A 57671-nucleotide genomic window follows, 5' to 3' on the forward strand; every position below is an offset into this window, starting at 1 on the left:
CGCATGAGCATCGACAACCTCGCCGACTGGATCGCCACCCGCGGCTACAGCACCAGCTAAGACATACGGCTGCACAGCAAGAACACGCGAAAGGGCCCGACCCCACCACAGGGGTCGGGCCCTTTCGCGCGTATCCAACGGCTGCCTTCCGGTCACCTCGCCGTCACGCCGGTGTCGTCACCCGGACGGCTCACTCCACCACGCTGGGTCGCGCCGGATCGTCCGGGCGACGCGAAGGAGCAGCAGTGGCAGCCGAGGAGGCGACGCACCACCCACCGACCACGCATCGCCCATCCGCGGCGAGCCGCCCCGACGTGAGCGTCGTCGTGCCGGTCTACAACACGCTGCGCTACCTGCGGTCCTGCCTCGACTCGGTGCTGCGGCAGACCATCGGGCCGGACCGGATGGAGATCGTGGCGGTGGACGACGGGTCCACCGACGGCAGCGGCCGCCTGCTGGACCGTTACGCCGCCAAGCACCCCGGCACGGTACGGGTGGTCCACCAGGCCAACTCCGGTGGCCCGGCGGCGCCCTGCAACCGGGGACTCGACCTGGCCACCGGCCGGTACGTCTTCTTCCTCGGCTCGGACGACCGGCTCGGCCCGGAGGCCCTCGAACGTCTGGTCGCCGCCGCCGACCGGTACGGCTCGGACGTGGTGCTCGGCAAGGTGGTCGGCGTCAACGGCCGGCACGTCTTCTCCGACGTGTTCGCCGGCGGCAACGCGGTCGACGTGAGCCTGTTCGACTCGGCGCTGCCCTGGTCGCTGGCGAACACGAAGCTGTTCCGGCGCGACCTCGTGGACCGGCTCGGGCTGCGGTTCCCGGAGGACATGCCGGTGCTCAGCGACCAGCCGTTCACGCTCGCCGCCTGCTACCACGCCCGGCGGATCTCGGTGCTCGCCGACCACGACTACTACCACGCGGTACGCCGGCTGGACGCCCGCAACATCACCTACCACAGCCGGGTCGAGCAGCGCCTGGTCAGCGTGGAGCGGCTGTTCGCGTACGTGGCCGACCTGATCCCCGCCGGAGCGCGCCGGGACGCGGTGCTGCGCCGCCACGTCGGGCTGGAACTGGCGAACCTGGTCGGCGACGACTTCCGGCACCTGGACCGGGCCGCGCAGGAGCGGGTGCATGCGACAGTCGCGCGGCTGGTGCGGCGGCACGTCACCGACGGCCTGCGGAACCGGCTCGGCGTCGAGGCCCGGCTACGCCTGGGCGCGGTGACCGCGGGCGGGGTCGACGACCTGCTGGCGGTCATCGAGCAGGACAGCGGCCGGGGCGTGCCGGCGACGGTGTTCGCCGGTGACCGCTGGCACGCGGGCTATCCGGGCGCCCCGGCGCGGTGGACCGACGTCACCGACGTGCGCGCCGACTGGCTGGCGCGGCTGGACGCCGTCGACGTGAGCTGGGCCGACGGGCACACGCTGACGGTGACCACGCGCAGCCCGTACCCCCGGTTCGCCGCCGAGGCCGGGCCGGTGCGGATGCTGGCCGGTCCGGTCGTGGGCGCCACCCGGATGGACGCCGGCGATCCCACCGGCCGCACCCTGCGTACGGACTTCGCGCTGGACCGGCTCCTGGCCGCCGGCTCCACCAGCGGGCAGCGCCATCCGGTGCGCGCGGAGGTGGACGGCGGCCACGGACGCGGCGGGGCGGCGGTGCGCGCACCGCGGCTCGCCGCCGGGCGGCCCCGGCTGCTGCGCCACGGTGCCCGGCTGTACGGGGTGGCGGCGACTGTCGACCCGCGCAACGGTCAGCTCGTGCTGTCGGTGGTGCCGGTGACGGTGGGTCAGCTCGTCGGGCGGCTGCGCCGGCGCGGGCGGCGCGGCCCAGGCACGGCGCAGACGTCAGGGCGCGGCCCGGCCGGGGCGCGGGTGTCAGGGCGCGGCGCGGAAACCCTGCTCGGCCGCCATGGGCACCTGGAGGTACGTGGTGCCGCGCAGGTCCAGCCAGGCCCGTTGCGGAGCGCGGACCAGCCGCACCATCACCCCGGAGCAGGCAGGGCAGCGCCCCACCAGGCCCGGGGCGTGCGAATAGACGTGTAGCCCGGCCATCGGCCCGGTCGTCCCGCAGGTGTCGCAGCGTCCGGTGGTGGCGCTCAGGTCGACCGCGAGCAACTCGCGCAGCGGCCCGTCGAGCATGTTTCCGTCCAGGTACGACAGGTCGGTCATACGCCCTCCTCGGGGTCCTCAGCCGGTCGGCCCGAACCGTTCGGTCCGCACGCGCCGGGTCGGGTGACCCAGCCCCACCAGCAGGTCGGCCACGGTCTCCACGAACCCGGTGGGGCCGCACACGTAGCACAGCGGCTCCAGGTCGGGCGGCCAGCCGTGGCTGTTCACGTCGGCCAGGCCGATCCGGTGCGGCTCGCCGCGCCAGCCCTCGGGCGCGGACCGGGTGTAGACGTACGCGACGTCGAGGCCCTGGTCGTCGCGGGCGCGGCGGCGCAGCTCGTCGGCGTAGATGACGTCGTCGGGGGTGCGCACCGAGTAGACGAGCCGGAACGGCGTGCGGCTGCCCGCGGCCCGGCGTGCGCGGATCATCGCCATCAGCGGCACCACGCCGGATCCGCCGCCCACGAGCAGGACGGGCGCGGTGTCGTCGGTACGCCAGACGAACCAGCCGCCGACCGGTCCGCGTACCTCCAGCGGGTCGCCCTCGGCGTAGGTGTCGGTCAGGTACGGCGACACCTCGCCGTCGGGCACCCGCTGCACCGTCACCTCGATCCGCTCGCCGTCGGCGGGGCCGGCCAGCGAGTACGACCGGGCGGCCTGGTAGCCGTCCTCGGCGGTCAGGCGCAGGTCGACGTGCTGCCCGGGCAGGTGCCCGGGCCAGCCGGGCACGTCCAGCACCAGCGTCTGCGCGGTGGGCGTCTCGATCCGCCGTTCGACCAGCCGGGCGACCCGCCACATCAGCGGCGCGACGCGGCGGCCCTCGGTCTGCGCTGTCACCTCAGTCGCCCTGGTAGCGCTGCTCGCGCCACGGGTCGCCGTAGTCGTGGTAGCCGGCGGTCTCCCAGAAACCGGGCCGGTCGTCGACGAGCAGCCGGATGCCGTGCACCCATTTCGCCGACTTCCACAGGTACAGGTGCGGTACGAGCAGCCGCGCGGGGCCGCCGTGCTCGGCCGGCAGCGGGGCCCCGTCGTACGTGTGCACCACCCAGGCCCGCCCGCCGCGCAGGTCGTCCAGCGGCAGGTTCGTGGTGTAGCCGCCGTACGAGTGCGCCAGCGCGTACCGGGCGCCGGTGTCGACGCCGTCGAGCAGCGTGTCCAGGGAGACGCCCTGCCAGGTGGTGCCGAGCTTGGACCAGCGGGTGACGCAGTGCAGGTCCACCGTCGGGGTGTCCTGTGGCAGGCCCATCAGCTCGTCCCAGGACCAGCGGTACTCCGCGCCGGTCTCGCTGGTCAGCACGAACTCCCAGGTGTCGAGGGAGACGCGCGGCGTCGGGCCGGCGGAGAGCACCGGGAAGTCCTCGGTGAGGTACTGCCCCGGCGGCAGGTCGGGTGCGGACGTACGGGGCCGGCCCTGGAAGCCGGGCGAGACGATTCCCACCCGTCAGTCGTACCACCGCCGGTCGCGCCGGGGCAGGGGTTCCCACCGAGTCAGGCGGAACCTCCGCCCTGCACCTCGTGCACGACGGTGCGCTTGCCGTCGCCGCTGTCGCGGGTGGCCCGCAGGCTGGTGATGGTGACGATCACGAGGATGCCGATGATCACGCCGAGCGAGGCGAGCGTCGGGATCTCCGGTACGCCCTTCCAGATGCCGTGCGCCCAGTGCAGGCCGAGCTTGACGCCGATGAACGCCAGGATGGCGGCCAAGCCGTAGCTGAGGTGCACGAGCCGGCTCAGCGCGGCGTGCAGCACGAAGTAGAGCGCCCGCAGGCCCAGCAGCGCGAAGGCGTTGGTGGCGAAGACCAGGTACGGGTCCTCGGTGATGCCGTAGACGGCGGGCACCGAGTCGACGGCGAACACGACGTCCGTGGCCAGCACGGCGACCACGACGAGCGCGAACGGGGTGAGCGCCCGCCGTCCGGCCTGCCGGATCGTCATCCGGGTGCCGTGGTAGTCGTTGACCACCGGCATGATCTTGCGGAGCAGCCGGACCGACCGCATCTTGTTGATGTCGACCTCCTGCTCGTGCCCGGAGAGGGCGTCGCGCAGCAGCTTGACCGCGGTGGCGATCAGGATGAGCGCGAACAGCAGGAAGGCGAAGTCGAGCGTCTGCAGCGCGGCGGCGCCGAGCGCGATGAACACGCCGCGCAGCACGAGGGCGCCGGCGATGCCGTAGAGCAGCACCCGCTGGGCCAGCACGGCGGGCACCGCGAACGCGGCCAGCAGCAGCATGAAGACGAACAGGTTGTCGACCGAGAGGGACTTCTCGACCAGGTAGCCGGTGAGGTACTCGATGCCCTGCTGGCTGCCGTAGCGGGACCAGATCCACGCGCCGAAGGCCAGCGGCAGGGCGATGTAGAAGGCCGACCAGCCCAGCGCCTCACGGATCGAGACCTCGTGCGGCTTTCTGGTGACCAGGAAGTCGAGCACCAGCAGGACGAGCACGCCGACGATCGTCACGGCCCACAGCGTGGGCGTGCCGACAGACGACAACCCGGCCGCGGCCAGGGGCGACAATTCGGGCATGGAGCCTCCTCGAACACCGTGTCATGTTCGAGGTCTCCTTCACCCACGTTTTCGTGGGCAACCACCCGGGGCTCGCCTCGGCGGCTTGCCGTACTGACCGGAATGATTCGTGGGAAGTACTCCCCTCGCCTGCACAAGGCTAGGTCACCGCCGGACCGGACGCCAAGTCGGGACACGGTTGATTGCCCTGGTCAACCGCTGTGCGGCGGCGGAGGGCATGGCGCCGGGTCACCCCGGCACCTATGGTGACGCGGGTGACCAACCAGGGACCACTGACCGGCGTACGGGTGATCGAGCTGGCCGGAATCGGCCCCGGTCCGTTCGCGGCGATGATGCTGGCCGACCTCGGCGCCGACGTGGTGCGCGTCGACCGGCCCGGCGGCGGCGGGTTCGGCGCCTTCCCCGGCGACCTGCTGAACCGCAACCGCCGCTCGGTGGCGGTGGACCTCAAGCAGCCTGCCGGCCGTGACCTGGTGCTGGCGCTCGTCGAATCAGCGGACGCGCTGGTGGAGGGCTTCCGGCCCGGGGTCACCGAGCGGCTCGGCCTCGGCCCGGACGACTGCCTCGCCGTCAACCCCAAGCTGGTGTACGGGCGGATGACCGGCTGGGGACAGGACGGCCCGCTCGCCCACAGCGCCGGGCACGACATCGACTACCTGGCGCTGACCGGCGCGCTGCACGGCGTGGGCCGGGCCGGTGAGCGCCCGGTGCCGCCGATGAACCTGCTCGGCGACTTCGGCGGCGGCGGCATGATGCTGGCCCTCGGCGTGGTCGCGGCGCTGTACGCGGTACGCGGCGGCGCGCCCGGCCAGGTGGTCGACGCGGCCATCGTGGACGGCGTGTCGGTGCTGGCCACCCAGATCCACGCGCTGCGCGGCATCGGCCTGTGGCAGGACCCGCGCGGGGTGAACCTGCTCGACGGCGGCGCCCCGTTCTACGACACGTACGAGTGCGCCGACGGGCGGTACGTCGCGGTGGGCGCGCTGGAGCCGCAGTTCTACGCCGAACTGGTCCGCCTCACCGGCTTCCCGCTCGACGGCGAGGACGGCGCGGCGGACGGCAGCGCCACGGACGACACGCTCGACCGGAACGATCCGGCGAACTGGCCGGCGCTGCGGGCCGCCTGGGCGCGACTGTTCCGCACCCGGACCCGGGACGAGTGGACGGAGCTGCTGGCCGGCACCGACGCCTGCGTGGCGCCCGTGCTCGACTGGGCCGAGACGCCGGCGCATCCGCACCTGCGCGCGCGGGAGGTCTTCGTGGCGCCGGACGGCGTCACGCAGCCCGCTCCCGCCCCGCGCTTCTCGGCCACCCCGACATCGGTGCGGCGCCCTCCGCCCGCCCCCGGCGAGCACACCGACGAGGTGCTCGCCGACGCCGGGATCGACACCGGGCGGATCGCCGCGCTGCGCGCCGCCGGTGTGATCGGCTGACCGCCCGCGAACCGGCTCAGCGGCGGTTCGCCGGGGCCAGCGCCGGTTCGACCATGTCCCGGTAGTCGCGCGGGAACTGGACCACGACCTCCTGGAACTCCCCGCCCCGGATCGCCTCGCGCATCGTGACGAACACCGCGCGTACCGCGTCCCGGGCGGTGTTCTCGTCGCAGTCCGCCCGGCGGGCGACCCGGGCGACGAACTCCGCCGCGCCGAACCGTTCCGCCGCCTCGTCGCGCGGATACGGGCTGAGCAGCCCCTGCAGGGGCTTCGGCAGCTGCGCGGCCAGGTCCAGCACCTCGCCGCCGGTCAGCCGCTCCGCGAACGTCTCCAGCGCGGCCCCGGTGAGCGTGGCGGCCCGGTCCTCGCTGGTGCCGGTGAGCCGGGCGACCCGGCTCACGAAGGTCAGGTAGTGCATCCGTGGTACCCCCTTCGGTGCGCCCACCGCGGCTACCCGCGACAGCGCGGCGGAAACGGCGCCGCCCACCGGCGCGACCACGGCGGCGGGATTTGCGCGCCCGCGGGCGTGAGCGGCGGCGCGACGGGTAACCGCCGCCCGGCCACGACCGCGACTACTGCCACGAGGAGCCCGACCCATGGCGAGTTACACGGATGTCCTTGAGTACCTGTCCGCGCTGGACTACCCGGCCGGCAAGGACGACGTCATCCGCGAGGCGGAACGGGAGGGCGCGCCGCCGGACGTGTTGCGGGCGCTGCGCGCGCTGCCCCCGGTGGACTACGCCAACGGCACCGAGGTGGCCCGCTCGGCCGGCATCGACGCGGCTCCCGAGGTGAGCCCTTCGCAGCGCGCGGCGCAGGCGCGGGTCGACCACCCGCGCGTGTCGCAGCACCTGCGCGGCATCTGAGCACGGCGGCGGACCGGCGGGCGACAACGGCCGCCGGTCTCTGCGCGTGCCCGGGCGGCGGGTACGGGCACCACTCGCAAGCCCGGCGGCGAGCGCGCCCGGGATCGTCGCGGGTGCGGTCGTGCGCACTCCCGTGGGCGGCCGGCACGCCCTGGACAGGCGAGCGCCCCGGGTCACGAACCGCGACCTGGGGCGCCACGCAGCACCTGTCCTCCGCGGTTCACGCCCGAACCGGGTCGCGACCGCAGAGCGGTGAGATGTTCGCCCGAACCGGGCGGGCATCGCTGCCACGATCATCATACGACGCGGCATCAGCCGAACGGGTGAGAATCGCGGAAGTGTGTCCGGGCGCACGCGTGCGCTCAGGCGGTCACCTCGGCGTACCGCCGCTCCAGGTCCACTCGCGCCAGCGCTCCGACCAGCCACGACAGTTGCTCCGACTCCCCGCTGCCGGTGAGTCCGGCGAGGTCGCCCGCGGTGCGGCCCAGCCCGAGCCGCCGGGCCGCCGCGAGCGCCCGCCGGTCGGCCACCGGCGCCGCCTCACGCCACAGCGCCTGCGCCTCGCGCAGGAACAGGTCGCACACCTCGTCGTCCACTCCGGGCAGCGCGGTCAGCAGCCGCCGTTCCTCGCCCGGCTCCTGGTGCGCGGCGGTCCGCAGCCGGCGCAGGTCACCCCGGTACGTCTCGACCACAGTGCGGGCCAGGTCGCCGAGGGTGTCGGCGATCCCGGCCAGGTCACCGCGCAGCCCGGCGGCGCGCAGCACGCGTACCCGGTCCTCGTGCCGGGAGCGGGCCATCCGGGCGGCGGTGTCCCAGCCGGCGTCGCGCAGCGCGGTGGCCGCGTCGACGGCCCGGTGGAAGTCGCCCCGGCGGGCCAGCAGGACGGCCAGGAACAGCACCTGGAACAACTGGGCCGGGTTGTTGGTCACCCGGAACCCGAAGCACTCGGCGAACCCCCGGCCGTCTCCGGCGAGCCGGCGGGCGAGCCGCTTCTTGTCCGCGACGTCGCGCGGGGCGGTCTGTGTCGGCATGCCGCCGACTACCCCGGCGACGGCGCGGCATTCGGGTACGACGGTCAGCGGCGTACGTCGCCGCCACGGTCGCGGGCCTTGAGCCGGGTGGTGGGCAGCGCGGGCGCGGGCAGCGGTGGCGCCGCGTCGTCGGCGACGACGCCGAAGCGGCGGCCGGCCATCCAGTCCTCCCGGGCGGCCACCACCTCCTCGTGCGAGCGGCCGACGAAGTTCCACCACATCACCAGCGGTTCCTCGAACGGGGTGCCGCCGAGCAGCAGCAGGCGCGTGCCCGGCTCGGCGCGCAGGGTCAGCGCGCTGCGCCCGAGGCCCAGGTAGAGCAGCGCGCCGGGGGCCAGCGGCGTGCCGTCGCACTCGGCGGCGCCGGACATGGCCAGCAGCCCGTACTCGAAGTCCGGACGCAGCGGCAGCGTGGCCGGTGCCGGCCCGCGGACCTCGATCTGCGCGCCGACCAGCGGGGTGTGCACGACCGCGGGCGAGCGTTCCCCGCCGAGGTCGCCGACGAGCACCGTGACGTCCAGGTCGCCGTCGCGGAAGCGGGGCAGGTCGGCGTGGTGGGCGAAGTCCGGGTCACCGGCCCGGGCCGGGTCGGGCAGCGCCACCCACAGCTGCACGCCGTGCATCAGCGGCGGGTGCACCAGCGGGGAACGCTCGGAGTGGGCGATGCCCCGACCGGAGGTCATCACGTTGAGCTGGCCCGGGCGGATGGGCTGCACGTTGCCGAGGCTGTCGCGGTGCAGGATCTCCCCGTCGAGCAGCCAGGTGACGGTCTGGAGCCCGGTGTGCGGGTGCGGCGGCACCTCCATGCCGGGCCGGTCGGCCACGTCGTCGGGCCCGAAGTGGTCGACGAAGCACCAGGCGCCGACCATCCGGCGCTGCCGCTGCGGCAGGAGCCGGCGCACAGTGGTGTAGCGGCCGAGCGGGACGTCGTGGCCGGGCAGCAGCACGCTGCCCGGGTCGGTCGGGCCGACGCCCGGCGGGAGCGTCTGCGCGGGCAGGGATTCGGTGCGGTCCACCGCCCGACTGTACGCTCACTCCGCGGTGACGCTCACCGCGTTCGCGCCCCCGCACAGGTCGAGGTAGAGCCGGTCGCCGGCCCGGTCCCAGCCCGGCGAGCTGACCAGGTCACCGGCGGCGATCCCGCCGCGACGCTCGTCGTACAGGGTCAGGGAGCCGGCGCCGGAGGCCACCCGCACCCGGGCCGGCGGCCCGCCGGGCACGGTGACGGTGAGTTCGCTGACCCCGCCGGTCATCCGGACGGTGAGCGAGCCGTCGAGCCGCGGCAGCAGCAGCCGGGTACGCGACGCGCCGCCGACCAGGTCGACCCCGGCGAGACGGGCCTCGCCCAGGTCGAGGCGCTGCTCGCTGACGCCGCCGATCAGCCGCAGCCGCCAGGTGACCCGGGAGTTGAGCACCACCTCGACGGCGGCCGGGCCGGGGCGGCCGTTCTCCTCGATCCGCAGCCGGACCCGGTCGCCCACGAGCTGCGGGCGCGGGGTCACGCCCGAGCCGTCCGGCGCGCCGATCCGGTAGAGGTCGTCGCCGAGGTCGGCGGCCCGCAGCGTGAACCGGGTCAGCCCGTCGACCAGCTCGAACTGGGCGCGCTGCCGGTCGCCACGGGGCGCGGCGAGGGTCTCGGCGCCGGCCACCTCGGCGGAGCCCGCCCCGCCCGAGCCGCCGTTGCCGGTGACCGGTGACGCCGACGCACCACCGGAGAAGACCACGCCGAGGCGGGCCGGGTTGGACAGCGTCACCGCCACCGCCACGGCGCCGAGCACCACCACCAGCACCGCGGCGGCGGCCAGCAGCCGGGCGCCGCCGGACCAGCGGGGTCCGGCCAGGTCGGGATCGTCCTCGGATGCGGTCATGGTCGTCCCCTCTCGCCGGTCCCCACCGGGTCATACGTCCGCGTCGGCGTCCCGGTTCATTCCCACTCCGGTACGCGAGCGCACCTTGCCGGCACACGCGGCCAGCACGGCGTGCGCGTCCAGGCCGAGACTCTCGATGGCGACCAGCGCGGTGAACGCCACGTCGGCCAGTTCGGCGGCGACCTCCTCGCGGGTGTGCGTCACGCCCTTGCGCGGGTTCTGGCCGAGCAGGCCGATCCAGGCCGCGGCGACCTCGCCGGCCTCCTCGCCGATCTTGAGGATGCGACAGGTGAGTTCGGTGTCGCCGCGGCCGTTCGCGGCGTCGAGCCAGGCGCGCGCGTCCCGCGCCGTCGTCCAGATGGTGGCGTCCACGCCGACCAGTGAACCTCACCCCGTGCACCGTTCGTATCCTGGGGCGACGCCGGCCGGAGGGCCTGCGTCCCAGGCGAGAGGAGGTGCCCGTGATGCCGGAGACCGTCGAGTCGGTGTTCGCCGGTGTGGTCGCCCGGAACCCGGGAGAGCCCGAGTTCCACCAGGCGGTCCGCGAGGTACTGGAGAGCATCGGTCCGGCCCTGGCCCGGCATCCGGAGTACGCCGAGGTGGTCGAGCGGGTCTGCGAGCCGGAGCGGCAGGTCATCTTCCGCGTGCCGTGGGAGGACGACCAGGGCCGGGTACGGGTGAACCGCGGCTTCCGGGTGGAGTTCAACAGCGCGCTCGGCCCGTTCAAGGGCGGTCTGCGCTTCCACCCGTCGGTCTACCTGGGCATCGTGAAGTTCCTCGGGTTCGAGCAGATCTTCAAGAACGCGCTGACCGGGCTGTCCATCGGCGGCGGCAAGGGCGGCGCGGACTTCGACCCGAAGGGCCGCTCCGACCGCGAGGTGATGCGGTTCTGCCAGAGCTTCATGACCGAGCTGTACCGGCACATCGGCCCGCAGACCGACGTGCCGGCCGGTGACATCGGGGTGGGCGGCCGGGAGATCGGCTACCTGTTCGGGCAGTACAAGCGCATCACCAACCGGTACGACGCGGGCGTGCTCACCGGCAAGGGCCTGGCGTACGGGGGCGCGCAGGTGCGCCGGGAGGCGACCGGCTACGGGGCGGTGTTCTTCGCCGACGAGATGCTCCGCCAGGCGGGTGACAGCCTGGACGGCAAGCGGGTGGTGGTGTCCGGTTCGGGCAACGTGGCCATCTACGCGATCGAGAAGGTGCACCAGCTCGGCGGCACCGTGGTGGCGTGCTCGGACTCGGGCGGCTACGTGGTCGACGAGAAGGGCATCGACCTGGCGTTCCTGCGCGAGCTGAAGGAGCAGCGCCGGGGACGGCTGGCCGAGTACGCGGAGCACGCGCGCAACGCGGTGGCGGTTCCGGACCGCAGCGTCTGGGAGGTGCCCTGCGACCTGGCGCTGCCCTGCGCAACGCAGAACGAGATCGGCGGCGCGGAGGCGGCGGCGCTGGTGGCCGGCGGCTGCGTCGCGGTGGTGGAGGGGGCGAACATGCCCACCACACCGGAGGCGGTGCGGATCCTCGGCCGGGCCGGGGTGCGGTTCGCCCCGGGCAAGGCCGCCAACGCCGGCGGGGTGGCGGTGAGCGGGTTGGAGATGCAGCAGAACGCCAGCCGCGACACGTGGACGTTCGGCGAGTCGGAGCAGCGGCTGCGCGAGATCATGCGGGACGTGCACGACAGGTGCTGGGCGACCGCGGAGGAGTTCGGCCTGCCCGGCGACTACGTGGCCGGAGCGAACATCCAGGGGTTCCGGCGGGTGGCCGAGGCGATGCTGGCACACGGGCTGGTGTGAGCGGTCCGCGGGACGGACGCTGACGGAGCGGTCACTCAGCGATTGACAGCCCTCGACGCCCGGCCTAGGTTCAGGGCGCTACCGGCCGGTAGGCATCCGTCCCGCGTCGTCACCCCCGTCCCGGGGTGGCACCCGTCCCCCGGGGAGCAGCGATGCAGCCCTCACCCGTCCGCCGCCGGCTGCTCGCCGCCGGCGCTGCCCTCGCGCTGGCGCTCGGCCTGACCGGCGCGGCGCCCGCCGCCGCCACCGGCCGTGACGACGGCAGCGGCCCGCTGCCCGGCTACACCATCGTCAACCCGCCGGTGCCGCCGCTCGTCGTCGGCGGGGCCGCCACCACCGTGCGGCAGGGCGTGCACGCGAACGCCGGGTACATCGTCGAGATCCCGGCGCGCTGGAACGGCGACCTGGTCATGTGGGCGCACGGCTACCGCGGTCAGGGCACCGAGCTGTCGCCGGAGCCGCCCGCCTTCGAGCTGCGGCAGCGCCTGGTGGCGCAGGGGTACGCGTGGGCGTCGTCGTCGTACGACCGCAACGGCTACGACGTGCGCTCCGGGGTGCGCAGCACCCGCGCCCTGGCCGACCTGTTCAGCCGTACCGTCCGGCGCCCGCACCGGGTGCTGATCGCCGGTGTGTCGATGGGCGGCCACGTCATCGGCCGGTCGCTGGAGCAGTACCCGGGCTACTACGCCGGGGCGCTGCCGATGTGCGGAGTGCTCGGCGACCAGGAGCTGTTCGACTTCTTCCTGGACTACAACCTGGTCGCGCAGGCGCTCGCCGGGGTGCGCGCGTACCCGACGCCGGCCGACTACCTGACCTCGGCGGTGCCCCGGATCCAGGTCACGCTCGGCCTGGCCGGGCTGACCCCGGGCGGCCCGGACACCACCAACGAGCTGGGCAAGCAGCTGCGCGCGGTCACAGTGGAGCGATCCGGCGGGCCGCGGCCGGGCGCCGACGCCGCGTTCGCGGTGTGGAAGGACTTCCTGTTCGGCATCGCCGTCAGCGAGGCGGACGGCTCCCCGGCCCGGCGTCCCGGTCAGCTCGCCACGAACCTGTTCACCCGGTACACGCCGAACCAGCCGGTGAACCTCGACGCGACGGTGCAGCGGGTCGCGCCGGAGAACCTGCGCCAGCGGCTCTCACCCGGTCTGACCGAGGTGCCCCGGATCGCCGGGCGGCCCACCGCGCCGGTGCTCAGCCTGCACGGGCTCGGCGACCTGTTCGTGCCGTTGCACATGGAGCAGGCGTACGCCCGGGACGTGGCCCGGCACGGCCGGTCCCGGCTGCTGGTGCAGCGGGCGGTGCGTACCGCGCAGCACTGCGAGTTCAGTCCGGCCGAGGCCGGTGCCGCCTGGGACGACCTGGCCCGCTGGGTCCGCACCGGGAAGCGCCCGGCCGGTGACGCGGTCACCGACCGGCGCGCGGTGGCGGCGCCGGACTTCGGCTGCCGGTTCAGCGACCACGCCGCCCGGGCCGCCGGCGCCGGCACCCGCCCGCTCTACCCGCCCTGCTGAGCCTGCCTCAGTCCTCCGCCCGGCCGTACCAGCCGCCGCGGTAGACGGTGCCCTGCGGTGTCGGCTCCGGCTCCGGCTGCGGCGGCACGTCGCCGGCGGTACGGCGGGAGCGGCGGACCCGGCTGACCACGAACCAGCACACACCGGCCACCACGGCCACGATGACGACCTTCTGGAACGTGCCCGCGTACGCCTCGACCACGTGCCACTGCTCGCCCAGGAGGTAGCCGGCGAGCACGAACGTGGTGTTCCAGATCAGGCTGCCCAGCGCGGTGTAGAGCAGGAAGACCGGCACCGGCATCCGTTCCACCCCGGCCGGGATGGAGATGAGACTGCGGAAGATCGGAATCATCCGGCCGAAGAACACCGCCTTGACCCCGTGACGCAGGAACCACGCCTCGGTGCGGTCCACGTCCTCCAGCTTGATCAGCGGCAGCCGTCCGGCCAGGGCGCGCATCCGGTCCCGCCCGAGGGCCGCGCCGATGTAGTAGAGCGCCAGCGCCCCCACGATCGACCCGAGCGTGGTCCAGAAGATGGCGCCGGCCAGGCTCATCCTGCCCTGGCTCGCGGTGAAGCCGGCCAGCGGCAGGATCACCTCGCTGGGAATGGGCGGGAACAGGTTCTCCAGGGCCACCGCGAGACCGGCGCCGGGACCACCGAGCCGTTCCATCAGGCCGGTGACCCAGCCGGCTACTCCGTCGCCGGCCGGTTCCGCGGCCCGCGAGGTGCTCACCCGGGGGACGGCGAGCAGCTGTGCGTTTCCGATCATCGGACCAACGTTACGGGGCGAAGCCGCGGACGACCACGCGTCATGGAAACCATTATCGTGTACGCCATGCGTACGCCGTTGCGGATCGCCGTCGCCCAGCCGCTGACCCGCTCCCACGACGTCGAGGGCAACGCCGCCCGGCACGCCGATGCGGTACGCGCCGCCGGCGTCCGCGTGGTGGTGTTCCCGGAGATGTCGCTGACCGGGTACGAGCTGACCGCCGCGCCGCTGGACCCGGCCGACCCGAGCCTCGCGGCGCTGCGGGCGGCCTGCGCCGACACCGGCACGCTGGCGCTGGCCGGGGCGCCGGTGCCCGGGCCGCACATCGGGGTGCTCGCGGTCGATGCCGACGGCGTGCGGGTCGCGTACCGGAAGATGTGCCTGGGTGGCGCGGAGCCGCGGCACATGCGACCGGGCCGGGAGCCGGCGGTGCTCGATGTGGACGGCTGGCGGCTGGGCCTGGCCGTGTGCAAGGACACCGGGACGCCGGAGCACACGGCGGCGACGGTGGCGCTCGGCGCGGACGCCTACCTGGCCGGGGTGCTGGAGTCGGCCGAGGACGCGGCGGTGCCGGACGAACGTGCCCGCCGCGTCGCCGCCGCGCACCGGGTGTGGGTGGTGACGGCGAGTTTCGCCGGGTCGACCGGCGGCGGGTACGCGCGGGCGGCCGGTGGTTCCGGGATCTGGTCACCGGACGGCGAGCCGGTGGTCCGGGCCGGCGCGGGCACCGGCGAGGTGGTCACCGCCACGCTGCGCTGACGCTCAGCCCTCGCCGGCGCCGCCGCGCAGCCGCTCGTAGCCGTCGATCAGCTTGCGCAGCGCGGCGGCGGTGACCGGGTCGATCTTGTCGTCCTCGGCCGCGTCCTCGATCTTCTCGCGCAGGTCCTCGACCCGCTTGTCCCGGTCCTTCGGCTTGCCCCGGTCCAGCTCGGCGGCCTTCTTGCGCAGGTCGTCGGCCGTCTTGCGGTCGATCAGCCCGATCGACTCGGCCCGGTCGAGCAGCTCACCGAACCGGTCGCCGAGCTGACGCAGCGTCACCGGTTCGGGTGCCGCCGACGTCGGCGCGGCGCTGCTGGGCTTCGGGGCGGGCGGCTCGGCGGCGCCGGTCGACGGACCGGCGGTGGGCGCGGCCGCCGGCGGCGTGCCGGAGCCGTCGCCCCACACCAGCGAGCCGACCACGGCGAGCAGCAGCACCAGGGCACCGGCGACGAGCAGCCCGAGCAGCCGGTTCGACGAAACCGCCGGGCGCGCCGGCGCGACGGGACGCGCCGGCGGGACCGGGCGGGACGCGGCGGCCGGGGACCGATCGACGAGGGTGGGCGGGTGTGCCACCGGCGCCACGGTGGGCAGGATCGCGGTCGGCGGGTCCACCGGGCGGCCCGCGCCGAGCCGCTCGGCGAGCCGGGCCGCTGTGGGCCGCCGCTCCGGGTCCACCGCGAGGCAGGCCAGGACCAGGTCGGCGACCTCCGGTGGCAGGCCGGGCACCCGCAACGGGGGCACCGCCGGCCGGTTGCGCCGCACGTCCAGCACGTCGTCCCAGCTGCGCACCGGCAGCGGGGCCTGACCGGTGAGGCTGCGGTACAGCAGGACGCCGAGCGCGTACACGTCGCCGGCCGGGTTCGCCGGGCCCGGGTCGAGGCGTTCCGGGGCGAAGTAGGCCGGGGTACCCATCAGCAGCGCGCCGGTCTGCCCGGTCACCGGGTGCGGGCCGGCGGGCGCGGCGATGCCGAAGTCGAGCACCTTCGCGCCGGTCTCGGTGAGCATCACGTTCGCCGGCTTGATGTCGCGGTGCACCACGCCGATCCGGTGCGCCGCGGCCAGCGCCCCGGCCACCTGCCCGGCGGTGCGGACCGCGTCCGGCCAGGCCAGCGGCCCGCCGGCCAGCCGGTCGGCGAGCGTCTGCCCCTCCACCAGCTCCATCACCAGGTACGGGACCACGACGCCGCTGTCCAGCGTCGCCTCGCCGTAGTCGTACACCTGGGTCACGTGCGGGTGGGTGAGCCGCGCCGCCGCGCGGGCCTCGCGCTGGATGACCGCCCGCAGTTGCGGGTCGGCGGCGAGCTGCCCGGCGAGGGCCTTGACCGCGACGGGCCGGTGCAGCACCTCGTCGTCGGCGCGCCACACCTCGGACATCCCGCCGAGGCCGATGCGTTCGCGCAGGACGTATCGGTCGTGCAGGCGCAGGGCGGGCGTGAACGGCGACATAATTCACCAGGCTGCCATGCGCGGCACCGGCCGCACCAACCCGCGCCCCCGTTTCGTCCCGTTCCGGCGTTCTTGCGCCCGCCGCTGCCCCGGTCAGGCCGGGTACAGCTCGTCGCGCATGCGGGCCAGCAGCTCCGGGGTCCGTTCCGGCGGCGCGGCCTCGACGCACAGCCGTTCCATCGCCTCGGCGTAGAAGTCGAGGTCGTCGCGCTTGTCCAGGTAGATCGCGCTGGTGAGCTGCTCGATGTAGACGATGTCGGGCAGGTCGGCGTCACCGAAGCGCAGGATGCTGAACGCGCCGCTGGCCGCGGCGTGCCCGCCGGCGGCGAACGGGACGATCTGCAACCGCACGTGCGGGCCGGAGGTCGCCTCGATCAGCGCGTCCATCTGCTCCCGCATCACCGCGGGGCCGCCGATCGGACGGCGCAGCACCGCCTCGTCGAGCACCGCCCACAGCTGCGGCGGGTTCTCGCGCCGCAGCAGCTCCTTGCGCTGCATCCGCAGCTCCACCCGCCGGTCCAGCTCGGCCGCCGACGCGCCGCGGTGGCCGAGCAGGATGACCTCCCGGGCGTACGCGGCGGTCTGCAACAGGCCGGGTACGAACTGCACCTCGTACGTGCGGATCAGCGCGGCGGCCGCCTCCAGGCCCAGGTACGACTGGAACCAGGCGGGGAGCACGTCGCCGTAGCGGTGCCACCAGCCCGGGCTGTTCGCGTCGCGGGCGAGCTTGAGCAGCGCGTCGCGGTCCTCCGGCGCGGTGACGCCGTAGAGCGTGAGCAGATCGGCCACGTCACGCTCCTTGAAGCCGACCCGGCCCAGCTCCATCCGGCTGATCTTCGACTCCGACGAGCGGATCTCCCAGCCGGCGGTCTCCCGGCTGACCCCGGCGCTCTCCCGCAGCCGGCGCAACTGCCCGCCGAGCAGCATGCGCAGCACCGTCGGACCGCTTGTCGGACCACCCTCGACGGGCACCGTCGCCACCTGACCGCCCTCGCATCCCGACCGCCCCGGCCGGGCACCCTCCCGGACCGACGAGTAAGCATGCCATGAACCGACAGTGAGGTGAACTCCTCCGGACGGACGGAGTCAGTCCCGTGTACGGGACGGCGGGATCAGATGGTCGAAGTCGCCGTCCCGGGCGCCGAGCACGAACGCGGCGATCTCGTCCACTGTGTAGATCAGCGCCGGGCCCTCGGGGTGCCGCGAGTTGCGCACCGCGATGCCGCCACCGCCGGGCAACTCGGCCAGTTCGACGCAGTTGCCACTGGGGTTGCTGCGACGGCTCTTCAGCCAGCGCATCGGTGGCAACTCGGTCACGGGCACGCCGTTCGGGGGTTGCTGCATGGGCGTCCTTCGGGATGAGCCAGCCGAGGCCGCGGGGAGGGGCGGTGGGTGGCGACGTCTGTCGACTGAGGAGTGAGATGCACGTGCATCTGCTATTGCATCTGCAATGGACAGAGAGCATGATAGCGGAAATACGGTGTGCCGGTTCGCTCACGTACGGTGACCCGAGCCCGGCCCCGGGGACGCCGCTCCGCGCGGCTTCGGGACTGCGGTGAGGAGGACGCGTTGGCGGATCCGATGACCATCGCCTCCGGCATCTCCGCGGCGGGCGCGCTCGTCTCCGCCTGGCAGTTACGCCGCCGCGCGCTGCGCGCCGAAGCCGAGATCGAGCTGCTCCAGGCCGAGCTGGCCGCCGAGCGGCACGCCGCCAGCCACGACCCGCTCACCGGGCTGCCCAACCGCCGCGCGTTCTTCCGGCTGGCCGCCGCCCTGCTCACCGACCCCGCCGGTCAGCCACTCGTCGCGGTCGTGCTCGACCTGGACAACTTCAAGCAGGTCAACGACCGCTACGGGCACGCCGCGGGGGACCAGGTGCTGGTCTGCGTGGCGCAGCGGCTCGCCGCGTTCGCCGGCCCCAACCTGGTCGCCCGGCTCGGCGGCGACGAGTTCGCCGGCCTGCTGGCCAGCCCCACGCCGGACCGCCGGTGGATCGAGCACGCCACCCGGCGGCTCTGCGAGGCGCTCGCCGCGCCGATCCCGCTGGGCGCGCGCAGCATCCAGGTCACCGCCTCGGTCGGGCTCGCGCCGGTGCACTGCCCCACCCAGCTCGCCGACGCGCTCTGCCGCGCCGACGCGGCCATGTACGAGGCGAAGACGCTCGGCCCCGCCCGCCCGGCCCGCCAGCTCGTCGCGGAGTGCTGAACCGGCTGCGCCCGGCTCGTCGCGGAGTGCTGAGCCCGGCTCGTCGCGCGGCGCTGAGCCCGGTCCGCCGGCTCGTCGCGGTGCCGGCCGGGCTCGGTCCGGCCGGTCAGCGCCAGCCGTAGCCGGCGCGCAACGCCTGCCCGACCCGGTCGAACCGCGGCCGGTCCAGCACCGCGCCCTCGCGGCGGATGCTGTCCTCGCGCATCGTGAGCACCCGGTCCAGGCGCACCCAGCTCGGCCGGTTGTCCCGGTCCCACTCCCCCGGGCCCAGCGCCAGCCAGTGCCGCTGACCGTGCCGGTCGCTCTGGCTGGACAGCATCAGCCCGAACAGCGTGCGGCTGTGCCGGCCCACCACCAGCACCGGGCGGTCCTTTCCCTGACGCGGGTCGTCCTCGTACGGCACCCAGGTCCAGACGATCTCGCCGGGGTCGGCCTGGCCGTCCGGTTCCGGGGCGTACGACAGCTCGCGGCGCTGCAACGCGCTGACCTGGCGGCGGCGCGCGACCTGGGCCGGGATCGGCCCGCCGGTGCGGGCCGGGGCGGGCACGCCCCGGGTGATCCGGCCGAGCTTCGACGCCACGTTCCTCAACAGACCTGCCACGGCGGGCAGCCTAGTCGGCGGTGTCCGGCGGTCGCGCGGCGGCGCTGCCCCGTTCCCTAGGCTTGGAGCGTGGAGTTGCCCGACGATCTGCCGCTGTTCGAACGCAGCGCGGTACGGCTGGTGGTGCTCGACGCCGCCGACCGCCTGCTGCTGTTCCACACCCGCGACCCGGACCATCCGGACCTCGGCGTGTGGTGGGAGCTGCCCGGCGGCGGGCTGGACCCCGGTGAGACGTACCGGGAGGCCGCGGTCCGCGAGCTGCGCGAGGAGACCGGCATCGCCATCGGCCCGGACGAGGTCGGCGCGCCCACCTGGCGGCGGCGGGCCAGCTTCCGGCACCGGCAGCGCCGCCACCTCCAGGACGAGGTGATCGTGACGGTACGGCTGCCCGGCCCCGGGCCGGACGTGGACGAGGCGCTGCGGCTGGACTACGAGGTCGAGGACTACTTCGGCTTCCGCTGGTGGCCGCTGGCCGAGGTGCTCGCCGAGCGGCCGCGCTGCTACCCCGGGCGGCTGCCGGAGCTGCTGCCGGCGTTTCTGGCCGGAACGGAGATCGACGAGCCGTTCGAGCTGTGGTCCTGACCGGTGGCGTGCCGCCGGGCGCGCCACCGGGCAGAGTGGAGCCGTGACTCCTCTGCGCGCACCCCTGGCCCGTTACGCCGAGCGGCTGCACCGCGCCGCCGGCGACGCCCACCACGTCGCCTCCCCACTGGGCGCCTGGCTGCTGCTGGCGCTGACCGGCCCGACCGCCACCGGCGACGCCCGCGCGGCGCTGGCCGAGGCGCTCGGCGCCGACCCGGACGACGCCGCGGCCGAGGCCCGGGCACTGCTCGCCGCGCCGCACCCGATGGTCGCCGCCGCCACCGCGCTGTGGGAACGCACCCCGGCGGTGGAGCTGGCCGCCTGGCGGGCCGCCCTGCCGGAGGACACCGAGCGCGGTGCGCTGCCGGACCAGACGGCGCTCGACGCCTGGGCCCGGGAGCGTACCGGCGGGCTGATCGACCGCTTCCCGGTCGACGTCACCCCGGACACGCTGCTGGTCCTGGCCAACGCGCTCGCGACCCGGGTGTCATGGGCCGACCCGTTCGACACGGCCCCCGGCGCGGAGCTGGGCGCGGGCAGCGCCTGGTCGAGCCGCCTGCGGCGGGTGCTGCGCACGCCGCCGTCCGGGCACCGCTGCTGGGTGGCGGCCACCGGCCGGGCCGGCGACGTGGCGGTGCACGCGGTGCCGGCCGGCGACGGCGGCGCCGGGATGCTCGTGGTGTCGGTGGCCGCCGCGCCCGAGGTGCCGGCCGCCGACGTGCTGGCCGCCGCGCAGGAACTGGCGAGCGCCGCCGCGCTCGCCCCGGACGCCGTACCGGGTCACCGGTCGCTGTTCGACCTGCCACTGGGCGAGACACCACTGTGGGCGCTGCGGGAGGAGCCGACCCGGACGTACGCGGCCGACGGCCGGGAGGAACGCGCCACGGCGGTGCTGCCGTGCTGGTCGGCGCAGAGCCGGCACGACCTCACCGCGCCCGGGTTCGGCTTCGACGCGGCGGCTCGGGCGCTCGGCGAGCTGCTGCGCCTGACCGGGCCGGAGTTCGACGCCGCGCAGTCGGCGGTGGCCCGGTTCGGCCGCTACGGCTTCGAGGCCGCCGCGGTGACCGCGTTCGGCCGGGCGACAGCGTTGCCGCCGGAGGGCGTCGCCCGCGTCGCCGAGCTGCGGTTCGGTCACCCGTACGCGGTGGTCGCGGTGACCACCGACCCGGACGGCGGCCCGTGGCACGCGCTGCCCGTCTACTCCGCCTGGGTGGCCGACCCGGAGGAGCTGCCCGCCGACGAGGCCGGATAGGCCGCGAGAGCGCTTCTGAGCTGGTCCAGTCCCAGCGAGCCGAGTTCCAGGGACCGGTTGTGGAACGCGCGACGGTCGCCGGGGAACGCCGCGCGGCCGTCCCGCCACACCCGCTCCCCCACCTTGTAGGTGAGCGCCTGGCCGGGCCGGCCCAGGTACCGGGCCAGTTCCAGAGGCGCGTACGGCCCCTGATGGCAGCGGTCGCGCAGCAGGCCCAGCGCGGCCTGCGGCGTCCACGGCGCGCCGCTGCCGGAGGGCATCGGCAGTCGCAGGTGCAGACCGATGTCGAGCACCACCCGGGCCGCCCGCAGCAGTTGCATGAACAGGTGTCCCAGCCGGGCGCCCGGCTGCTCGTAGAGCCCGAGCTCGTCCATGAACCGCTCGGCGTACAGGGCCCAGCCCTCCTGGGCTCCGGAGAGCCCGCCGAGCAGGTTCAGCCGCTGCCCGAGACCGCCCCGGCACGCCTCGGAGCCGAGGTGCAGGTGGTGGCCGGGGACGCCCTCGTGGTACGCGGTGCTGTACGCCCACCAGGTGGGGAGGTGCTCCCGGCCCTCGGGCAGCAGCCACGAGACCCGGCCCGGCCGCGACAGGTCGCGGGACGGCGCGATGTAGGCGGTGCCGCCCGACACGGTGATGCGTGACTCGATGCGCCGCAGCGGCGCGGGGATGTCGAAGTGGGTGCCGTGCAGCCGCTCGGTGGTGGCCTCCAGCAGCTCCTGGAGCCAGGCGCCGAACGCGTCCCGGCCGTGCAGGACGCCGGGCGCGTCGGGCCGGTCGAGCCGGTCCCGCACCTCGGGCACGGTGCCGCCCAGCGCCTTCGCCTCGGCGACGAGTTCCGCCTCGATCGTGGTGAACTCGTCCCAGCCCCACTCGTACAACTCGCGCAGGTCCGGTTCCGCGCCGAGGAAGGCCCGCACCCAGAGCGCGTACCGCTCCGGGCCGAACGCCTCGTCGTCGTGCGCCCGCGGCGCGAGGTCCGCGTCGAGCATCGCGGCGAACCTCCGGTACGCCTCCCGCGCGTCCTGGGCCGCCGCCTGCAACGAGTCGCGCTGCGGGCCGTCGCCGTACCGCCTCACCAGGGCGGTGTCGTCGTCCATCCAGGCGCGGCAGCGCTGCGTCACCAGCTCCACCTGGCGCCGGGCCGGCAGGTGACCGCGCCCGGCGGCGAGCAGGAGGCTGCGGGCGTACCCGTCGAGCGCGGCCGGGATCGCGGTCTGGCGCGCGCCGACGCGGGCCCAGCCGTCCTCGGAGGCCGCGCGCCCGGCGTCGCGGCCCGGCACCGCCGACTCGACGCACTGGCGGATGAGCTGGAGCGGACCGGTGGCCGCGGCGTGCAGTTCGCGCAGGTCCTCCCCGGCGTCGTGGAAGGCGGTCCGGGCGCGCAGCCGCTCGGCGAGGTGGGCGTGCAGCGGGGTCGCGGGCAGCGCCTCGATCCGGCGCAGGGCGTGCGCGGCGAGGTCGGCGCGGGCCTGGTGACCGTCCGGGCTGTAGTCGGTGAGCCCGTCGACGTCCAGCTCACCGGCCTCGACCACCGCCGCACACGGGTCGAGGCGCCCCATCTCCCGCAGCAACGCGTCGATGACGTCCTCGCTCATCGCACCGATGCTAGCCCCGGTGATCAAGGAGTTCGTGCCGGCCGGGGGGCCCGGAACGGACACGAACTCCTTGATCAAGCGGGTGGGAGGCGGGGTCAGACCGAGACAAGTTCCTTCTTCTCGGCCTTGGCGGCCAGACGCTTCTCGCGCTCCTGGGCGCCGATCAGGTCGTCCGGCAGGGAGTCCTCCACCTCGATGTCGAACCGGCGCAGCAGCCGGATCGCGAACCCGCCGAGCGTGATCAGGATCAGCGCCACGCCGAAGCAGATGTACGCGAAGCCGATGCCCCGGCCCGGACCGGTGCCGATCACCGCGCCCACCGAACCGGCCAGCGCCCCGCCCGGGGCGAGCATCGGCTCGAACAGGGCGGTGGCGCCCGGCGCGAGCAGCGCGAAGCCGATCGGCAGCGTCGACCAGGAGATGGTCTGGTTGAGGCTGAACACCCGGCCGTGGAAGCGCTGCGGCACCTTCACCTGGACGATCGTCGCGTAGATCGACTGCGCGGTGGTCATCGACATGGCCAGCCAGCAGAAGCCGACACAGATCATCGCCACCGACGCGTCCAGGCCGATCAGCACGCAGCCGATCGCGGTGCCCAGGTTGCCGATCAGCACGCCGATCATGCGGCGCCTGCGCGGACCGCCCCACAGCGACATCAGCACGCCGCCGAGCACCGCGCCGACCGCCTCGGCCAGCGCCACCTGCGCGACCTGCGTCGGGCTGCCGAACGACAGCACCAGCGGCGTGATGAGCACCAGCGCGGGCGCCAGGAAGATGTTGCCCAGCGCGAAGTAGCCGAGCATCAGCCGGAATCCGCGGTGCCGCCAGGAGTAGCGCATGCCGTTGGCGATGGCCACCAGCAGCCGTTCCCGGGGCCGCCAGCCCAGCGCGTCCGGGAACCGGACCACGGCGAGGGTGAGCACCGCGAACACGTAGCTGGCCACGTCGACCAGCAGGATGCCCTTCAGCTCGATGGTGGCGAGCAGACCGGCCGCGAACGCCGGCATGAGCAGCGTGGCCACACCGGTGGAGAGCTGGGTGATGCCCATGGCGTGCCCGAGGTAGCGCTTGGGCACCAGCTGCGGCACCGCCGACTGGAACGCGATCCGCTGGAACGAACCGGCCACCGAACTCAGCGCCACCAGCATGTAGATGTGCCAGAGCACCAGGTTGTCGGTCCACAACAGGGCGGCCAGCACGAGCTGGACGGAACCGGCGAAGCAGCTCGCCGTCATCATGATCCGCCGCCGGCTGACCCGGTCGACCAGGGCGCCGGCCACCGGCAGCATGAGCACGCCGCAGATCAGCGCGAGCGCCCAGAGCAGGCCGAGGTTCGCCACCGAGCCGGTGCGGTTGAACAGCCAGATCGGCAGCGCGAACGCGGTCAGCGCGGAACCGGTGCTGGAGATGAGCTGACCGGTCGTGATGGCCATGAACCGGCCCATGCTCGGCTTGACCGTCGTGGTGGGCTTGCGGTCCTCCCCGACCCGCAGCGTGTCGGCCACCACCCAGCCGGCGTCCTCACCGCGGGCCTCCGGCGTGAGCGCGCCGACGTCACCGGCGACCACCGCCGGATGCACCCGGGTGACGATCTCGGCCAGTTCCTCGGCCCGGTACTTGAGGAAGAAGTGCCCGGCCTGGTCGAGCACCACGAGGCCGAGCGTGTCGCTGAGGAACTGCCACTCGGCGTACCGCTCGCGGTAGTAGTCGGTCACCGGGTCCTCGGAGCCGACCACCGAGATGATCGGCGCGCGCAGCTTCGCCGCCTGCTGGTCCAGCAGCCGGGTGAAGTACTCCTCCGAGGCGCGGGAGTCGGCCCGCATGTTGCTGATGATCCGGTCGGCCTGCTCCGGCTCCAGCTCGTCGGTGTCCACACCCATCGACTTGAGCCAGCTCGCGGAGTGCCTGTTGCTGCTGAGCCGCTCGAGGCGGTCGCGCAGCGCCGCGATCACGCCCTTCGGGCGGGCGAACGGGAACATGGCGCCGATGTAGACGGCCTCCAGGTCCCGGCCGGCTGCCTCGACCTTGCGGGCCACGTCGGCGAGGATGGCGCTGCCCACGCCGCAGTGGCCGTACAGGGCGATCGGTCCCTCGACCCGCTCCAGAATCTCGTCGGCGACCCGGCTGGTCAGCTCGTCGAACGGCAGCGCGTCCTCGCTGAGACCCACGTCGTGGCCGGGGATCGCCAGCGACCACAGCCCGTACCCGGCCGGCAGCGCGTCGGCCAGCGGCTGGTAGACGATGGCGCTGCCGCCGCCGTACGGGACGCAGACGTACGTCAGCACCCGCTTGCCCGCCGGGATCGGCTTGGTCAGCTCGTAGAGCAGCCGGCGCGGCCCCTCCTGCGCGGCGTCGCCGGAGATGAACGCGGCGAGGTCGCGGATGGTGCGCTGCTGGAACAGGTCCATCACGCCGACCGCCCGGCCGCCCAGCTCCGCCTTGCGGATCTTCGCGACCACCTGGGTGGCGAGCATCGAGTGCCCGCCCAGGTCGAAGAAGTCGTCGTCGATGCCGAGCGTGTCCACGCCCAGCACCTCGGACCAGATCGCGGCGAGCGCCCGCTCGGTGTCGTCGCGCGGCTCCACAAGCGCCACCGACGCCTCGCGGGTGACCACCGGCGCGGGCAGCGCCTTGCGGTCCAGCTTGCCGTTCGGGGTCAGCGGCAGCGCGTCGAGCGTGACGAACGCGGCCGGCACCATGTACTCCGGCAGCGTGTCCTTCAGCGCCGCCTTCAGCGCGGCGTGCTCGGCCTCCCCCACCAGGTACGCGGTGAGCCGCTTGTCGCCCGGGCTGTCCTCCCGGACGATCACCGTGGCCTCGGTGACGCCCGCCTGCTCGCGCAGCGCGCTCTCGATCTCGCCCAGCTCGATGCGCAGGCCGCGCAGCTTGACCTGGTGGTCGATGCGGCCCAGGAACTCGATCACCCCGGCACCGTCCGGGCCGACGACCCAGCGGGCCAAATCACCGGTGCGGTAGAGGCGGGCGCCCGGCTCGAAGGAGAACGGGTCGGGGACGAACTTCTCCGCCGTCAGCGCGGGCCGCCGGTGATAGCCGCGGGCCAGCCCGACGCCGCCGATGTGCAGCTCACCGGCCACCCCGACCGGGCACTGCGCGCCGGACGGGTCGAGCACGTGCAGTCGCAGGTTGGCGATCGGCGCGCCGATCGGCACGCTGGTCACCTGCGCCAGCCGGTCCGGCTCGCACGCCCAGGCGGTCACGTCGATGGCCACCTCGGTCGGGCCGTACAGGTTGTGCAGTCCGCACCAGGGCAGCCGGGCGGTGAAGTCGGCCGCCGAGGCCGGCGGCAGCTCCTCGCCGGAGCAGATCACCCGGCGCAGCGCGGTCGCCGCCTCCACGCCGTCCTCGGCGAGGAAGACGGTCAGCATCGACGGGACGAAGTGGGCCGTGGTGATCCGCTCGGACACCAGCAGGTCGCGCAGGTAACCCGCGTCCTTGTGGCCGCCCGGCTTGGCCAGCACCAGACGGGCGCCGGTACGCAGCGGCCAGAAGAACTCCCACACCGACACGTCGAAGCTCGCCGGGGTCTTCTGGAGCACCGCGTCGTCGGCGCCGAGGCCGTACGTCTTCTGCATCCAGTCGAGCCGGTTGACGATGCCCCGGTGCGTGTTCGGCACGCCCTTCGGGCGACCGGTGGAACCGGAGGTGTAGATGACGTACGCCAGGTGCTCCGGCCCGGCGGCGGGCGCCGGGTCGGTGTCGGGCCGGCCGGCCCAGACCGTGGCGTCGTCCAGTTCGAGCACCGTGGCGCCGGTGTCGGGAAGTACGTCGCGCAGGTGCGACTGGACCAGCACCACCGGCGCGTCCGCGTCGCCGACCATGAACGCGAGCCGGTCGGCCGGGTACTCCGGGTCCAGCGGCAGGTACGCGCCGCCGGCCTTGAGCACGCCGAGCAGCCCGGCGACCAGTTCCACCGAGCGTTCCGCGCAGACCCCGACGAGCGTCTCCGGGCCGACGCCCGCCGCGCGCAGCCGGTGCGCTACGCGGTTGGCCTGCGCGTTCAGCTCGGCGTACGTGCGGCTGTGCCCGTCGATGGTGACCGCCACGGCGTCCGGGGTGGCCGCGGCGCGCTCCTCGATCGGACCGTGCAGCGTCTGCTCGCGCGGGAAGTCGGCCGTGGTGTCGTTCCAGGCGGCGAGCAGGTCCCGCTCGGCGGCGGGCAGCAGCGGCAGCCGGGACACCGGAGTGTCCGGCGCGGCGACGACCGCGTCGAGCAAGGTGGTCCAGCGCTGCGCCATCCGCTCCACAGTGGCCCGGTCGAACAGGTCGGTGTTGAAGACCAGCTTGCCCCAGAGCCCGTCGACGGTCTCCACCGCGTGCAGCTCGAAGTCGAACCGGGTGGCCTGCAACTCCATCGGAGTCCAGGAGAACGTGACCTCGTCGGTGCGGGACACGCCGGTGAACCGGCCCATCTCGTAGTTCTGCAGCACGAACATGGCCTGGAACACCGGGGAGCGGCTGACGTCGCGCGGCAGGCCCAGCTCGTGGACCACCTTGGCGAACGGCACCTCGGCGTGCTCGAACCCGTCGAGCACGGTGCGGCGGGTGCGTTCCAGCAGCTCGGCGAACGTCGGGTCGCCGCCCAGGTCGGCGCGCAGCGGCAGCATGTTGATGAACATGCCGACGAGGTTCTCCAGCTCCGGTGCGGACCGGCCGGCCACCGACGCGCCGATCGCGAAGTCGTCCTGACCGGCGTGCCGGGCCAGCAGCACCTGGTACGCGGCGAGCAGCGTCATGAACAGCGTGCCGCCGCTGTCGCGGGTGAGCGCGTTGAGCGCCTCGGTGGCGGCCGGGTCGAGCTGGAACTCGACGAAGTCGCCCCGGTAGGTCTGGGTGGCCGGGCGCGGCCGGTCCAGCGGCAGTTCCAGCGGCGTGATGCCGGCCAGCCGCTGCTTCCAGTAGTCGACGTGCGCCCGCGCCTGCGGCCCGTCCAGCTCCTGGGCCTCCCAGACGGCGAAGTCGCCGTACTGGATCGGCAGCGCGGGCGGCTCGCCGCCCCGGTAGAGCGTGATCAGGTCGCGCAGCAGCACGTCCACCGACCAGCCGTCGCCGACGATGTGGTGCTGGGCGAGGAACAGCACGTGGTCGTCGGCGGCGAGCCGGATCAGCAGGGCCCGCAGCAGCGGACCGTTCGCCAGGTCGAACGGCTCGGCCGCCGCCGCGTCGACGAGCGCCTGCGCGGCGGCCTCGTCCGGCGCGTCCACCACCGTGAGCGGCACGTCGGCGGTGTCCGCGATGACGACTGTGGGACGGCCGTCGGCGTCGGCCGGGAAGCGGGTGCGCTGCGACTCGTGCCGGTCGGCCAGCGCGGTGAGGGCGGCGCGCAGCGCGTCCACGTCCAGTGGTCCGCGTACCCGCAGCGGCACCGCGATGTGGTACGCCGCCTCGCCCGGGGCGAGCTGGTCCATGAACCAGACCCGCTCCTGGGCGTAGGACAGCGGCACCTGGGCGCCGGACGGGCGGGGGGTGATCCGGGCCGCGGGGGCGGTCTGGCGGGCGCGTAGCCGTCGGGCGATCAGCGCCTGCCGGGCCGCCTCGCGGGCCGGATCCTTCAGGTCGGTCATCAGTTGGTTCCCTCTTCCGCCGCGAGCAGCGCGGCGACCTCGGTGTCGGAGAGCCCGTCGAGTTCGGCGGCGATCCGCTGTTCGATCTGGGCGGCCAGGTCCGCCACCACAGGGCTGCTGAACAGCGCCCGCATGGGCAGGTCGACGTCCACCTCGGCGCGGATCCGGGCCATCGCCCGCATACCGCGCAGCGAGTTGCCGCCGAGGGTGAAGAAGTCGTCCAGGGCGCCGACCTTCTCCACCTGGAGGATCTCGGCGTACACCTCGGCGACCAGGCCCTCGGCCTCGGTGCGGGGCGCGACGTAGCTGTCCTGCTCCGGCTCGGCCGCCGCCGGGGCGGGCAGCGCGGCACGGTCCAGCTTGCCGTTGGGCGTCAGCGGCAGCGCGTCCAGCCGGACCAGGGCGGCCGGCACCAGGTGCGCGGGCAGCTCGCGGGCCAGTTCGGCGCGGACCGAGTCCTCGTGGGCCGGGCCCACCAGGTAGCCGACGAGCGTCGGCTCGCCGCCGTCGGTGCGTACCGCCGCGGCGGCGGCGCGCACGTCCGGGTGGGCCAGCAGCGCGGCCTCGACCTCGCCCAGTTCGATGCGCATGCCGCGCACCTTGACCTGGTCGTCGCGGCGGCCCAGGTAGTCCAGCGTGCCGTCGGCACGCCAGCGGGCCAGGTCGCCGGTGGCGTACATCCGGGCACCCGGCGGGCCGTACGGGCAGGGCAGGAACCGCTCGGCGGTCAGGCCGGGCCGGTCGTGGTAGCCGCGGGCGAGCTGCGTGCCGGTGACGTACAGCTCCCCCACCACGCCCGGCGGCACCGGCCGCAGGGCGGCGTCGAGCAGCAGCGACCGGGTGTTCCAGGTGGGCGTGCCGATCGGCACCGGACCGGCCGGGACCGGCTCGCCGGGGGCGATCCGGGCCGCGACGCAGCCCACTGTGGCCTCGGTCGGGCCGTACTCGTTGATCACCGCCACGTCGGGGTGCGCGGCCCGCCACGCGGCGAGCTGCTCCCCGGTCAGCGCCTCGCCGCCGATCACCAGGTCGGCAGTCGGCGACAGCTCGGCGTCGAGCAGCGGCAGGTGGCTCGGCGTGACCTTGAGGAAGGCCGGCCGGCCACCGGCGCGGGCGGCCGGGGAGTCGATCGCGGCGAGCCGGACCGTGCCGCCGGCGGTGAGCGTGCCGAGCAGGCCGGTGACGGTGAGGTCGAACGACACCGGCGAGTGCAGCAGCGCCGCCCCGGCCAGCCCCGGGTACGTGGCGCGGGCCCACGCCAGGTACGCGGTCACCGCCCGGTGCTCGACCACCACGCCCTTCGGGCGGCCGGTGGAGCCGGAGGTGTAGAGCACGTACGCCGGGTGCTCCGGGCGCAGCGGTGCGACCCGGTCGGCGTCGGTGAGGTCGTCGCCGGACTGGTCCGAGCCGACCTCGCCGTCGAGCACCAGCGCGTCGCCGGGCACCAGGGCGGCGGTGTCCGGCGCGGTCACCACCAGCGCGGGCGCGGCGTCGGCCAGCAGGTACGCGATCCGGCCGGCCGGGTACGCCGTGTCCACCGGCACGTACGCGGCGCCCGCCTTGAGCACCGCCAGCATCGCCACGACCAGGTCGCAGGAGCGGGGCAGCGCCAGCGCGACCCGCGTCTCCGGGCCGGCGCCCCGGGCCACGAGCAGCCGGGCCAGCCGGTTCGCGGCGGTGTTCAGCTCGCCGTAGCCGAGCGTCACGCCGTCGCAGACCAGCGCCGCCGCGTCCGGGGTGGCGGCCGCCTGCCGCTGCACCTCGTCGACCACTGTGGTCACCGGCACGTCGCGGGCGGTGTCGTTCCAGGCGCCGAGCACCTGCTCCCGCTCGGTGTCGGTGAGCAGCGGCAGCGCGCCGACCGTGCGCTCCGGCTCGGCGACGGCGGCGTCGAGCAGCCGGACGTAGCGGCGGACCACCGTCTCGGCCGTGGCCCGGTCGAACAGGTCGGTCCGGTAGACCAGGCGGCAGTCGCCGGTGGTGATGTCGAAGGCCAGGTCGTCCTTGGTGGTACCCAGTTCCACCGGGTCGAGGCCGGAGTCCGGGATCCAGTTCAGCGCGGTCTGGAAGATCGGCTGCACCGACGGGTCACGCTGCGGGTCGACCGCCTCGACGATCTTCTGGAACGGCGTCTGCCCGTGCTCCATGGCGTCGATCAGGCCGTTGCGGACGCGGCCGAGCAGCGCCGCGAACGCCGGGTCGCCGGAGACGTCGCAGCGCAGCGCCACCGGGTTGACGAACATGCCGATCAGCGGCGTCAGCTCCGGGTTGTCCCGGCCCGCGGTGGAGACGCCGACCACCACGTCGGCGTCGCCGGAGATCCGCGACAGCAGCGCCGCGAAACCCGCCAGCAGCACCATGTACGGGGTGGCCTGGGCGCCGGTGGCCAGCGCGCCGACGCGGTCCAGCAGCCCGTCGGGCAGCGTGAAACGCACCTCGTCACCGGCGAAGCCGAGCTGGGCCGGGCGGGGCCGGTCCAGCGGCAGGCCGGTGACCGGCGGCGCGCCGGCCAGGTGACCGGTCCAGAACGCGAGCTGCCGGTCCAGTTCCTCGCCGGTGAGCTGCTGGCGCTGCCAGACCGCGAAGTCGGCGTACTGGATGGGCAGTTCGGGCACGGCGGGCTCGGCGCCGGTGCGCGCGGCCTCGCAGAACGCGACCAGCTCGGCGTGGAACAGCACCGCGGAGTGGCTGTCGAAGACGGCGTGGTGCACCACGAACGCCAACGCGAGCCCTTCCTCCATGCGGATCAGCCGGGCCCGCCACAGCGGCGCCGCGTCCAGCGGAATCGGCAGGCGCGCCATCTCGCCGCGGATGCGCTCGAACTCGGCCCGCTGCTCACCCGCCGGCAGGTGGGTGACGTCGGTGACGGGCAGCGGCGCCGGCTCGTGGGCGCGCACGACCTGTACCAGCGCGCCGTCGTCGGTCCGCAGGTGGGTACGCAGCGCCTCGTGCCGGGCGATCACCCGGTTGACCACGTCGCTCGCCGTGCCGGCGTCCACGCCGGCCGGGAACAGCCACGGGAAGGACACGTTGAACACCGGCGACCCGGCGTCGAGCTGGTTGGCCATCCACACCCGCTCCTGGGCGTAGGAGGCCGGGAAGGTCCACTCCTGGCTCGCGCTCATGAGAGGGCCTCGCGCACGGAGCGGGGACGCATGTCGGTCCAGACCTCGTCCACGTGGGCCAGGCACTCCTCGCGGCTGCCGGCGAAGCCGGTGTCGTGCCAGCCGGCGGGCAGGTCCCGGTCGGCCGACCAGATCGAGTACTGCTCCTCGTCGTTGCGGACGACCAGGAATCGGGGTTCGGCCATGTCAGTTCGCTCCTGCGTTCTCGGGGGTGTGCGGCTCGGCCATCGCGACGGCGATCTTGCGGGGACCGGTGAACGGCTCCCGGCCGTGCGCGGCGGTCATGTTGTCCACCACCAGCACGTCGTCGCGCTGGTAGTCGAAGCGGACGGTGGCCACCCGGTAGGCGGCGCGCAGGTGGTCCATGACGTCGGCGGGGATCTCGCCGCCGTCGCCGTAGTAGGTGTTCGACGGCAGCCCGTCGGCGCCGAACATGGCCAGCAGCCCCTCCTGGTAGTCGGTCGGCAGGGTGCTGAGGTGGAAGAACGTGGCGTGGTTGAACCAGCGCGGGGTGTCCGACCCGGGGCGGTGGTGCACCACGTCGCGGACCGCGCGGGTACGCAGGCCGTCCTTGCCGACCCACTCCACGATGATCCCGTTGTCCGCCGCGTACGCCTCGACCTCGGCGCGGCTCTCGGTGTTGAACACCTCCTGCCAGCGGGTGCCGAAGTCGCCGTGGAAGTTGCGCACGAGCATCCACCGGCGGCGGACGAACTCCTCCCGGACCGCCGGGTCGATCAGCTCGTAGACCCGGCGCACGTCGGCCAGCGGCGTGGCGCCCCGGGTCTGCGGCGGCGTGACGCAGTAGAAGAACAGCGTCAGCGGCCAGCGCGCCTGGTACGAGTTCTCGTTGTGCAGGAAGATCTCCTCGTCCGGCGGGTAGTCGGTCGAGGTGTAGACCCGGCCCTTGATGGAGTGCCGGGGCGAGGAGCGCTCGGTGTAGGTCAGCGGCTCACCGGCGAGCGCGCGTACGGCCTGGTCGAAGCCGTCCACGCCGCCCACGTCGAAGCCGCGGAACAGCAGCCCGCCGCTGGCGACGAGGGTGTCCCGCAGCTCGGCGCGCCGGGCCGTGATCAGGTCGGTCAGCGCCCGGCCGTCGCTCTCGACGACCACCGGCAGCGTCGCGGTTGTCTCGCTCATGGTGCGGTGTCTCCTTGTGTGCGTCGGGATGTCAGCCGCGGGGCAGCCGCGGGATGGCCGGGATCGCCGCCGGGGCGGCCGGTGCGTCGGCGGGCGCCGCGGCACGCAGTTCCTCGATCCGGGCGGCCAGTCCGGCCACCGTGGGGGTCTCGAAGAGGCTGCGCATCGGCAGCCGTACGCCGGTCGCCTTGCGCATGGCGGCGATGAGCTGCACGGCGACCAGCGAGTTGCCGCCGAGGGCGAAGAAGTCGTCGTCCACGCCGACGTCGGTGACGCCGAGGCCGTCGCGCCACACCTGGGCGATCGTCTTCTCCAGCTCGGTGCCGGGCGCCGCCGAGCCGCCGCCGGTGGCCGCCGGGCCGGCCGGCGCGTCGGTCTCCTCGGCGAGGCTGTCGGTGGTGACCCGGGCGGCCCGGCGCCGGATGTCGGCCACGGTGCGGGTGGCGATCACCACCTGGGCGCCGAGTCCGGCGGCGAGGCTGCGGCGGAACGCCTCCGCGCCGTCGACCGGGCGGATGTCCTCGGTGACCGGCGCGGGGGCGTCACCGGTCGCCGCCGGGGACTCGGCCAGGTTGCCGGTGACCGCGTCCTGGTCGACCCGGCGCAGCACGAAGTCGCTGATCGCGACCAGCTCCCGGCCGTCCGGGTCGCGCAGCGACAGGTCGGCGGCGACCACCTCGTCGGTGGCGGCGGGCCGGTGCCGCAGGTGACTGTGGAACGTCGCCGGCAGCGGCCCGCGCACCACGATCCGGCCGTACGACAGCGGCAGGTAGGTGCCGGAGCCCTGCCCGCGGCCGAACGCGGTGGCCACGTCCAGCAGCGCCGGGTGCATCCCCCAGGAGGGCAGGTCACCGAGCGCGGCGGCGGGTGCCTGCACCCGGGCCAGCTCCTCGCCGTCGGCGAGGTGGTGCTCGGCCAGCGCCGCCCAGCGTGGCCCGAACGTCAGCATGCTGGTGCGTCCCCGGCCGAACGAGGCGTCGTCGTCGACCCGCCGCCCGGCCACCGCCGGCACGGCGGCCGGCGGGGCCGCATCGGTGGTCCACCCGGCGGTGCCGCGTACGTGGGTGCGCGCCTGTCCGGCGGCGAGGCTGGCGACGGTGAAGTCGGTGCCGTCCTCGGCCGGGGTCAGCTCGACCCGGTACTGTGCCACGGTGCCGTCCGGCACCGAGAACGGCTCCAGGAACACCACGTCCCGCAGCTCCACCGCGGCGTCCGGCCCCGGCGCGGGCAGCGCGGCCACCACCGCGGCGCGCACCGACTCCAGGTGGGCGGTGCCCGGCACCACCGGCACCCCGCCGATCCGGTGCTCGTCGAGCAGCCAGTGCGTGTCCGCCGAGACGAGGCCGTGCAGCACCGTGCCGTCCGGGCCGGCGACCATCGTGGTCAGCACCGGATGGTCGACCGCAGTGGTCACGGTGTCCCGCCCGGCGGCCCGGAACGCGGCCGGCGCGGCGGTCTCCACCGCCATGCCGACCTCGGCCCAGCCGCCCCAGTTCTGCGACACCACAGGCGCGCGGAACCCGGTGCCGGAGCGCGCGAACGCGTCCAGGAAGTTGTTCGCGGCGCAGTAGTCGACCTGGCCGAACCCGCCGATCACCGCCGTGATCGAGGAGCAGAGCACGACGAAGTCCAGCGGCAGGTCACCGAAGACCCGGGCCAGCGCCAGGGTGCCGGCCAGCTTCGGGGCCAGCACGCGCCGCGCCTCGTCGCGCTCCTTCACCTCGGCCATGCCGCCGCCGGGCAGACCGGCGGCGTGCACGATGCCGTCCAGCCCGCCGAACCGGCGCTCCGCCTCGTCGCGGACCCGGCGCAGGTCGTCCGCGTCGGTGACGTCCGCGGCGAGCACCAGCACGTCGGCGCCCGCGGCCTCCATCCGGCGGATCGCCGCGATGGCCCGCCCGGCCCGGTCGGCGCCGCCGTGCACCGCGAGGTGCGCGTCCCAGTCGTCCCGCTCGGGCAGCCCGGAACGGGCCAGCAGCACCAGCTTGGCGCGGGCCCGGCGGGCGAAGTCCTCGGCCAGGGTGACGCCGATGCCGCCGAGACCGCCGGTGATCAGGTAGCGGCCCTCCTCGCGCAGCACGCCCGGCTCGTCCTCGGCGGCCACGGTGACCTGCTCGTAGCCGGCCAGCCAGCGTCGGTCGCCGCGCAGCGCCACCTCCGGGTGCTCCGCGTCGACCGGGCTGCGCAGCTCGGCCACCAGGGCGGTGACACCGCGCGCGGCCGGGTCGGTGTCGAGCAGCCGCACGGTCAGGCCGGGCAGCTCGGCCGGGAGCACCCGGGCCAGGCCGGCCAGCGTGGCGTGCTCCGGGCGGACCAGGTCGTCGCCGCGTACGTCGCCGATGCCGGCGGTGACCAGGTCCAGGCGTACGCCCGCCTCGTCGGCCGTGACACCGGCACCGGCCAGGGCCTGCACCAGGTGCAGCGCGCCGAAGAAGCCGCGCTCCTGCGCCGCCCAGGCGGCCGCCGGGTCGGTGCCGGCCGGCTCGCCGTCAAGCGCGAACGCGTGCACGATCCGCCGGGGCAGGTCGGCGCCGAGCGCGGCGACCAGTTCCTCGGCGTCGGCGCGTACGCCGGGGCGCAGCCGGAAGCCGTTCGCGGTGGCGGTGAACGCCTCGCCGGCGCGTACCTCGACCGGGTCGTCACCGGCGGCGCGCAACGCGGCCACGAGCGCCTCGCCGCGCGGGCCGTCGGCCAGCACCAGGCAGCGTCCCAGCGGCTCGGCCGTGCGGACCGGCGGGGCCTGCCGCCAGGCCGGCACCGCGAACCACTCCGGCAGCGGGCGGGGGCCGGTCTCGGCGGGCGCCGCGGCGACCTCCTGCTCCGGGTCGGGGTCGATCCAGTAGCGGCGCCGCTCGAACGGGTACGTGGGCAGCGGCACCCGCCGCGCGTGCGGATCGGCCGGGAGGCTCACCGGCACCCCGGCGCACCACAGCGCGCCGGCCGTGCCGAGCAGCGCGGCCACGTCACCGGTCTGCTCGCCGGGGCCGGGCAGGCTGCCCAGCGGGGTCAGCGCACGCTGCGCCTCGCCGGCCTTGGCGACCTGCATCCGGGCCAGGTTGGCCAGCTGCCGGCCGGGGCCGCACTCGACGAGCGCCCAGGTGCCCTCGGCGAGCAGCGTGGCCACGCACGCGCCGAAGCGGACCGGGCGGCGCAGGTGCGCGGCCCAGTACGCCGGGTCGGTGGCCTGCGCCTCGGTGATCCAGGTGCCGGTCACGTTCGACACGAACGGCACCGCCGGGGCGCGCAGCGGCACCGTCGCCATCAGCGCGGTGAACTCGTCCAGGATCGGGTCCATCATCGGCGAGTGGAACGCGTGCGAGGTGCGCAGCACCTTCGACTTGTTCTTGCCGCCGAGGCTCGCCGCGAACTCCTCCACCAGCGCGGTCTCACCGGCGACCACGCAGGTGCCGGGGCCGTTGACGGTCGCCACCGACAGGCCCTCGGGCAGCTTCCCGGTCACCTCCGACTCGTCCAGCGTGACCGCCAGCATCGAACCGGCGGGCAGGGAGTGCATGAGCCGGCCCCGGGCGGCCACCACGCGCAGCGCGTCGGCGAGGTCGAGCACCCCGGCCACCGTCGCGGCCACGTACTCGCCGATGGAGTGGCCGATCATCGCGGCCGGGGTGACCCCGGCGGCCCGCCAGGCGGCGGCGAGCGCGTACTCGACGGTGAACAGGGCGGGCTGGGTGTAACGGGTCTGCGTGAGCTTGTCCGCCGCGTCCGGGTCGCGGCCCAGGATCAGGTCGCGGATGTCCAGGCCCAGCTCGGGGCGGAGCAGTTCGGCGCACTCGTCGACGGCGGCGGCGTACGCGCTGTCCTGCGCGTACAGCTCGGCGCCCATCCCGGCGTACTGCGAGCCCTGGCCGCTGAACAGGAACGCCACCCGGGGCGCGGGGCCCTCGGCGGCGCCCCGGTGACCCTTGCGCCGCTCGCGCAGCGCGGCGGCGGCGGACGCCGGGTCGCCGGCCACCACGGCGGCGCGGTGGGCGTACACCTGGCGGCCGACGCGCAGCGTGTGCGCCACGTCGGCCAGCGCCACGTCGCTGCCGCTCTCCAGGTGGCCGGCGAGCCGCCGCACGGCGGTGTCCAGCGCGGTCGGGGTCTTCGCCGACACCTGGAGCAGGTGCGCCGGGCGGGCGGACGGCTCGGGCCGGCCCGCGGCCGGGGCTTCTTCCAGCACCACGTGCGCGTTGGTGCCGCCGATGCCGAAGGAGCTGACGCCGGCCCGGCGCGGACCGCCGTCGGTGTCCCACTTGGTCAGCGTGTTCGCCACGTAGAACGGGGTGTCGGCGAAGTCGATGGCCGGGTTCGGCGTCTCGTAGTTGATGGTCGGCGGGATCAGCCCGTGTTCCATCGCCAGCACCGTCTTGATCACACTGACGATGCCGGACGGCTGGCTGAGGTGGCCGATGTTCGACTTCACCGAGCCGATGCCGCACCAGCCGCGCTCGTCGGTGTCCTTGGTGTAGACGGCGGACAGCGCGGCGACCTCGATCGGGTCGCCGAGCGCGGTGCCGGTGCCGTGCGCCTCGACGTAGCTGATGCTGCGCGGGTCGACGCCGGCCAGCTCGACGGCCTGGGCGACGGCCTCCATCTGCCCGTCGATGCTGGGGGCGGTGAAGCCGACCTTCCCGGCGCCGTCGTTGTTGATGGCGTTGCCGAGCACGACCGCGCGGATGGTGTCGCCGTCGGCGATCGCGTCGGAGAGCCGCTTGAGCAGCGTCACGCCGACGCCGCTGCCCCACACCGTGCCGTTCGCTCCGGCGTCGAACGGCCGGCACCGCCCGTCCGGCGAGGTGAAGCCGTCCATGCCGAGGTAGCCGACGTGCGGCAGCTCGATGTTGACGCCGCCGGCCAGGGCCATGTCGCACTCGCCGTTGCGCAGCGCCTCGCAGGCCAGGTGGAACGCGACCAGGGAGGTGGAGCAGGCGGTGTGCACGGTCATGCTGGGTCCACGCAGGTCCAGCCGGTACGACACGTTCGTGGCCACGTAGTTCGGCGAGTTGCCGGTGGCCAGCGAGACCGCACCGTGCGGGTTCCCGCCGACCCGCTTGTTGCGCAGCACGTTGCGGTGCATGTACGTGTTGCCGCCGGTGCCGGCGTACACGCCCACCGCGCCGTCGTAGCGGCCCGGGTCGTAGCCGGCGTCCTGCAACGCGGTGTAGCAGGTCTCCAGGAACAGCCGGTGCTGCGGGTCGGTGATCTCGGCCTCGCGGGCGGTCATCCCGAACAGGCCGGCGTCGAACTCGTCGTAGCCGTCCACCAGCGGGGCACGGTTGACCCAGCCCGGGTCGTCGACCTCCTGCGGCTGGGCGCCGCGGGCGAGCTGCTCCTCGCGGGTCAGCTCGGTCGTCGACTCCACGCCGTCGACCAGGTTGCGCCAGAACTCGTCGACGTCGGCCGCGCCGGGCAGGCGGGCGGCGAGCCCGACGATGGCGATGGGCTCGACGCCGTCGTCGGCCGGAATGTCGTTCTGCATGGGGGTTCCTTCATTCACAAGGGATCGCGTCACGGGTGAGGTCGGCGAGGTGGCGGGGTACGGCGGGCGCGGCCCCGCCGGGCGGCGGCGCGCATCGCGGCGCGGGCCAGCTCCGGCCGGTCCGCGGCCCCGTCGAGGCTGGCGGCGAGCGCCCGCACGGTCGGGTGGCGGAACAGGTCGAGCATGGTGATCGAGCGGCCGGTGGCCTCGGTGAGCCGGGCGTGCACGGCGGCCAGGGCCATCGAGTGGCCGCCGATGTCGAAGAAGTTGTCGCTCACGCCCACCGCGTCGCGGCCGAGCACGTCCCGCCAGATCCCGGCGATCAGCTCCTCGGTCGCGGTGAGCGCGTCCGAGCCGGCGGGCAGCGGCGCGCGGGCCGGTTCGGCCGTCGCGACGGTCATCGCGCCGAGCGCCGCGACCCGTACCGCCGGGCGGGGCAGCTCGGGCGCGACCTCGGCGGCCGGGACGTCCGGGTCGGCGGCGAGCGCGCCCACCAGGGCGGCCAGGTCGGCCAGGAACGCGGCGATCCGCTCGCCGGTGAACAGGTCCGGGTTGTGCACCACCTCGACGCCGGCCCGCCCGTCGCGCTCCACCACGTAGACGGTCAGGTCGAACGGCGACCCGGGTTTGGGCACCGGCACCGGCTCGACGGCCAGGCCGGTCAGCGTCAGCCGGGGCGCGACGAAGTTGAGCACGTTGAACAGCACCTGCACCAGCGGGGCGCGGGAGGTGTCCCGGCCCACGCCGAGCGCCTCGACGACGCGTTCCAGTGGCGCGCCCGGGTGGGCGGTGACCTCGTGCAGCTCGGCGGCGGCCCGGTCGACCTGCTCGGCGAAGCTCGCGCCGCCGGAGCGCACCCGCACCGGCACGGTGTCGATGAAGAACCCGATCACCTCGTCGAACGCGGCCAGCCGCCGGTCGGCGACGATCGCGCCGAGCACGTGCTCGTCGGCGCCGGTGACCCGGCGCAGCAGCTCGCCGAACGCGGCCAGCAGCACCGCCGCGACAGTGGTGCCGCGCCGGGTGGCCAGGTCGCGGACGGCCCGGTCGGCGGTCTCGTCCAGCCGTACCGCTGCCTCCGCGCCGGCGTACGTCTGCACGGCCGGGCGGGGACGGTCGCGGGGCAGGTCCAGCACCGTGGGCGCGCCCGCCAGGTGCGCGGTCCACCAGGCCAGGTCGGTTTCGCCCCGGCGCCTGTCCCGGTCGGCGCGCCACACCGCGTAGTCGGCGTACGTGGCGGGCAGCGGCGGACGGCCCGGCACGGAGCGGCCGAGCGCGCGGGCGTACGCGAGCGCCAGCTCGTCGTAGAGCAGCGCCTCGGACCAGCCGTCGAAGACCGCGTGGTGCACTGTCACCGCGAACACGTGCTCCTCGGCGGCGAGCCGGTACACGGTCACCTGCCAGGGCGGCCCGGTGGCCAGGTCGAACGCGTGCCCGGCGCCGGCCGCGAGCATGCCGGCCAGTTCACCGTCCGGGTCGGCGGCGCCGGTCAGGTCGACCACCGGCACCGCCACGTCGGTGGGTTCCTCGCGGACCGCGTACGGCACGCCGCCGTTGCACGGGATGCGCCAGCGGAGCACGTCGTGCCGTTCGGCGACGGCCCGCAGCGCGGCGCCGAGCGCGGTGACGTCCAGCGGCCCGCGCAGCCGGTGCGCGACGGCGATGTTGTACGGCGCGCTGGACGGGGCGAGCTGGTCCATGAACCACAGCCGCCGCTGCGGCGGGGACAGCGTCGGCGGGTTGCCGGTGGTGAGCCCGTCGGCGTCGGCGGGGTCGGCGGCGCGGACCCGGTCCACGAGCGCGGCGAACGTGCGGTCGGCGAACAGCACCCGGGTGTCGACCTGCCGGCCCAGCTCCGCGCGCAGCGCGGCGACCAGCCGCATCGCGGCGATGGAGTTGCCGCCGGCGGCGAGGAAGTCGCTGTCCGGGGCGGGCGCGGCGCCGAGCAGCCGGGTCCAGACCCGCCGGACCGCCGCCGTCACCGGGTCGTCGTCTACGGACGCGTCGGCCACGGCTGCCGGGGTGGCTGCGGCCAGCTCGCGCAACGCCGGCCGGTCCAGCTTGCCGGTGGTCGCGCTGACCGGCAGCGCGTCCAGCCGCACCGTCCGGGCCGGCAGCATCGCGGTGGTCAGCCGCGTCGCCGCGTACGCCCGCAGCTCGTCGTCGTCCGGCGCCCCGGCCGGGGTGAGGAACGCGACCAGCTCGGCGCCGGCCGGGCCGGGCACCGCCTCCACCGCGACCCGCTCGACGCCTGGGTGGGCGGCCAGCACCGCCTCGATCTCGCCAAGCTCGATGCGCTGGCCGCGCACCTTGACCTGCCGGTCGGCGCGGCCGAGGTAGACGATCCGGCCGTCCGGGCCCTGCCGGACCAGGTCGCCGGTGCGGTAGAGCCGTTCGCCGGGTACGTCCCCGAACGGGTCGGGCACGAACCGCTCGGCGGTCAGGCCGGGCCGGTTCAGGTAGCCGTCGGCCAGGCCGGGCCCACCGATGAGCAGCTCGCCGGTCTCCCCCGCCGGCACCGGACGCAGGTCGGCGTCGACCACGTACGCCCGGTGGTTGGGCAGCGGACGGCCGATCGGCACCGGGTCGGTGTCGGCGGGGGTGAGGTCGCAGGTGACCGCCAGGACGGTGGTCTCGGTCGGGCCGTAGCCGTTGAGGAACCGCCGTCCCGGCGCCCAGCGGGCGATCAGCTCGGCCGGGACCGCCTCGCCGCCGCAGAGCAGCACCCGCCACGACGGGAACCCGGCCGGGTCCAGCAGCGACAGCACGGTCGGGGTGATGAAGCCCCAGGTCACCTCGTGCTCGGCGACGAACCGGGCCAGCCGTACCGGGTCGGCGCGGTCGTCGGCGCCGAGCAGCTGCACCGCGCCGCCGAGCGTCAGCGGCACGAACAGGTCCATGGTGGCCGCGTCGAAGCCGAGCGAGGCGATGCCGAGGCTGCGGACCGACGCGTCGGCGCCGGTCAGCGCGCTCACGCCGGTGACGAACTCGACCGCGTTGCGGTGGGTGGTCAGCACGCCCTTCGGGCGGCCGGTGGAGCCGGAGGTGAACAGCACGTACGCCGGGTCGCCGGGGCGGGCCGGGCAGGGCGCGAGCGGGGCCGGGCCGGGCAGGCCGAGCGCCGTCACGCCGGGATCGTCGCCGAACTCGGCCGCCGCCGCGTCACCGACCACCACCCGGACGCCCGCGTCGCGGGCGATCCCGCGCAGCCGGGCCCGGGGGCCGCCCGGCTCCAGCGGCACGTACGCGGCACCCGCGAGCAGCACGCCGACCACCGTCACCACCAGGTCGGGGGTACGCGCGCCGCACACGCCGACCCGGTCGCCCCGGCCGACGCCCTGCTCACGCAGCGCGGCGGCCACCCCGGCGGCCCGGTCGACGAGCTGGCGGTAGGTGAGCCGGGTGTCCCACTGGCGCACCGCCACCGCGTCCGGGGTGCGGGCCGCCTGCGCGGTGATCAGGTCGGCCAGGGTGGCGTCCGGCCAGGGCAGGTCCGGGCCGTGGACGGCGCTGACGGTCAGGGTGTCGGTCACCGGAGTGCTCCAAGGTGCTCGGCCGGGTCGGTGATCTGGAGGCGCAGTTCGCTGACGTAACCGCGGCCCCGGGCGTCGGGCACCCAGGCCTCGGTGGGCGCGGGCAGCAGTTCGGAGACCACCACCGGCACGTCCGGGCCGGTCCGCAGCGCGGCGTCGACCATCGCGCACAGCGACTGCGCGTACAGCGGGCCGGTCAGGTCCACGTAGCAGGGTTTGATCTCGGTGCCGACCTTGACGAAGACCCGTTCGGGCAGGCCCGTCTCGGCGCGCCAGCGGCGTACCGCCAGGTAGCGGGCGGTCTCGTCGGGGTGGCCGCCCAGCCCGCACGCCCCGGCCGTGGTGCGCCAGGTGCGCCGGGCCACGACCAGCCGGTCGATGGTGATGCGGGGCGTGTACGCGGCGGCGCCGAGCAGCTTGAACGCATCCAGCAGCAGCGAGCCGAGCAGCGTGGCGAACACCTCCATCAGCGGCCAGCGGGCGCCGTCGGGGAAGACCGCGGTGAGCGTGTCGCCGGTGCGCTCCACCAGCACCGTGGTGGCCGGGACCAGGCGGTCCACGTCGGCGCCGTGCGCGGTGTCGATGCCGAGCTGGCGGTCCGCCGGGCCGGTCAGCGCGTACGTGGTGCGGGTGGTGCGGCGCGGGAAGCTGTCCGGCCAGAGCACCCGCAGCCGGGCCGGGCCCAGGTCGGCGTCGAGATCGGCGCGCAGCGCGGCCGGGTCCGGGTGGAACGGGCTGAGCACCGCGCTGTCGAACGCGACCGAGGCCGGGTGCAGCTCGCCGAGCACCAGCAGGAAGTCGCCGCGCTCGACGGCCTGCGGCGAGGCGGCGCTGAGCTGCACGTCCGGGTTGTGCAGCCGGGCCGACGGCCAGCCGGGCCGCGTCGCCGGGAAGAGTTCCCGGGCCCGCTCGGTCAGGTCCGCGGCGCGCAGCCGCAGTTCCGCCTGCCCCTCGGGCAGGTCGGCCAGGCCGAACAGCTCGGCCCAGCGTGCGGTGAGCGTGGCGCCGGCCCGGCCGATCGGGCCGTCGGGGGCGACGAGCGTGCCCTGGGCCAGCAGCCACAGGTCGGCCAGCCGCACCGGTTCGCCGTCGGCGGCCAGTTCCTCGTGCAGCTCGGTGAAGAGGTCGCCGCAGCGGGCGGCCACCTCGCCGGTGAACCAGCGGGCGGTACGCAGCACCACGGCGAGGGGCTCGGCGAGCGCGTCGAGCACCGCCGACCCGATGCGGAACTCCAGGTCGCGGGCGGTCTCCTCGTAGCAGACGGTGCGGGCGGCGTACATCTGCCCGCTGTGCCGGGTGGCGGGGCGCCCGGTGACGGCGGTGAACTGGGCGTTGAGCGCGGCGAGCGCGACGCCGAGCCGGTCCGGGTCGCCGGCCGCGGCGGCCACCTCGTCGCGGGCGGCGCACAGCCGGCCGAACTCGGCCGCCGTCGCGGCGCGGACCGGTTCGTCGCCGATCGCGGCGATCCGCGCGGTGAGCACGTGCTCGGCGTCCGGCGCGATCGGCAGGTTGGCGCCCCAGTTGAGCCGGCCGCGCTCGACCCAGCGGTCCAGCAGCAGGTAGACGTCGTCGGGACTGTGCACCTCGCCGGCGTCGCACAGCCGGTGCGCCAGCTCCAGTGCCGGGGTCCGCCCGTCGCAGGCGCCGAGCAGCAGCGCCTCGACCGGGGTGAGCGCGGTCGGCGGGTGCAGCGGCGCGCGCAGTTCCCGTCCGGCGACGGTCAGGTGCGGTTGCAGGGCCGGCGCCCACCAGCGGCGCACCGCGAGGTCGTCGGCGAGCCGGTCGGCGTACGCGATGAGCGCCCAGGCCTCGAAGTACACCCGGCGCCGGTGCACGAGCGCGTCACCGGGCACGGTGTGCACGCCGGGCCGGGTGGTGTCGAACGTGCCCCAGCAGACCGGGCCGAAGAAGCCGATCGTCTCGGCCTTGCCGCAGTAGCGCTGCCAGTAGCGCAGCAGGCTGAGCTCGCGCTTGCGGCGACGCACGTTGCGGACCTGCGGGTCGGTGCGCAGCAGCCCGTCCAGCGCGATGAGCATGTCCGGGTTCTGCCAGGTCACCGCCTCGCGCAGCAGCGGATCGGCGGCCAGCTCGCCGGCCACCGCCGAGGAGTCGGCGAACGCCTCGCCCAGCGCCTTGTCGAACAGCTCGGGGCCGGTGTCGCCGGTGAGCAGCGCGTCCGCGGCGGCGGCGCAGTCCGGCGCGGCGAACCGGTCCAGCCCGGCGGCCGGGAAACCGGCGGTACGCAGGACCACGTCCCGCCACACCGACCAGCCGGTCTCGCCCAGGGGCAGCAGGTGGCTCACCGGTGGTCCTCCCGCCGGGCGTCGGTGATGTGCAGGCGCAGCTCGCTGAAGTAGCGGCGGCCCTGCCCGTCGGGCACCCACGCCTGATCCGGTGCGGGCAGCATCTCGCTGACCGTGAACGACACGTCGTCGCCGCCGTCGACCCGGGCGGCGCGCACCATCGCGCAGAGCGTGGTGGCGAACGCCGGCGCGGACAGGTCCACGAAGCAGGGCTTGGTCTCGGTGCCGAGCTTGACGTACACCTGCTCGGGCAGGCCGAGGCGGCGGCGCCAGTCCCGGACGGCGAGGAACCGGTCCCGCTCGCCGTCCGGCACGGCGAGGCCGCTCTCGCCCACTGTGGTCCGCCACGTCTGCCGGGCCAGCACCAGCCGGTCCACGGTGATCCGGGGCGTGTACGGCGCGGCGGCGACCAGCTTGAACCCGTCCACGGCGTGTGCGCTGAGCGGCTCGGCGAAGATCTCGACGAGCGGCCAGCGCTGACCGTCCGAGGCGGTGGCGACCAGCTCGCCGTCCACCTCGTCGACGACCAGGTCGACGGTGGGCAGCACGCGGGCCGGGTCGGCGCCCGGCGCGTCGAGGAACGCCAGGTGCCGGTCGGCCGGGCCGGTCAGCGACTCGGCGGTGCGGCTGGTCCGCCGCGGCCAGTCGGCCGGGAACAGCAGCCGGACCCGCCGCTGCCCCATGTCCGTCGCGAGCGCGTCACGCAGCCGTTCCACGTCCGGGTGCGACGGGGTGAACACCGCGCAGTCGAACGACGACCAGGCGGCGTGCAGCTCGCCGAGCACCACCGTGTAGTCGCCGCGCCGCAGCGCGTCCGCGTCGGTGGCGCAGATCTGCAGGTCGGGGCTGTGCATGGCGGCGTTGGACCACTCCGGACCGTCGCCGGGGAACACCGCGTCGATCCGGCCGGCGAGGTCGGCCGCGCGCAGCCGCACGTCGGTGGTGCCGGCGGGCAGCGTGTCCAGGCCGAACAGTCCGGCCCAGCGGGCGGCGAAGTCCGCCGCGACCGCGTCGACGGGCCGGTCCCCGTCGCCCCAGAACATCCCCTGGGCGAGGAACCACAGGTCGGCCAGCGGCACCGGGGCGCCGGACTCGGCGCGCAGTTCCTCGTACAGGCCGCGCAGCACGTCCAGGTAGGCGCGGGCGAGCGCGTTGGCCAGCCAGCGGGCGGCACGCAGCAGCACATCCAGCGGGGCGGCCAGCTCGGCCAGCAGCGGGGCGCCGAACACCACGTCCAGGTCCCGGGCGCTGTCCTCGTAGCAGACCGTGCGGCCGGCGTACATCTGACCGGCCCGGCGCACCGCGGGCACGCCGGTCAGCTCGGTGAACGCGGCGTCGAGGGCGTCCAGGGCGGTCCGCAGCCGGTCCGCGTCGCCGGCCGCGGCGGCGACGTCGTCGCGGGCGGCGCGCAGCCGGTCGAACCCGGCGCGGGCGGCCGCGCGGGCCGGCTCGTCGCCGATCGCGTCGATCCGGTCGGCCAGCACCCGCTCGGCGTCCGGGCTCACCGGCAGGGCCGCGTCCCAGGTGATCAGTTCCCGTTCGACCAGCCGGTCGAGCAGCGCGTAGCCGTCCTCCGAGCGGCGCAGCCCGATCGCCGGGTCGGCGACCAGGTCGGCGGCGGCACGCCGGCCGTCGGCCGCGCGCAGCAGCGCGGCCTCGACCGGGGTCAGCGTCAGCGGCGGGCGGCCGGGCCGCAGCACGTCGCGGTCCCGGACCGCCAGGTGGGCCCGCAGCATGGGCGGCCACCACCGGCGCACCGCCAGGTCCGAGCCGATCCGTTCGGCGTACGCGGACAGCGCCCACGACTCGAACCACACCCAGCGCCGCCGGGTCAGGCGCTCGCCGGGGTTGACTCGGGCAACCTCCGGCTGCGCGGGATCGACAGTGACCCAGCAGCTGGGGCCGAAGAAGCCCACCGTCTCGTTCTTGCCGCAGTAGCGCTGCCAGTACTTGAGCAGCGCCCGTTCCCGGTCACGGCGGCGCACGTTGCGGGCCGCGTCGGCGCCGCCGCGGACCAGACCGTCGAACGCGACCAGCGCCCCCCGGTTCTGCCAGGTGACCGCCTCGCGCAGCAGCGGGTCGGCGGCCAGCTCGCTGAACCGCTGCGCGCCGGCGCGCAGCGCCTCCTCGAACTCCTTGGTGAACCGGTCCGCACCGGCACCGGTGGCCAGCAGCTCGTCGGCCGCCGCGGCGGCCCGGGGCGCGGTGAACAGCTCCAGCCCGTCGGCCGGGAACCCGGTGGTCCGCAGCATCGCGTCGCGCCACACCGACCAACCGGTGTCGCCGAGCGGAACCCGGTGCGCGGCGCCGGCGGTCCCGCGACCGGCGGCGCGCACCGGGTCCGGACCCGCGTCCGGCGTGCCGGGGCGGGTGTCGGTGGGCGCGGCGGTCAGGTCGGCCCGGATCAGCGCGGCCAGCTCGGTCAGCCGGTCGTGCAGGAAGAAGTGGCCGCCGTCCAGCTCGTGCAGGGTGAACCCGGCCGCGGTGTGCTCGGCCCAGGCGGCGCTCTGCTCGCGGCTGACCGCCCGGTCGGTACGGCCGGCGAACACGACGATCGGCACCGGCAGCGGCTCGCCCGGCACGTGGCGGTAGTCGTCGACCCGGCCGAAGTCGGCGCGCAGCAGCGGCAGCAGCAGTTCCACCAGCTCGGGGTGGTCGAGCAGTTCGGCGGGGAGGCCGCCGCCCTCGCCGAGGCGGCGCAGCAGCTCGTCGTCGCCGGCCCGGGACAGCCCGTCGAACGGGCCGGGCGTGGCGACGTGCGGGGCGCGGGCGCCGCCGACGTAGAGCCGGACCGGCAGCGGGCGGCCGGTGCGGCGCAGCTCGCGGACCACGTCGAAGCCGAGCCGTCCGCCCATCGAATGGCCGTAGATCGCGTACGGGCGGTCGGCGCGGGAGGCGATGGCGTCGGCCACCTCGGCGACGGTGAAGCGCGGGTCCTCGGTGATCCGGTTCTCCCGGCCGGGCAGTTGCACCGGCACCACGTCGACGCCCGCGCCGAACTCGGCCGCCCAGCGGCGGAACGCGCTGGCGCCCGCTCCGGCGTAGGGCAGACAGAACAACCGCACCGGCGCCTCGGGTCGGCTTCCGGCGGAGACGAACCAGTTCACCGCGGACCTTTCTGCACGGGGTCGATCCAGTGCCGGCGGCGCTGGAACGGGTAGGTGGGCAGTCCGGTGCGCCGGACCGTGCCCTCGGGGTGCAGCGCGTGCCAGTCGACGTCGCGCCCGGCGACCCACTCGGCGGCCGTCTCGCGCAGCGGGCCGCCGTCGCCGGCGATGCGGGTGCCGGTGTCCAGCAGCACGTCCAGCGCGGACAGCGCGCCCGGAAGGTCGGACGCGACCACCGCCGCCCGGTGGGCGAACGCCCGCCGGCCCAGCGCCAGCGTGGCGGCCACCTCGGGCAGTGCCGGGGCGGCCCCGGCGAGGTGGCTGCGCAGGCGGGCCAGCGCGGCCCGCAGCGCCGCCGGGGTACGCGCGGAGACCGGAAGCAGCCACGGTCCCTCGCCGGGCGGATCGGCCGGCTCGGCGGGCGGCGGCTGTTCCACCACCACGTGCGCGTTGGTGCCGCCCAGGCCGAACGCGCTCACCCCGGCGACCCGGCGCGCGTCGTCCGGCCAGTCCCGCGCCTTGGTGGGCACGTAGAACGGTCCGGCGGTCAGGTCGATCTCCGGGTGCGGGCGGGTGAAGTGCAGGTTCGGCGGGATCACCCCGTGCCGCACGGCGAGGACCGTCTTGATCAGCCCGGCGATGCCGGCGGCGGCGTCCAGGTGACCGATGTTGGTCTTCACCGAGCCGAGCGCTGTGGACTCGGCGGGCGCGGCGCCCGCGTACACCTCGTGCAGCGCGGCGACCTCGATGGCGTCGCCGAGTGGCGTGCCGCTGCCGTGGCCCTCGACGAGGCGGACCTCGCCGGGTGCCACCTCAGCGGTGGCGAGCGCGTTGGCGACGGCGGCGGCCTGTCCGGCCGGGCCGGGCACGGCGAAGCCGGCCCGGTCCGGGCCGTCGTTGGTGACCGCCCAGCCGGGCAGGATCGCGTAGATGCGGTCGCCGTCGGCCTGCGCGTCGGCTAGCCGGCGCAACGCCACCACGCCCGCGCCGGAACCGAAGCCGGAGCCGGCGGCGGCCTCGTCGAAGGCGCGGCACCGGCCGTCGGGCGAGGCGAGCCCGCCCGCCCGGTGCCGGGGCCACATCACCGTGGACCCGCCGGCCAGCGCGAGGTCGCACTGGTAGTCGGCGAGGCTCTGCGCGGCCACGCACACCGCGACCAGCGAGCTGGAGCAGGCGCTCTGCACGGCCATCGCCGGGCCGGTCAGGCCGAGCCGGTAGGCGACCTGCCCGGGCAGGTGGTCGGTGAACTGGCGGCCGACGAGCCGGGCCTCCCAGTCGTCCGGGTCGACGTCGCCGACCACCGCGGGGTTGTCCATGAGGTGGAACAGGAAGTAGCGGTTGGCCGAGGTGGCGGCGTAGACGCCGACGAGTCCGGGGAAGCGCGCCGGGTCGTGCCCGGCGTCCTCCAGCGCCTCCCAGGCCGTCTCCAGGAAGAGCCGGTGCTGCGGGTCGGTACGGGCTGCCTCGTCGGCGCCGAAGCCGAAGAACTCGGCGTCGAAGTCGGCCACCCCGTCGAGGCGGCCGGTGGCGCGGACGTGCCGGGGGTCGGCGCGTAGGGCGGGGCCGACGCCGAGCGCGGCCAGTTCCTCGTCGGTGTGGTCGTGCACCGAGTCGACGCCGGTGCACAGGTTCCACCAGAACGTGGCCACGTCGGGCGCGCCGGGGAACCGCCCGGCGACGCCGACCACGGCGATCTCGTCGCCGGTGTACTCGCGGGCGGCGCGCACCGGCGCGGCGGGCGCGGGCAGCACCGGGGCGCGGACCGCGTCGGGCGGGGCGTCCAGCAGCGCCGCCTGGGCGGCGACGGTCGGGTGGTCGAACAGGCGCAGCATCGGCAGGCGTACGCCGAACCGCTCGGCGAGTCGCTGCTGCACCTGGCCCAGCAGCAGCGACTGCCCTCCCACGTCGAAGAAGCTGGCGGTGCGGGCGACCGCGTCGCGGCCCAGCACCGCGCACCAGATGTCGTGCACGGCGCGTTCGGTGTCGGTGACCGGGGCCTCCTCGGCGGGCACCTCGGTGACCGGGTCGGGCAGCGCCCGCTCGTCGACCTTGCCGGTGACGGTGAGCGGGAACTCGTCGACCACCACCACCGCGCGGGGCACGGCGTAGCCGGGCAGCGCGGCGGTCAGCGCCGCGCGCAGCGCCGCCGGGTCCGGGCGGGTTCCGGCCGGCCGGGCGTACGCGAGCAGCTCGCCGTCGCGGACGACGGCGCGGACGCCCGCGACGCCGGGCTGGGCGGACAGCACCGCTTCGATCTCGGTCAGTTCGACCCGGTGCCCGCGCACCTTGACCTGCCGGTCGAGTCGGCCGAGGCAGACAAGTTCCCCGCCGGGCAGCAGCCGGCCCAGGTCACCGGTGCGGTACGACGGCACCCCGTCGGCGTCGACGCCGAACCGGTCGCTGTCCTGGTTGAGGTAGCCGGGGGCGAGGTGGCGGCTGCGGACCACGATCTCGCCGGTGTCCGGGGCGAGGTCCAGCCGGTAGCCGGGGAACGCGACACCCACCGGCAGTGGCCCGCGCGCGTCCGGGTCCACCTGGGACAGCGGCTGCACGTGCCGGGCGGCGAACGTCATCTCGGTGGCGCCGTAGCCGTTGACCAGCACGCAGTCGGGGGCGAACCGGTCCCGGCCGCGGGCCGCGTCGGTCCAGGTGGCCTGCTCGCCGCCGAGCAGCACCGCCCGCACCGTGGGCAGCCGGCGCGCGCCGAGCGTGTCGAGCAGGAAGCGGTAGACGGTGGGCGTGCAGTGCAGGACCGTGGCGCGGTGCCGGTCGAGCTGGTCGACGGCGTGCGCCAGTCCCTGGCGGCGCAGGTCGACCGGTACGACGGCGGCGCCGGTGAGCAGCGCCGGGTAGAGGTCGGGGATGGCGGCGTCGAAGCTGAACGACGCGAGCAGGCTGAGCCGGTCGTCCGGGCCGACGCCGAGCGCGGCGATCTGGTTGTCGACGACGTGGGCCAGGTTGCGGTGGGTCTGCCCGACCGCCTTGGGCACGCCGGTGGAGCCGGAGGTGAACAGCACGTACGCCGGCGCGTCCGGGTCGGCCGGGACCGGGCGCAGCGGAGCCGGCGGCACCTCGTCCAGCGCGACGACCGGGCGCTCGCCGGCCAGCGTGGAGGCCAGGTCGCGGTGCTCGGCGGCGCAGGCCACGGCGGTGACGCCTGCGGCGTCGACCATGTGGCGCAGCCGGGCGACCGGGAAGCCCGGGTCCAGCGGCACGTACGCGCATCCGGCGGCGAGGGCGCCGAGCATCGCCGCCACGGTGGGCGCACCGTGTGCGGTGAGCAGCGCGATCCGGTCTCCGGCGCGCAGGCCCGCGGCGGCGAACACGGCAGCGTGCCCGCCGGCCGCCCCGGCCAGCTCGGTGTAGGTGACCTCGTGGGTCTCACCGAGAAGTGCCGGACGTCCGCCGTGTACCGCCGAGATCGCGCCGAAACGATTGATGATCATCGTCTCTGCCATGTCAGGAAGCGGGTTGCGCTCCACAGAGGACAGGCACGAAGCGATCGACGAATGTGATCATTGATCCCCCCCAGGACTTCACATTGGAAGCAGAATATGGCTCGATCCGTGCGCCGGAAGAGCGGCGATGAGGCTTGAGCCGAAGAGGGGACGGCACCTTGGAACCTCGGACGGAGGAAATCGTCCGATCATCCCTCTAGCGCGTAGACGATTTACAGCGTACGTGACGGGCGACAAACTATTTTACGGTGAAAATACTTCCAGGCCGTGGAATCTTCGCCGCAGACGGCCTCGGTGCCGCAGCTCAACCCGGTCTCGGGGAGCCTGCTCAGACATCGTACGGCGGTCGCGGGACGGGGTCCACCATGGCGTCGAAGCCCTTCGGGAGCTGCGCGACGAGGTCGTGGAACTCCCCCACCGTCACCGTGTCGCGCAACGTGGCGAGCACCGCGACCGCGCCCACCTCGGCGACCGCCGGGTCCACCGCCGCGCGTTCGGCCACGCGGTACAGGAAGTCGACAGCGCCACCGGTGGTGGCGGTGCCGCCGGGCTCCAGATAGCCGCCCACGTCGTCCGGCAACTGCGCGGCCAGGTCCGACGCCTCGTCCGCGGTGATCCGGTCGGCGAGGGTCTGCAACACCGCACGGGAGACAGTCGCGGCCTCGTCGGTGGGCAACTCGGCCCGCCGCGCCACCGCCTCGACGAACAGCGGGAACCGCATCCCACCCCTCCCCTCGCCGCCGGCGGGCACCACGCCACGCGGTCGGCCCCGGCGGGTACCCGCCCCCGCTCCGGCCAAACGCCCCACCCACCGGGAGGCGGAAAAGCCGGAGGGCAGCCGCCCGGCCGCGTCGGTAGCATCCGCGCATGGGACCAGTCACCACCCACCCCGGCGCCTGCCCGCTGGACTGCCCGGACACCTGCGTCTGGCAGCTCACCGTCGACGACGGCCGGGCGGTCGCGTTGCGCGGCGACCGCGACCACCCGTTCACCCGGGGCGCGCTCTGCGGCAAGGTGAACCGCTACCTGGACGCGGTGAACGGGCCGGACCGGCTCACCACGCCCTGGGTCCGTACCGGCCCGAAGGGCGCAGGCCCGGTCGCGTACCGGCCGGCGAGCTGGGACGAGGCCCTCGACCGGGTGGCCACCGGGCTGCGCGCGAGCATCGAGCGGGACGGCCCCGAGTCGGTGCTGCCCTACTACTTCGCCGGCACCATGGGCCTGGTCCAGGGCTGGACCATGGGGCCCCGGCTCTTCGCCCACCTGGGCGCGTCCCGGCTGGACACCACCATCTGCACGGCGGCGGCGCGGGCCGCGCTGCGCTCGCTCTACGGCGCCTCGGTCGGCTTCGAACCGGAGTCGATCGTCGAGGCGGGACTGATCGTGCTCTGGGGCGCCAACCCGCTCGTCACGAACCTGCACCTGTGGCCGTTCGTGCAGCAGGCCCGCGAGCGCGGCGCGTACGTGGTGACCATCGACCCGCTGCGCACCGACACGGCGGCCCGCAGCGACGAGCACGTCGCGCCGCTACCAGGCACCGACGCGGCGCTCGCGCTCGGACTGATGCGGCACGTCCGCGACGCCGGGGCGGCCGACGAGGCGTGGCTGGCCGCGCACACCACCGGCTGGCCGGAGCTGGCCGCCCGGCTCGACGACTGGCCGGTGGAGCGGGCCGCCGCCGAGTGCGGCCTGCCCGCCGGGACGGTCCGCCGCCTCGGCGACCGGATCGCCACCACCCGCCCGACAGCGGTACGGGTCGGGCTGGGCCTGCAACGCCACCACGGCGCCGGGCAGGCGATCCGGGCGATCTGCGCGTTGCCGCTGGTCACCGGCGACTTCCGGTACCCCGGCGGCGGGGCGCTGGTGACCACCAGCGGCCACCACCGCATCGACAACGGCCCGGTGATCCGGCCGGTCGGCATGCCCGCCCCGGCGGCCCGGTCGCTGAACATGAGCCGGCTGGCCGCCGTGCTCACCGGGGAGGCCGACCCGCCGGTCACCTCGCTCGTGGTGTTCGACGCCAACCCGGCGGCGACCGCCCCGGACCAGGCCCGGCTGCTGACCGGGCTGCGCCGCACCGACCTGTTCACGGTGGTGCTGGAGCAGCGCTGGACCGACACCTGCGACTACGCCGACGTGGTGCTCCCGGCGACCATGCAGCCCGAGCACCTGGACCTCCAGACGTCCTACGGGCACCACTACACGACGTTGAACCTGCCGGTGACCCGCGCGCCGGGCGAGGCGCTGCCGAACACCGAGATCTTCCGGCGGATCGCCGCCGCGCTCGGGATCGACCACCCGGCGTTCCGGGACAGCGACGAGGACCTGGCCCGGCAGTTGCTGGCCGGCGCGCCGATCACGTACGAGGAGCTGCGCGAGCGCACGTACGCCCGGCTCACCGGCGTGCCGGTGGGTTCCGCGCCGTACGCCGAGGGCGGTTTCCCCACCCCGGACGGGCGGGCCCGGCTGCACGACCCGGCGCTGGCCCCGCTCGGGGTGGACCCGCTGCCCGGGTACACGCCACCGGCCGAGGCGGCCGACCCGGACCTGGCCCGTCGGTTCCCGCTGACGCTGCTCACCCCGGCCAACCGCTACCTGATGAACTCCACGTTCGCCTCGCTGCCGTGGCACCTCCGCCGCGCCGGACCGCCCCGGGTGCACCTGCACCCGGCCGACGCGGCGGCGCGCGGGCTCACCGACGGCGACGCGGTGCGCGTGCACAACGACCGGGGCGCGTTCCTCGCCGCGGTGGCGGTGGACGAGGCGGCCCGGCCGGGGCTGGCGTTCACGTACAAGGCGTACTGGGCGCGGCGCAGCCCGGGACGGTCCACGGTCAACGCCGTGACCGGCGTCCGGGACACCGACCTGGGCGAGGCGCCGACGTTCCACGACTGCCGGGTGCAGGTCGAGCCGGTGCCGGCCGGCCTGCTGACCGCCGAGCCTCCCTTCGACGAGACCGCCGAGCCCGTCGCGACTGGGTGATTCGGGACCTCCGGCCCCCTGACCTGGTCTTTGCGCCCCTGCTCCGGTCCGGCGCCGCCGCCTAGCGTCGGAGGCGGACGACAGGGAGGTTCGCCATGCGTACGTGGCAGGTGCAGGACGTGATGACCAGGGACGTGGCGTCGGTACGGGAGGGCACGGCGTACCGGGAGATCGTCGACGTGCTGACCGGACGGCACGTCACGGCGGCGCCGGTGGTGGACGAGACCCGCCGGGTGCTGGGCGTGGTGTCCGAGGCGGACCTGATGTACAAGGTGGAGTTCCTGGGCCGGCCCCGGGAGCGGCGGATCCTGCCGGACCGGCACCGCCGTGAGGCGCGGGCGAAGGCCGGCGCGACGCTCGCCGCCGACCTGATGACCGCGCCCCCGGTCACCGTCACGCCGGACGCGACGATCGTGGAGGCGGCCCGGCTGATGGACGCGCGCGGCGTGAAGCGGCTGCCGGTGGTCGACGACCTCGGCCGGCTGGTCGGCATCGTCACCCGCGGCGACCTGCTCAAGGTGCACCTGCGCCCGGACGCCGGCATCCGGCGCGACGTGGTCGAGGAGGTGCTGTGGCGCAGCCTCGGCGTCCGCGACGGCGTGGTGGACGTGACTGTGGACCGGGGCGTGGTGACGCTCACCGGCCAGGTGGAGCGCCGGTCCACCGCGCATCTCGCGGCACGGCTGACCCGGCAGGTCAGCGGCGTGGTCGAGGTGGTCGACGCGCTGGGCTACGCGATCGACGACGCGCCGATGGCGGCGTTGCGTGTCGGCGGCGGCACCCCGGCCGGGATCGCCTGAGCCCGGACGCACCGGTGGCGCCGGCCCGTGCCGGCGCCACCGGTGTCACTCCTGGGCGAGCGCGTCCAGCACCAGCGCGGCGGTCCAGCTGAACGCCGGTGAGCCGAGGCCGGCGCCGGTGTCCGGATGGAAGTACTCGTGGCAGCCGGCCCGGTCGACCAGGTCGAGCAGCGACTCGCGCAGCCCGGCGGCCAGGTCGGCGCGGCGGTGCGTACGCAGGCCCTGCCAGAGCAACCAGCCGGTGTTGACCCAGCTCGGGCCGCGCCAGTAGCGCAGTGGCTCGAAGTCCGGTGCGGTGCGGTCGTACGTGGGCAGCGGCCGCTCCATCCGGGCGGCCAGCCCGAAGCGCGGCGAGCACGCCTCGGCCAGCAGCCCGGTCACCTGCCCGGCGGGCAGTTCGGGCAGCGCCAGCGGCATCAGCCCGAGCACGGTCCGGGCCGGCACGAGCCGGTCGGCGCGCACGTCGCGGGGACGGAACGTGCCGGTGACCGGATCCCAGAGCCGGGTGACGAGCGCCTCGGTGATCCGGGCGCCACGGTCGCGGTGCGGTCCCGGGTCGGCGCCGATGACGGTGGCGATGCGCGCCAGGGCGTACTCGGAGACGCCGAGCGCGGCGTTCACCAGCGGGCACTCCACCAGGAACGGGTGCCGCCCGAGCAGTCCCTCGTCGCGGTAGCGGCCGGCCCGGTAGCTCTCCACGAGCGCGACGTAGCGCGCGTAGTCCAGGTCGGTGGGGCGCTGCGCCGCGTCGGCGTGCGCGGTGTCGTGCCGGCGGTACGCGCGCATCACCGCCTCGTCGGCCGGCACCCCGGCCAGTGGCGCGTCCCAGGCGGGGCTGTTGTCCAGCCCGGACTCCCACGGGTGCACGATCGACGCCAGCCCGCCCCCGCCGGCGTCGCGCCGCCCGCTCAGGTAGCGCTGCTGCGCGACGAGCCTCGGGTAGAGCCGCCGCAGCGCGGCCACCGACGCCTCACCGGGCGCGCGGCGGTGCACCAGCCAGGCGGCCGGGGCGTGCACCGGCGGCTGGACGATCCCGGACGTGGCCCGGGCCGGCGCCCCGTCGGCGCGCGCCGAGTCCCAGAACTGCGGGCCGGGGAAGTACGGCCCGGCGCGCGAGGCCGGGTTGAACACGATGTGCGGCACCCGCCCGTCGACCCACTGCGCGGCGAACAGCGTGCGCAGCTCCCGCCAGGCCCGGTCGGGACGGACGTGGGCCAGGCCGATCGCGATGAACGCCGAGTCCCAGCTCCACTGGTGCGGGTAGAGCGTGCGCGACGGCACGGTGTGGTCGTGTTCCCAGTTGGCGTCCAGGGTGGCCAGCGCGAGACGGCGCAGCCGGGCGTGCCGGTCGGCGCCGGCGCGTACCCCGGTGGTCAGCGTCATGCGGCGGCCCGCCGGGGACGGGCCTGGGCCAGCGCGGTGGCGGCCTGGCGCAGCGCGGCGAGCGGCTCGCCGCGCAGCCGGCACTCCAGCGCGAGCCAGCCGGTGTAGCCGATCGCGTCCAGCGTGGCCAGCAGCGCCGCCCAGTCCAGGTGCCCGGCGCCGGGCTGGTGCCGGTTGGAGTCGCTGACCTGCACGTGCCCGAGGTACGGCGCGGCGGCGCGCAGCGCGGCGTGCGGGTCGTCCTCCTCGATGTTCATGTGGTACGTGTCGGCGGCCACCCGCAGCGCCGGTGACCCGACCGCGCGGCACAGCTCGACGGCCTGGTCGAGCCGGTTGACCATGTGGTCCTCGTACCGGTTGAGCGGTTCCAGGAACACGGTGACCCCCTCGGCGCGGGCGTGCCCGGCCAGCTCGCCCAGGGCGTCGACGAGCACCCGCCGGTCGCCGTCGGCCGAGCGTGGTGGTTCGAACGGGGGCAGCCGGCGGGAGAACATGCCCCACGCGGCCGGCGTCATCGCGCCGACGCCGCCCAGCTCGGCGATCACCGAGAGCTGCGAGCGCAGGTTGTCCACGGCATCGCGGGAGCGGGCCGGGTCGAAGTCGCCGACGAAGTGGTCCATCTCGACGCAGACGGTCGGCATGACCACGCCGGCGGCGCGGGCGCGGCGCAGTTCCGGCAGCCGCCCGGCCAGCGCGTGGCCGCCCCGGCCGCGCAGCTCGATGCCCTGGTAGCCGAGGGAGACGGCGAGGGCGTACTTCCGGGTCAGGTCGGCGCCGGGGAGCAGCTGCTCCTGGCAGGCGAGCGGAATGTCCATCAGAACCTCAGCACCACTTGGAGGACGTCACCGTCACCGCGGTCGAGCAACGCCAGGGCGTCGGCCACCGCGCCCGCGTCGACGACGTGGCTCACCAGCGGCAGCGGGTCGACGCTGCCCTCGGCCACCAGGTCCATGAACGTGTCCGCGATCCGGGTCCCGGACCACCGGCCGGCCGTGCCGGGTGCCGGGTCCGGCCCGGAGACCTGCGCGGCCACCAGCTGGATCCGGTTGTGGTGGAACTCCTCGCCGAGTTCCAGCCCGTGGGCGTACCCCTGGTAGAAGCCGCCCGCGACGACGCGCCCGGCGTGCGCGGTGGCGCGGATCGCCTCGTGCAGCGCCGGGTACGACCCGGACAGCTCCAGGCAGACGTCCGCGCCCCGGCCGCCGCTCTCGGCGCGCAGCGCGGCGGCGGGCGACTCGGCGGCGGTGTCGACAACCCGGCGGGCGCCGAGCCCGGTGGCGTGCGCGAGCCGTCCGGGCATCCGGTCGACGGCCACGACGCGGGCGCCGGAGAGCACCGCGAGCCGGGTGCCGAGCAGCCCGATCACGCCCTGCCCGAACACGCCCACCCAGTCGCCCAGGTGCAGGTCACCGGCGAGCACGGCGGTGAGCGCGATGGCGCCGGGGCGGGCGAACACGGCGGCGAGCGGGTCGAGGCCCGACGGCAGCGGACGCGCCGCTGCCGCGGGCAGCACCGCTTCGGCGCGGTGCCCCCAGATGCCCCAGACGAGCTGGCCGGGCCACCGCCCGGCCACGTCGGGCGCGACCTCGACGATCTCGCCGACCTCCTCGTAACCGAAACCCACCACCGGGTACGCGGGCGTGGCCTGGCGGGGCACGAACATGCGGTTTCCCGCGTCCCAGTCCTTGCGCAGGCGCGGGTTGCTGCCCCGGTAGAGCGTCAGCTCGGTGCCGGCGGAGATGCCCGAGTAGCGGGTGCGGACGCGGACCTGGCCCGGACCGGGCCGGTCCGAGGGGCAGGGCTCCAGGCGTACGTGCCGGGGCCCGGCCAGAGAGACAACCCAGTTGCTCATGGCGTCGCTCCGAAGGAAGTGCCGACCCCGATTCTAACCCAAAAAATGGGCATATGTGATTAGATTGATGAATCGATGGGTATTAGCGGCAGGCCGTGCTCTTTCGAGAGGAGTGCCACCGATGTCATCACCCTCCACGCGGCGGCTCGCAATCAGCCTGATCCTGGCACTGGCCGGGACCGGCGTGGCCGCATGCAGCGACGACGGGCAGAAATCCGACAGTTCCCGGATCACCGTCTGGAGCCTGGAAGACGTGGCGGACCGGGTCGCCGTCACCAAGGCGATCATCGCCGACTACACCGCCAAGACCGGCGTCCAGGTCAACCTGGTCACCGTCAACGAGGACCAGTTCCCGTCCCTGATCGCCTCCAGCGCCGCCGCCGGTGACCTGCCCGACGTGGTCGGCTCGGTCTCGCTCGCCGGGGTGCGCACGCTGTCCGCGAACGAGCTGGTGGACGCCGACGCCAACGGCGCCGTCGTCGAACGGCTCGGCCGCGACACGTTCACCCCGCGCGCGCTGGAACTCACCAGCGACGGCGGCAAACAGCTCGCCGTACCGAGCGACGGGTGGGGGCA

The 57671-nt window shown here is 75.0% G+C and carries 39 protein-coding genes and 1 pseudogene (1 of these 40 running past the window's edge); 12 read left to right on the forward strand and 28 right to left on the reverse strand.

All coding sequences use genetic code 11. The annotated features are described in order from the left end of the window. Positions 1 to 245: 245 nt before the first annotated feature. A complete protein-coding gene (locus V6U82_RS08665) occupies positions 246 to 2048 on the forward strand; it encodes a glycosyltransferase family 2 protein (protein ID WP_334460339.1) in 1803 nt (600 codons plus the stop codon). Here V6U82_RS08665 and V6U82_RS08670 read toward each other — a convergent pair. From V6U82_RS08670 to V6U82_RS08685, 4 genes and pseudogenes are all read right to left on the reverse strand, one after another. Continuing rightward, positions 1974 to 2174 (reverse strand): annotated as a pseudogene (locus V6U82_RS08670) (DUF6510 family protein); the annotation flags it as partial. The gene V6U82_RS08665 and the pseudogene V6U82_RS08670 sit on opposite strands and share 75 nt — an antisense overlap. 18 nt (positions 2175 to 2192) lie before the next feature. Beyond that, positions 2193 to 2951 (reverse strand): ferredoxin reductase, encoded by a 759-nt coding sequence (locus tag V6U82_RS08675; protein WP_121685640.1) that lies wholly within the window; start codon positions 2949 to 2951, stop codon positions 2193 to 2195. 1 nt (position 2952) lies between these two features. After that, a complete protein-coding gene (locus V6U82_RS08680; RefSeq protein ID WP_334460340.1) occupies positions 2953 to 3552 on the reverse strand; it encodes a sulfite oxidase-like oxidoreductase in 600 nt (199 codons plus the stop codon). A 50-nt stretch (positions 3553 to 3602) separates the two neighbouring features. Beyond that, a complete protein-coding gene (locus V6U82_RS08685) occupies positions 3603 to 4637 on the reverse strand; it encodes a TerC/Alx family metal homeostasis membrane protein (RefSeq protein WP_128138456.1) in 1035 nt (344 codons plus the stop codon). Positions 4638 to 4879: 242 nt separating this feature from the next. Here V6U82_RS08685 and V6U82_RS08690 point away from each other — a divergent pair, with 242 nt between their 5' ends. Then, a complete protein-coding gene (locus tag V6U82_RS08690) occupies positions 4880 to 6070 on the forward strand; it encodes a CaiB/BaiF CoA transferase family protein (protein WP_334460341.1) in 1191 nt (396 codons plus the stop codon). Between the two features lie 16 nt (positions 6071 to 6086). On the opposite strand, the gene V6U82_RS08695 is transcribed toward V6U82_RS08690, so the two are convergent. Continuing rightward, a complete protein-coding gene (locus V6U82_RS08695) occupies positions 6087 to 6488 on the reverse strand; it encodes a DUF2267 domain-containing protein (RefSeq protein ID WP_128138455.1) in 402 nt (133 codons plus the stop codon). Between the two features lie 178 nt (positions 6489 to 6666). Here V6U82_RS08695 and V6U82_RS08700 point away from each other — a divergent pair, with 178 nt between their 5' ends. After that, positions 6667 to 6936: a DUF2795 domain-containing protein gene (locus tag V6U82_RS08700; protein ID WP_091427162.1), complete on the forward strand. Its 270-nt coding sequence runs from the start codon at positions 6667 to 6669 to the stop codon at positions 6934 to 6936. Between the two features lie 362 nt (positions 6937 to 7298). Here the strand turns inward: V6U82_RS08700 and V6U82_RS08705 are convergent, their stop codons facing one another. From V6U82_RS08705 to V6U82_RS08720, 4 genes are read right to left on the reverse strand one after another with little or no spacing between them, the layout of a single operon-like run. Next, a complete protein-coding gene (locus V6U82_RS08705) occupies positions 7299 to 7967 on the reverse strand; it encodes a hypothetical protein (protein WP_334460346.1) in 669 nt (222 codons plus the stop codon). Between the two features lie 44 nt (positions 7968 to 8011). Further along, positions 8012 to 8983 carry a pirin family protein gene (locus tag V6U82_RS08710; protein WP_334460347.1) on the reverse strand — a complete coding sequence of 324 codons (972 nt, stop codon included), beginning with the start codon at positions 8981 to 8983 and terminating at the stop codon, positions 8012 to 8014. A gap of 15 nt (positions 8984 to 8998) precedes the next feature. After that, a complete protein-coding gene (locus V6U82_RS08715) occupies positions 8999 to 9835 on the reverse strand; it encodes a hypothetical protein (protein WP_334460348.1) in 837 nt (278 codons plus the stop codon). Positions 9836 to 9865: 30 nt separating this feature from the next. Then, on the reverse strand, positions 9866 to 10207 hold the full coding sequence (locus tag V6U82_RS08720; RefSeq protein ID WP_013285966.1) for a MazG-like family protein: 342 nt from the start codon (positions 10205 to 10207) through the stop codon (positions 9866 to 9868). A 92-nt stretch (positions 10208 to 10299) separates the two neighbouring features. On the opposite strand from V6U82_RS08720, the gene gdhA reads away from it, so the two are divergent. Both gdhA and V6U82_RS08730 read left to right on the forward strand, forming a co-directional pair. Further along, positions 10300 to 11631 (forward strand): NADP-specific glutamate dehydrogenase, encoded by a 1332-nt coding sequence (gene gdhA, locus V6U82_RS08725; RefSeq protein ID WP_334460354.1) that lies wholly within the window; start codon positions 10300 to 10302, stop codon positions 11629 to 11631. Positions 11632 to 11783: 152 nt separating this feature from the next. Continuing rightward, the gene (locus V6U82_RS08730) at positions 11784 to 13142 is read left to right on the forward strand and encodes an alpha/beta hydrolase family protein (RefSeq protein WP_334460356.1); all 1359 of its coding nucleotides are present in this window, start codon (positions 11784 to 11786) and stop codon (positions 13140 to 13142) included. Positions 13143 to 13149: 7 nt separating this feature from the next. Here V6U82_RS08730 and V6U82_RS08735 read toward each other — a convergent pair whose 3' ends face one another. After that, on the reverse strand, positions 13150 to 13911 hold the full coding sequence (locus tag V6U82_RS08735; RefSeq protein WP_128136680.1) for a DedA family protein: 762 nt from the start codon (positions 13909 to 13911) through the stop codon (positions 13150 to 13152). A 66-nt stretch (positions 13912 to 13977) separates the two neighbouring features. On the opposite strand from V6U82_RS08735, the gene V6U82_RS08740 reads away from it, so the two are divergent. Next, a complete protein-coding gene (locus V6U82_RS08740) occupies positions 13978 to 14670 on the forward strand; it encodes a carbon-nitrogen hydrolase family protein (RefSeq protein ID WP_334460357.1) in 693 nt (230 codons plus the stop codon). Positions 14671 to 14673: 3 nt separating this feature from the next. On the opposite strand, the gene V6U82_RS08745 is transcribed toward V6U82_RS08740, so the two are convergent. The 3 genes from V6U82_RS08745 to V6U82_RS08755 all read right to left on the reverse strand — a co-directional run bounded on the left by V6U82_RS08745 (position 14674) and on the right by V6U82_RS08755 (position 17460). Then, on the reverse strand, positions 14674 to 16116 hold the full coding sequence (locus tag V6U82_RS08745) for a serine/threonine-protein kinase (RefSeq protein WP_334460359.1): 1443 nt from the start codon (positions 16114 to 16116) through the stop codon (positions 14674 to 14676). 93 nt (positions 16117 to 16209) lie between these two features. After that, a complete protein-coding gene (locus tag V6U82_RS08750; RefSeq protein ID WP_128138985.1) occupies positions 16210 to 17097 on the reverse strand; it encodes a helix-turn-helix domain-containing protein in 888 nt (295 codons plus the stop codon). A 105-nt stretch (positions 17098 to 17202) separates the two neighbouring features. Beyond that, positions 17203 to 17460 (reverse strand): DUF397 domain-containing protein, encoded by a 258-nt coding sequence (locus V6U82_RS08755; RefSeq protein ID WP_013285958.1) that lies wholly within the window; start codon positions 17458 to 17460, stop codon positions 17203 to 17205. A 225-nt stretch (positions 17461 to 17685) separates the two neighbouring features. Between V6U82_RS08755 and V6U82_RS08760 the strand changes: the two genes are divergently transcribed. Next, positions 17686 to 18321, forward strand: a complete 636-nt coding sequence (locus tag V6U82_RS08760; protein WP_334460363.1) for a GGDEF domain-containing protein — start codon at positions 17686 to 17688, stop codon at positions 18319 to 18321. Positions 18322 to 18427: 106 nt separating this feature from the next. Here the strand turns inward: V6U82_RS08760 and V6U82_RS08765 are convergent, their stop codons facing one another. Further along, a complete protein-coding gene (locus V6U82_RS08765) occupies positions 18428 to 18922 on the reverse strand; it encodes a type II toxin-antitoxin system PemK/MazF family toxin (RefSeq protein ID WP_128139272.1) in 495 nt (164 codons plus the stop codon). 69 nt (positions 18923 to 18991) lie between these two features. Here V6U82_RS08765 and V6U82_RS08770 point away from each other — a divergent pair, with 69 nt between their 5' ends. Further along, complete coding sequence (locus V6U82_RS08770; RefSeq protein WP_128139271.1) at positions 18992 to 19504, forward strand: NUDIX hydrolase; 513 nt, start codon at positions 18992 to 18994, stop codon at positions 19502 to 19504. 43 nt (positions 19505 to 19547) lie between these two features. Next, positions 19548 to 20756 carry a hypothetical protein gene (locus V6U82_RS08775; RefSeq protein ID WP_334460365.1) on the forward strand — a complete coding sequence of 403 codons (1209 nt, stop codon included), beginning with the start codon at positions 19548 to 19550 and terminating at the stop codon, positions 20754 to 20756. Here V6U82_RS08775 and V6U82_RS08780 read toward each other — a convergent pair. From V6U82_RS08780 to V6U82_RS08830, 11 genes are all read right to left on the reverse strand, one after another. Beyond that, on the reverse strand, positions 20702 to 22351 hold the full coding sequence (locus V6U82_RS08780; RefSeq protein ID WP_334460366.1) for a DUF885 domain-containing protein: 1650 nt from the start codon (positions 22349 to 22351) through the stop codon (positions 20702 to 20704). The two genes, V6U82_RS08775 and V6U82_RS08780, sit on opposite strands and share 55 nt — an antisense overlap. 95 nt (positions 22352 to 22446) lie before the next feature. Further along, on the reverse strand, positions 22447 to 27933 hold the full coding sequence (locus V6U82_RS08785; protein WP_334460368.1) for a non-ribosomal peptide synthetase/MFS transporter: 5487 nt from the start codon (positions 27931 to 27933) through the stop codon (positions 22447 to 22449). Further along, on the reverse strand, positions 27933 to 31058 hold the full coding sequence (locus V6U82_RS08790) for a non-ribosomal peptide synthetase (RefSeq protein ID WP_334460370.1): 3126 nt from the start codon (positions 31056 to 31058) through the stop codon (positions 27933 to 27935). Before V6U82_RS08790 ends, V6U82_RS08785 begins: the two co-directional genes overlap by 1 nt. Continuing rightward, positions 31055 to 31243, reverse strand: a complete 189-nt coding sequence (locus V6U82_RS08795) for an MbtH family protein (protein ID WP_013285950.1) — start codon at positions 31241 to 31243, stop codon at positions 31055 to 31057. The genes V6U82_RS08790 and V6U82_RS08795 overlap by 4 nt, the downstream gene beginning before the upstream one ends. Position 31244: 1 nt before the next feature. Continuing rightward, a complete protein-coding gene (locus V6U82_RS08800; protein ID WP_334460372.1) occupies positions 31245 to 32198 on the reverse strand; it encodes a TauD/TfdA family dioxygenase in 954 nt (317 codons plus the stop codon). A gap of 31 nt (positions 32199 to 32229) precedes the next feature. Then, complete coding sequence (locus V6U82_RS08805; protein WP_334460373.1) at positions 32230 to 37677, reverse strand: type I polyketide synthase; 5448 nt, start codon at positions 37675 to 37677, stop codon at positions 32230 to 32232. A 29-nt stretch (positions 37678 to 37706) separates the two neighbouring features. Beyond that, complete coding sequence (locus tag V6U82_RS08810; RefSeq protein ID WP_334460374.1) at positions 37707 to 41210, reverse strand: amino acid adenylation domain-containing protein; 3504 nt, start codon at positions 41208 to 41210, stop codon at positions 37707 to 37709. Next, positions 41207 to 43513 carry a lantibiotic dehydratase gene (locus tag V6U82_RS08815; protein ID WP_334460376.1) on the reverse strand — a complete coding sequence of 769 codons (2307 nt, stop codon included), beginning with the start codon at positions 43511 to 43513 and terminating at the stop codon, positions 41207 to 41209. The genes V6U82_RS08810 and V6U82_RS08815 overlap by 4 nt, the downstream gene beginning before the upstream one ends. Further along, positions 43510 to 46620 (reverse strand): thioesterase domain-containing protein, encoded by a 3111-nt coding sequence (locus V6U82_RS08820; protein WP_334460377.1) that lies wholly within the window; start codon positions 46618 to 46620, stop codon positions 43510 to 43512. Before V6U82_RS08820 ends, V6U82_RS08815 begins: the two co-directional genes overlap by 4 nt. Next, on the reverse strand, positions 46617 to 50078 hold the full coding sequence (locus tag V6U82_RS08825; protein ID WP_334460378.1) for an AMP-binding protein: 3462 nt from the start codon (positions 50076 to 50078) through the stop codon (positions 46617 to 46619). The genes V6U82_RS08820 and V6U82_RS08825 overlap by 4 nt, the downstream gene beginning before the upstream one ends. 328 nt (positions 50079 to 50406) lie before the next feature. After that, positions 50407 to 50799: a DUF2267 domain-containing protein gene (locus V6U82_RS08830; RefSeq protein ID WP_128139180.1), complete on the reverse strand. Its 393-nt coding sequence runs from the start codon at positions 50797 to 50799 to the stop codon at positions 50407 to 50409. Between the two features lie 146 nt (positions 50800 to 50945). On the opposite strand from V6U82_RS08830, the gene V6U82_RS08835 reads away from it, so the two are divergent. Together V6U82_RS08835 and V6U82_RS08840 are read left to right on the forward strand one after the other, a co-directional pair. Beyond that, positions 50946 to 53060, forward strand: coding sequence for a molybdopterin-containing oxidoreductase family protein (locus tag V6U82_RS08835; protein WP_334460379.1), 2115 nt, complete (start codon positions 50946 to 50948; stop codon positions 53058 to 53060). A 95-nt stretch (positions 53061 to 53155) separates the two neighbouring features. After that, on the forward strand, positions 53156 to 53860 hold the full coding sequence (locus tag V6U82_RS08840) for a CBS domain-containing protein (protein ID WP_128138984.1): 705 nt from the start codon (positions 53156 to 53158) through the stop codon (positions 53858 to 53860). Positions 53861 to 53905: 45 nt separating this feature from the next. On the opposite strand, the gene V6U82_RS08845 is transcribed toward V6U82_RS08840, so the two are convergent. The 3 genes from V6U82_RS08845 to V6U82_RS08855 are packed head-to-tail and all read right to left on the reverse strand — an operon-like array spanning position 53906 to position 57095. Next, on the reverse strand, positions 53906 to 55243 hold the full coding sequence (locus V6U82_RS08845; RefSeq protein ID WP_334460380.1) for an MGH1-like glycoside hydrolase domain-containing protein: 1338 nt from the start codon (positions 55241 to 55243) through the stop codon (positions 53906 to 53908). Then, entirely contained in the window at positions 55240 to 56058 is an 819-nt protein-coding gene (locus tag V6U82_RS08850; protein ID WP_334460382.1) for a sugar phosphate isomerase/epimerase family protein, read from the reverse strand. The genes V6U82_RS08845 and V6U82_RS08850 overlap by 4 nt, the downstream gene beginning before the upstream one ends. Further along, on the reverse strand, positions 56058 to 57095 hold the full coding sequence (locus V6U82_RS08855; RefSeq protein ID WP_334460384.1) for a zinc-binding dehydrogenase: 1038 nt from the start codon (positions 57093 to 57095) through the stop codon (positions 56058 to 56060). Before V6U82_RS08855 ends, V6U82_RS08850 begins: the two co-directional genes overlap by 1 nt. A 121-nt stretch (positions 57096 to 57216) precedes the next feature. Between V6U82_RS08855 and V6U82_RS08860 the strand changes: the two genes are divergently transcribed. Next, positions 57217 to 57671 carry the 5' portion of an ABC transporter substrate-binding protein gene (locus tag V6U82_RS08860; protein ID WP_334460385.1) on the forward strand. Its footprint extends 937 nt past the window's final position, so the window shows 455 of its 1392 coding nt (coding positions 1–455); the start codon lies at positions 57217 to 57219; its stop codon lies off the right edge, out of view.

Origin of the sequence: Micromonospora sp. CPCC 205554 (assembly GCF_036902745.1) — a bacterium.
Taxonomy (GTDB): domain Bacteria; phylum Actinomycetota; class Actinomycetes; order Mycobacteriales; family Micromonosporaceae; genus Micromonospora; species Micromonospora tulbaghiae.

Bases quoted from the DNA above. Each gene is read 5' to 3' on its own strand.
- V6U82_RS08685 (WP_128138456.1), bottom strand. From the start codon at position 4,637: ATGCCCGAATTGTCGCCCCTGGCCGCGGCCGGGTTGTCGTCTGTCGGC.
- V6U82_RS08690 (WP_334460341.1), top strand. From the start codon at position 4,880: ATGGTGACGCGGGTGACCAACCAGGGACCACTGACCGGCGTACGGGTG.
- V6U82_RS08695 (WP_128138455.1), bottom strand. From the start codon at position 6,488: ATGCACTACCTGACCTTCGTGAGCCGGGTCGCCCGGCTCACCGGCACC.
- V6U82_RS08700 (WP_091427162.1), top strand. From the start codon at position 6,667: ATGGCGAGTTACACGGATGTCCTTGAGTACCTGTCCGCGCTGGACTAC.
- V6U82_RS08705 (WP_334460346.1), bottom strand. From the start codon at position 7,967: ATGCCGACACAGACCGCCCCGCGCGACGTCGCGGACAAGAAGCGGCTC.
- V6U82_RS08715 (WP_334460348.1), bottom strand. From the start codon at position 9,835: ATGACCGCATCCGAGGACGATCCCGACCTGGCCGGACCCCGCTGGTCC.
- gdhA (WP_334460354.1), top strand. From the start codon at position 10,300: ATGCCGGAGACCGTCGAGTCGGTGTTCGCCGGTGTGGTCGCCCGGAAC.
- V6U82_RS08730 (WP_334460356.1), top strand. From the start codon at position 11,784: ATGCAGCCCTCACCCGTCCGCCGCCGGCTGCTCGCCGCCGGCGCTGCC.
- V6U82_RS08735 (WP_128136680.1), bottom strand. From the start codon at position 13,911: ATGATCGGAAACGCACAGCTGCTCGCCGTCCCCCGGGTGAGCACCTCG.
- V6U82_RS08740 (WP_334460357.1), top strand. From the start codon at position 13,978: ATGCGTACGCCGTTGCGGATCGCCGTCGCCCAGCCGCTGACCCGCTCC.
- V6U82_RS08745 (WP_334460359.1), bottom strand. From the start codon at position 16,116: ATGTCGCCGTTCACGCCCGCCCTGCGCCTGCACGACCGATACGTCCTG.
- V6U82_RS08755 (WP_013285958.1), bottom strand. From the start codon at position 17,460: ATGCAGCAACCCCCGAACGGCGTGCCCGTGACCGAGTTGCCACCGATG.
- V6U82_RS08780 (WP_334460366.1), bottom strand. From the start codon at position 22,351: ATGAGCGAGGACGTCATCGACGCGTTGCTGCGGGAGATGGGGCGCCTC.
- V6U82_RS08785 (WP_334460368.1), bottom strand. From the start codon at position 27,933: ATGACCGACCTGAAGGATCCGGCCCGCGAGGCGGCCCGGCAGGCGCTG.
- V6U82_RS08790 (WP_334460370.1), bottom strand. From the start codon at position 31,058: ATGAGCGCGAGCCAGGAGTGGACCTTCCCGGCCTCCTACGCCCAGGAG.
- V6U82_RS08795 (WP_013285950.1), bottom strand. From the start codon at position 31,243: ATGGCCGAACCCCGATTCCTGGTCGTCCGCAACGACGAGGAGCAGTAC.
- V6U82_RS08800 (WP_334460372.1), bottom strand. From the start codon at position 32,198: ATGAGCGAGACAACCGCGACGCTGCCGGTGGTCGTCGAGAGCGACGGC.
- V6U82_RS08805 (WP_334460373.1), bottom strand. From the start codon at position 37,677: ATGCAGAACGACATTCCGGCCGACGACGGCGTCGAGCCCATCGCCATC.
- V6U82_RS08825 (WP_334460378.1), bottom strand. From the start codon at position 50,078: ATGGCAGAGACGATGATCATCAATCGTTTCGGCGCGATCTCGGCGGTA.
- V6U82_RS08830 (WP_128139180.1), bottom strand. From the start codon at position 50,799: ATGCGGTTCCCGCTGTTCGTCGAGGCGGTGGCGCGGCGGGCCGAGTTG.
- V6U82_RS08835 (WP_334460379.1), top strand. From the start codon at position 50,946: ATGGGACCAGTCACCACCCACCCCGGCGCCTGCCCGCTGGACTGCCCG.
- V6U82_RS08840 (WP_128138984.1), top strand. From the start codon at position 53,156: ATGCGTACGTGGCAGGTGCAGGACGTGATGACCAGGGACGTGGCGTCG.
- V6U82_RS08845 (WP_334460380.1), bottom strand. From the start codon at position 55,243: ATGACGCTGACCACCGGGGTACGCGCCGGCGCCGACCGGCACGCCCGG.
- V6U82_RS08850 (WP_334460382.1), bottom strand. From the start codon at position 56,058: ATGGACATTCCGCTCGCCTGCCAGGAGCAGCTGCTCCCCGGCGCCGAC.
- V6U82_RS08855 (WP_334460384.1), bottom strand. From the start codon at position 57,095: ATGAGCAACTGGGTTGTCTCTCTGGCCGGGCCCCGGCACGTACGCCTG.